The organism is Pseudomonas sp. IT-196MI5 (assembly GCF_949767415.1).
Taxonomy (GTDB): Bacteria; Pseudomonadota; Gammaproteobacteria; order Pseudomonadales; family Pseudomonadaceae; genus Aquipseudomonas.
The window spans coordinates 56121-110826 of sequence record NZ_CATKPZ010000002.1 but is presented as its reverse complement, the minus strand read 5'-3'; the positions used below and the strand labels follow the sequence as shown (position 1 = coordinate 110826).

At 59.5% G+C, this 54706-nt stretch carries 56 protein-coding genes (2 of these 56 only partly in view); 24 read left to right on the top strand and 32 right to left on the bottom strand.

Annotated elements, in window-relative coordinates; all coding sequences use genetic code 11:
• From ACM6IK_RS01370 to ACM6IK_RS01360, 3 genes are all read right to left on the bottom strand, one after another.
• Window positions 1–924, bottom strand: partial view of an alpha/beta fold hydrolase gene (locus ACM6IK_RS01370; protein WP_414872820.1) — the 5' portion only. 102 nt of this gene lie to the left of the window's left edge; the window shows 924 of its 1026 coding nt (coding positions 1–924); its start codon is at window positions 922–924; its stop codon lies off the left edge, out of view.
• Window positions 925–1009: 85 nt separating this feature from the next.
• Entirely contained in the window at window positions 1010–1444 is a 435-nt protein-coding gene (locus tag ACM6IK_RS01365; protein WP_414872819.1) for a YqaA family protein, read from the bottom strand.
• Window positions 1444–1890 carry a DUF411 domain-containing protein gene (locus tag ACM6IK_RS01360; RefSeq protein WP_414872818.1) on the bottom strand — a complete coding sequence of 149 codons (447 nt, stop codon included), beginning with the start codon at window positions 1888–1890 and terminating at the stop codon, window positions 1444–1446. Before ACM6IK_RS01360 ends, ACM6IK_RS01365 begins: the two co-directional genes overlap by 1 nt.
• A gap of 388 nt (window positions 1891–2278) precedes the next feature.
• Here ACM6IK_RS01360 and ACM6IK_RS01355 point away from each other — a divergent pair, with 388 nt between their 5' ends.
• The gene (locus ACM6IK_RS01355) at window positions 2279–2809 is read left to right on the top strand and encodes a hypothetical protein (protein ID WP_414872817.1); all 531 of its coding nucleotides are present in this window, start codon (window positions 2279–2281) and stop codon (window positions 2807–2809) included.
• A 46-nt stretch (window positions 2810–2855) separates the two neighbouring features.
• Here ACM6IK_RS01355 and ACM6IK_RS01350 read toward each other — a convergent pair whose 3' ends face one another.
• Window positions 2856–3851 carry an aldo/keto reductase gene (locus tag ACM6IK_RS01350; protein WP_108217467.1) on the bottom strand — a complete coding sequence of 332 codons (996 nt, stop codon included), beginning with the start codon at window positions 3849–3851 and terminating at the stop codon, window positions 2856–2858.
• Between the two features lie 117 nt (window positions 3852–3968).
• On the opposite strand from ACM6IK_RS01350, the gene ACM6IK_RS01345 reads away from it, so the two are divergent.
• The gene (locus ACM6IK_RS01345) at window positions 3969–4892 is read left to right on the top strand and encodes a LysR family transcriptional regulator (RefSeq protein ID WP_414872816.1); all 924 of its coding nucleotides are present in this window, start codon (window positions 3969–3971) and stop codon (window positions 4890–4892) included.
• A gap of 7 nt (window positions 4893–4899) precedes the next feature.
• On the opposite strand, the gene ACM6IK_RS01340 is transcribed toward ACM6IK_RS01345, so the two are convergent.
• The gene (locus ACM6IK_RS01340) at window positions 4900–5037 is read right to left on the bottom strand and encodes a hypothetical protein (RefSeq protein ID WP_414872815.1); all 138 of its coding nucleotides are present in this window, start codon (window positions 5035–5037) and stop codon (window positions 4900–4902) included.
• 157 nt (window positions 5038–5194) lie between these two features.
• Here ACM6IK_RS01340 and ACM6IK_RS01335 point away from each other — a divergent pair, with 157 nt between their 5' ends.
• The gene (locus ACM6IK_RS01335) at window positions 5195–5383 is read left to right on the top strand and encodes a hypothetical protein (protein ID WP_007970993.1); all 189 of its coding nucleotides are present in this window, start codon (window positions 5195–5197) and stop codon (window positions 5381–5383) included.
• 8 nt (window positions 5384–5391) lie between these two features.
• Here ACM6IK_RS01335 and ACM6IK_RS01330 read toward each other — a convergent pair whose 3' ends face one another.
• Together ACM6IK_RS01330 and ACM6IK_RS01325 are read right to left on the bottom strand one after the other, a co-directional pair.
• Window positions 5392–5763, bottom strand: a complete 372-nt coding sequence (locus tag ACM6IK_RS01330; protein WP_414872814.1) for a fe2+ zn2+ uptake regulation protein — start codon at window positions 5761–5763, stop codon at window positions 5392–5394.
• Window positions 5764–6061: 298 nt separating this feature from the next.
• Window positions 6062–10879, bottom strand: a complete 4818-nt coding sequence (locus ACM6IK_RS01325) for a dermonecrotic toxin domain-containing protein (protein ID WP_414872813.1) — start codon at window positions 10877–10879, stop codon at window positions 6062–6064.
• Window positions 10880–11112: 233 nt separating this feature from the next.
• Between ACM6IK_RS01325 and ACM6IK_RS01320 the strand changes: the two genes are divergently transcribed.
• Both ACM6IK_RS01320 and ACM6IK_RS01315 read left to right on the top strand, forming a co-directional pair.
• Complete coding sequence (locus ACM6IK_RS01320; protein ID WP_414872812.1) at window positions 11113–12153, top strand: Ldh family oxidoreductase; 1041 nt, start codon at window positions 11113–11115, stop codon at window positions 12151–12153.
• Window positions 12154–12470: 317 nt separating this feature from the next.
• Entirely contained in the window at window positions 12471–12722 is a 252-nt protein-coding gene (locus tag ACM6IK_RS01315) for a hypothetical protein (protein WP_007983592.1), read from the top strand.
• 66 nt (window positions 12723–12788) lie between these two features.
• Here the strand turns inward: ACM6IK_RS01315 and ACM6IK_RS01310 are convergent, their stop codons facing one another.
• Window positions 12789–13724: a LysR substrate-binding domain-containing protein gene (locus tag ACM6IK_RS01310; protein ID WP_414872811.1), complete on the bottom strand. Its 936-nt coding sequence runs from the start codon at window positions 13722–13724 to the stop codon at window positions 12789–12791.
• An 84-nt stretch (window positions 13725–13808) separates the two neighbouring features.
• Between ACM6IK_RS01310 and ACM6IK_RS01305 the strand changes: the two genes are divergently transcribed.
• From ACM6IK_RS01305 to ACM6IK_RS01280, 6 genes are all read left to right on the top strand, one after another.
• Window positions 13809–14732 (top strand): carbon-nitrogen hydrolase family protein, encoded by a 924-nt coding sequence (locus ACM6IK_RS01305; RefSeq protein WP_414872810.1) that lies wholly within the window; start codon window positions 13809–13811, stop codon window positions 14730–14732.
• A gap of 137 nt (window positions 14733–14869) precedes the next feature.
• A complete protein-coding gene (locus ACM6IK_RS01300) occupies window positions 14870–16534 on the top strand; it encodes an AMP-binding protein (RefSeq protein WP_414872809.1) in 1665 nt (554 codons plus the stop codon).
• A 16-nt stretch (window positions 16535–16550) separates the two neighbouring features.
• Window positions 16551–17312, top strand: a complete 762-nt coding sequence (locus ACM6IK_RS01295; RefSeq protein WP_414872808.1) for an SDR family NAD(P)-dependent oxidoreductase — start codon at window positions 16551–16553, stop codon at window positions 17310–17312.
• 12 nt (window positions 17313–17324) lie between these two features.
• Window positions 17325–18518, top strand: a complete 1194-nt coding sequence (locus tag ACM6IK_RS01290) for an acetyl-CoA C-acyltransferase (RefSeq protein ID WP_414872807.1) — start codon at window positions 17325–17327, stop codon at window positions 18516–18518.
• 157 nt (window positions 18519–18675) lie between these two features.
• Window positions 18676–19803 carry an acyl-CoA dehydrogenase gene (locus tag ACM6IK_RS01285; RefSeq protein WP_414872806.1) on the top strand — a complete coding sequence of 376 codons (1128 nt, stop codon included), beginning with the start codon at window positions 18676–18678 and terminating at the stop codon, window positions 19801–19803.
• Between the two features lie 123 nt (window positions 19804–19926).
• Window positions 19927–20700, top strand: a complete 774-nt coding sequence (locus ACM6IK_RS01280; RefSeq protein WP_057714717.1) for an enoyl-CoA hydratase — start codon at window positions 19927–19929, stop codon at window positions 20698–20700.
• A gap of 192 nt (window positions 20701–20892) precedes the next feature.
• Here ACM6IK_RS01280 and ACM6IK_RS01275 read toward each other — a convergent pair whose 3' ends face one another.
• The 3 genes from ACM6IK_RS01275 to ACM6IK_RS01265 all read right to left on the bottom strand — a co-directional run bounded on the left by ACM6IK_RS01275 (window position 20893) and on the right by ACM6IK_RS01265 (window position 24211).
• Window positions 20893–22044 (bottom strand): acyl-CoA dehydrogenase family protein, encoded by a 1152-nt coding sequence (locus tag ACM6IK_RS01275; RefSeq protein ID WP_414872805.1) that lies wholly within the window; start codon window positions 22042–22044, stop codon window positions 20893–20895.
• A 3-nt stretch (window positions 22045–22047) separates the two neighbouring features.
• Window positions 22048–23154, bottom strand: a complete 1107-nt coding sequence (locus ACM6IK_RS01270; RefSeq protein WP_414872804.1) for an enoyl-CoA hydratase/isomerase family protein — start codon at window positions 23152–23154, stop codon at window positions 22048–22050.
• A gap of 163 nt (window positions 23155–23317) precedes the next feature.
• Window positions 23318–24211: a LysR family transcriptional regulator gene (locus ACM6IK_RS01265; protein ID WP_414872803.1), complete on the bottom strand. Its 894-nt coding sequence runs from the start codon at window positions 24209–24211 to the stop codon at window positions 23318–23320.
• 121 nt (window positions 24212–24332) lie between these two features.
• Between ACM6IK_RS01265 and ACM6IK_RS01260 the strand changes: the two genes are divergently transcribed.
• The 3 genes from ACM6IK_RS01260 (at window position 24333) to speB (ending at window position 26375) form a co-directional block, all read left to right on the top strand.
• Window positions 24333–24608, top strand: coding sequence for a DUF6280 family protein (locus ACM6IK_RS01260; RefSeq protein WP_414872802.1), 276 nt, complete (start codon window positions 24333–24335; stop codon window positions 24606–24608).
• Window positions 24609–24710: 102 nt separating this feature from the next.
• Entirely contained in the window at window positions 24711–25394 is a 684-nt protein-coding gene (locus ACM6IK_RS01255; protein WP_414872801.1) for an extracellular solute-binding protein, read from the top strand.
• Window positions 25395–25415: 21 nt separating this feature from the next.
• Window positions 25416–26375, top strand: a complete 960-nt coding sequence (gene speB / locus ACM6IK_RS01250) for an agmatinase (protein WP_414872800.1) — start codon at window positions 25416–25418, stop codon at window positions 26373–26375.
• Between the two features lie 124 nt (window positions 26376–26499).
• On the opposite strand, the gene ACM6IK_RS01245 is transcribed toward speB, so the two are convergent.
• The 3 genes from ACM6IK_RS01245 to ACM6IK_RS01235 form a co-directional block, all read right to left on the bottom strand.
• Complete coding sequence (locus ACM6IK_RS01245; RefSeq protein ID WP_414872799.1) at window positions 26500–26697, bottom strand: hypothetical protein; 198 nt, start codon at window positions 26695–26697, stop codon at window positions 26500–26502.
• Window positions 26698–26824: 127 nt separating this feature from the next.
• Window positions 26825–27364, bottom strand: a complete 540-nt coding sequence (locus tag ACM6IK_RS01240; protein ID WP_414872798.1) for a dihydrofolate reductase family protein — start codon at window positions 27362–27364, stop codon at window positions 26825–26827.
• 921 nt (window positions 27365–28285) lie between these two features.
• Complete coding sequence (locus ACM6IK_RS01235; protein ID WP_414872797.1) at window positions 28286–29338, bottom strand: aldo/keto reductase; 1053 nt, start codon at window positions 29336–29338, stop codon at window positions 28286–28288.
• Window positions 29339–29497: 159 nt separating this feature from the next.
• On the opposite strand from ACM6IK_RS01235, the gene zapE reads away from it, so the two are divergent.
• The 3 genes from zapE (at window position 29498) to ACM6IK_RS01220 (ending at window position 31834) form a co-directional block, all read left to right on the top strand.
• Entirely contained in the window at window positions 29498–30616 is a 1119-nt protein-coding gene (zapE, locus tag ACM6IK_RS01230) for a cell division protein ZapE (RefSeq protein WP_414872796.1), read from the top strand.
• A gap of 26 nt (window positions 30617–30642) precedes the next feature.
• Window positions 30643–31224 carry a DinB family protein gene (locus ACM6IK_RS01225; RefSeq protein ID WP_414872795.1) on the top strand — a complete coding sequence of 194 codons (582 nt, stop codon included), beginning with the start codon at window positions 30643–30645 and terminating at the stop codon, window positions 31222–31224.
• Between the two features lie 118 nt (window positions 31225–31342).
• Window positions 31343–31834, top strand: a complete 492-nt coding sequence (locus tag ACM6IK_RS01220) for a GNAT family N-acetyltransferase (RefSeq protein ID WP_414872794.1) — start codon at window positions 31343–31345, stop codon at window positions 31832–31834.
• 82 nt (window positions 31835–31916) lie between these two features.
• Here ACM6IK_RS01220 and ACM6IK_RS01215 read toward each other — a convergent pair whose 3' ends face one another.
• Together ACM6IK_RS01215 and ACM6IK_RS01210 are read right to left on the bottom strand one after the other, a co-directional pair.
• On the bottom strand, window positions 31917–32126 hold the full coding sequence (locus tag ACM6IK_RS01215) for a hypothetical protein (RefSeq protein WP_218430660.1): 210 nt from the start codon (window positions 32124–32126) through the stop codon (window positions 31917–31919).
• Between the two features lie 186 nt (window positions 32127–32312).
• On the bottom strand, window positions 32313–32495 hold the full coding sequence (locus ACM6IK_RS01210) for a DUF6026 family protein (RefSeq protein WP_414872793.1): 183 nt from the start codon (window positions 32493–32495) through the stop codon (window positions 32313–32315).
• A gap of 272 nt (window positions 32496–32767) precedes the next feature.
• Between ACM6IK_RS01210 and gnd the strand changes: the two genes are divergently transcribed.
• Together gnd and zwf are read left to right on the top strand one after the other, a co-directional pair.
• Complete coding sequence (gnd, locus tag ACM6IK_RS01205) at window positions 32768–33748, top strand: phosphogluconate dehydrogenase (NAD(+)-dependent, decarboxylating) (protein ID WP_414872792.1); 981 nt, start codon at window positions 32768–32770, stop codon at window positions 33746–33748.
• Entirely contained in the window at window positions 33745–35259 is a 1515-nt protein-coding gene (gene zwf / locus ACM6IK_RS01200; RefSeq protein ID WP_414872791.1) for a glucose-6-phosphate dehydrogenase, read from the top strand. The genes gnd and zwf overlap by 4 nt, the downstream gene beginning before the upstream one ends.
• A gap of 111 nt (window positions 35260–35370) precedes the next feature.
• Here the strand turns inward: zwf and nhaB are convergent, their stop codons facing one another.
• From nhaB to ACM6IK_RS01185, 3 genes are all read right to left on the bottom strand, one after another.
• A complete protein-coding gene (gene nhaB, locus ACM6IK_RS01195; RefSeq protein ID WP_414872790.1) occupies window positions 35371–36873 on the bottom strand; it encodes a sodium/proton antiporter NhaB in 1503 nt (500 codons plus the stop codon).
• A 78-nt stretch (window positions 36874–36951) separates the two neighbouring features.
• Complete coding sequence (locus ACM6IK_RS01190; RefSeq protein ID WP_414872789.1) at window positions 36952–38241, bottom strand: hypothetical protein; 1290 nt, start codon at window positions 38239–38241, stop codon at window positions 36952–36954.
• Window positions 38242–38528: 287 nt separating this feature from the next.
• Window positions 38529–38795 carry a hypothetical protein gene (locus ACM6IK_RS01185; RefSeq protein ID WP_108217494.1) on the bottom strand — a complete coding sequence of 89 codons (267 nt, stop codon included), beginning with the start codon at window positions 38793–38795 and terminating at the stop codon, window positions 38529–38531.
• Window positions 38796–39137: 342 nt separating this feature from the next.
• Here ACM6IK_RS01185 and ACM6IK_RS01180 point away from each other — a divergent pair, with 342 nt between their 5' ends.
• A complete protein-coding gene (locus ACM6IK_RS01180) occupies window positions 39138–40463 on the top strand; it encodes a sigma 54-interacting transcriptional regulator (RefSeq protein ID WP_414872788.1) in 1326 nt (441 codons plus the stop codon).
• A gap of 55 nt (window positions 40464–40518) precedes the next feature.
• On the opposite strand, the gene ACM6IK_RS01175 is transcribed toward ACM6IK_RS01180, so the two are convergent.
• From ACM6IK_RS01175 to pnuC, 8 genes are all read right to left on the bottom strand, one after another.
• Window positions 40519–41826, bottom strand: a complete 1308-nt coding sequence (locus ACM6IK_RS01175; protein WP_414872787.1) for a hypothetical protein — start codon at window positions 41824–41826, stop codon at window positions 40519–40521.
• A gap of 46 nt (window positions 41827–41872) precedes the next feature.
• Window positions 41873–42634: a hypothetical protein gene (locus ACM6IK_RS01170; RefSeq protein ID WP_414872786.1), complete on the bottom strand. Its 762-nt coding sequence runs from the start codon at window positions 42632–42634 to the stop codon at window positions 41873–41875.
• A 26-nt stretch (window positions 42635–42660) separates the two neighbouring features.
• Window positions 42661–43341, bottom strand: a complete 681-nt coding sequence (locus tag ACM6IK_RS01165; RefSeq protein WP_108217498.1) for a C39 family peptidase — start codon at window positions 43339–43341, stop codon at window positions 42661–42663.
• A 61-nt stretch (window positions 43342–43402) separates the two neighbouring features.
• Window positions 43403–44257 (bottom strand): heme utilization protein, encoded by an 855-nt coding sequence (locus ACM6IK_RS01160; protein ID WP_414872785.1) that lies wholly within the window; start codon window positions 44255–44257, stop codon window positions 43403–43405.
• A 64-nt stretch (window positions 44258–44321) separates the two neighbouring features.
• Window positions 44322–44900 carry an adhesin gene (locus tag ACM6IK_RS01155; RefSeq protein WP_414872784.1) on the bottom strand — a complete coding sequence of 193 codons (579 nt, stop codon included), beginning with the start codon at window positions 44898–44900 and terminating at the stop codon, window positions 44322–44324.
• 1 nt (window position 44901) lies between these two features.
• The gene (locus ACM6IK_RS01150) at window positions 44902–45339 is read right to left on the bottom strand and encodes a hypothetical protein (RefSeq protein WP_414872783.1); all 438 of its coding nucleotides are present in this window, start codon (window positions 45337–45339) and stop codon (window positions 44902–44904) included.
• A gap of 355 nt (window positions 45340–45694) precedes the next feature.
• Window positions 45695–46219 (bottom strand): AAA family ATPase, encoded by a 525-nt coding sequence (locus tag ACM6IK_RS01145; RefSeq protein ID WP_414872888.1) that lies wholly within the window; start codon window positions 46217–46219, stop codon window positions 45695–45697.
• The gene (gene pnuC / locus ACM6IK_RS01140) at window positions 46216–46779 is read right to left on the bottom strand and encodes a nicotinamide riboside transporter PnuC (protein ID WP_414872782.1); all 564 of its coding nucleotides are present in this window, start codon (window positions 46777–46779) and stop codon (window positions 46216–46218) included. The genes ACM6IK_RS01145 and pnuC overlap by 4 nt, the downstream gene beginning before the upstream one ends.
• A gap of 295 nt (window positions 46780–47074) precedes the next feature.
• Here pnuC and ACM6IK_RS01135 point away from each other — a divergent pair, with 295 nt between their 5' ends.
• The gene (locus ACM6IK_RS01135) at window positions 47075–47905 is read left to right on the top strand and encodes an undecaprenyl-diphosphate phosphatase (RefSeq protein ID WP_115948166.1); all 831 of its coding nucleotides are present in this window, start codon (window positions 47075–47077) and stop codon (window positions 47903–47905) included.
• The gene (locus ACM6IK_RS01130; RefSeq protein ID WP_414872781.1) at window positions 47902–48330 is read left to right on the top strand and encodes a DUF1294 domain-containing protein; all 429 of its coding nucleotides are present in this window, start codon (window positions 47902–47904) and stop codon (window positions 48328–48330) included. The genes ACM6IK_RS01135 and ACM6IK_RS01130 overlap by 4 nt, the downstream gene beginning before the upstream one ends.
• Before the next feature lie 11 nt (window positions 48331–48341).
• Here the strand turns inward: ACM6IK_RS01130 and ACM6IK_RS01125 are convergent, their stop codons facing one another.
• Together ACM6IK_RS01125 and ACM6IK_RS01120 are read right to left on the bottom strand one after the other, a co-directional pair.
• A complete protein-coding gene (locus tag ACM6IK_RS01125) occupies window positions 48342–48701 on the bottom strand; it encodes an MmcQ/YjbR family DNA-binding protein (RefSeq protein ID WP_414872780.1) in 360 nt (119 codons plus the stop codon).
• The gene (locus ACM6IK_RS01120) at window positions 48698–49606 is read right to left on the bottom strand and encodes a LysR substrate-binding domain-containing protein (protein ID WP_414872779.1); all 909 of its coding nucleotides are present in this window, start codon (window positions 49604–49606) and stop codon (window positions 48698–48700) included. Before ACM6IK_RS01120 ends, ACM6IK_RS01125 begins: the two co-directional genes overlap by 4 nt.
• Before the next feature lie 131 nt (window positions 49607–49737).
• Between ACM6IK_RS01120 and ACM6IK_RS01115 the strand changes: the two genes are divergently transcribed.
• Entirely contained in the window at window positions 49738–50349 is a 612-nt protein-coding gene (locus tag ACM6IK_RS01115; protein WP_108217509.1) for an FMN-dependent NADH-azoreductase, read from the top strand.
• A 167-nt stretch (window positions 50350–50516) separates the two neighbouring features.
• Window positions 50517–51554: an alpha/beta hydrolase family protein gene (locus ACM6IK_RS01110; RefSeq protein ID WP_414872778.1), complete on the top strand. Its 1038-nt coding sequence runs from the start codon at window positions 50517–50519 to the stop codon at window positions 51552–51554.
• Here ACM6IK_RS01110 and ACM6IK_RS01105 read toward each other — a convergent pair.
• The 3 genes from ACM6IK_RS01105 to ACM6IK_RS01095 all read right to left on the bottom strand — a co-directional run.
• Window positions 51548–52759 carry an MFS transporter gene (locus ACM6IK_RS01105; protein WP_414872777.1) on the bottom strand — a complete coding sequence of 404 codons (1212 nt, stop codon included), beginning with the start codon at window positions 52757–52759 and terminating at the stop codon, window positions 51548–51550. The two genes, ACM6IK_RS01110 and ACM6IK_RS01105, sit on opposite strands and share 7 nt — an antisense overlap.
• 282 nt (window positions 52760–53041) lie before the next feature.
• A complete protein-coding gene (locus ACM6IK_RS01100; RefSeq protein WP_414872776.1) occupies window positions 53042–54628 on the bottom strand; it encodes an ABC-F family ATPase in 1587 nt (528 codons plus the stop codon).
• 20 nt (window positions 54629–54648) lie between these two features.
• A protein-coding gene (locus tag ACM6IK_RS01095) for a tyrosine-type recombinase/integrase (protein WP_414872775.1) crosses the window boundary here: on the bottom strand, window positions 54649–54706 show its 3' end. It continues 1121 nt past the right edge of the window; the window shows 58 of its 1179 coding nt (coding positions 1122–1179); its start codon lies beyond the right edge, outside the window — the gene reads right to left on this strand; its stop codon occupies window positions 54649–54651.

Sequence of the window (54706 nt, the reverse complement as noted above, 5' to 3'; positions counted from 1 at the left end):
CAGCGTGGACTGGGGGATCAGCTTGGCCACCTGTTTGCCGAGGACCTCGTAGTGCCCGAGCTTCGCCTTGACTTCGGGGGAGGCGATGTCACTGCCGATGGCGGTGGTGTCGGACGTTCCGATCAACAGCAGGGTCGGCACTTTCAGGTCCTTGAATTCGTAGTACACCGGTTGGGTGAAGATCATGTCGTAGATCAGCGCTGAGTTCCACGCGACTTGCGTATGCCCCGGGCCTCTGTTCAGGCCGGCGAGCATGTCGACCCAGCGATCGAATTCCGGTTTCCAGCGGCCTCCGTAATAGGTGTTGCGCTCGTAGGTGCGGATTGTGTCGGCGCTGAGTTTGAGTTCGCGCTCGTACCATTGGTCAACGGTGCGATAGGGCACACCGAGGGCTTTCCAGTCTTCCAGGCCAATGGGGTTGACCAGCGCCAGTTGCTCGACCTGTTCGGGGTATAGCAAGGCATAGCGGGTGGCGAGCATGCCGCCGGTGGAATGCCCCAGCAGGGTGGCTTTCTGGATGCCCAGCGCCTTGAGCAATTGTTGGGTGTTCGTCGCCAGTTGCTGGAAGCTGTACTGATAGTGCGCCGGTTTGCTGGAGGTGCAAAAACCGATCTGGTCCGGGGCGATGACCCGATAGCCGGCGTCGCTGAGGGCTTTGATCGAGGTGTCCCAGGTGGCGCCGCAGAAATTCTTGCCGTGCATCAACACCACGCTGCGACCATTGGCCTTGCCGTGGGCGGCGACGTCCATGTAACCCATTTGCAGGGATTGGCCCTGGGATTCGAAGGCGAAGTGCTTGAGGGTGTAGGGGTAGTCGAAACCTTGCAGTTGGGGGCCGTATGCCGGTCCTTCGGCGTGGGCTATGGCGGGCAGGGCAGCGGTCAGCAACAGGCTGGGTAACCAGCGGGTGAGGGGACGCGACATGGGAGAGCTCCATATAAAAGCCGCCGATGCTGGATCGGCTCGATTAGGGCGATATTAAACTCAGGCAATCGCCGCTCTTGGAGGTTCACCCCATCCAGCCCAGGGTCGCCATGGCCAGCACGCCGTAGCGGGCGCCTTTGGCCAGGGTGACGATCAGCAGGAAGCGCCCCAGCGGTTCGCGCATGACCCCGGCGACCAGCGTCAGCGGATCGCCGATCACCGGCAGCCAGCTGAGCAGCAATGACCAGTGGCCATAGCGTTGGTAATGCAGCCTGGCTTTTTCCAGGTGTCGGGGGCCTACCGGAAACCAGCGCCGGTCGCGGAACCGCTCGATCCCGCGCCCCAGCCACCAGTTAAGCAGCGACCCCAGAACGTTGCCGAACGTGGCCACTGCCAGCAGTGCCCAGAGCCAATACCGATCGCTGAGCAACAGGCCCACCAGCACGGCTTCGGATTGCAACGGCAGCAGCGTGGCGGCACCGAATGCCGCGAAAAACAGCCCGAGGTACGCGCCGGACATCAATGGGCGGGGTAATCCGCAACCACCAGGTCAGTGCCATCCTTTTTCAGGCCAATGACCTGATAGGCATCGCTCATGCCGTCCATTTCCATGCCGGGCGAACCCATGGGCATGCCGGGGGCGGCGACGCCCAACAGATCGTCGCGCTTGCTCAGGGCCAGGACCTGGTCGGCCGGGACATGACCTTCGACGAATTTGCCGTTGATCAACGCGGTGTGGCACGACGCCAGGCGCGGTGGCACACCGTGCTGTTGCTTGAACTCACTCATGTTGGCTTCGACGTGGTCCTCGACCTTGAAACCATTGGCCTCCAGATGAGTGATCCATTTTTTGCAGCAGCCACAGTTGGCGTCGCGATGCACCTCGATCGGGATGAGGTCGGTGGCCAGGGCCAGGGAGGACATGAACAGGGCGCTCAGGGCGATCAGACGCAGAGGGTTTCGCATGGGATTCGTCTCGGCTAACGGGCGAAAAAAACGCATTTTGACCCTTTTTATTGGTCGGGCATTCAAGGAGTGTTTCTAATTGCTACAAAAACCCGCTGTTAGATGATGGTAGATCATCGCTGTCAGGCAGATGAGGGGCACATTACAAAATCGTCAGGTTGAAATGCCGGGGGGGGAAGTATCGGTGTTGATAAGAACCAACTAGTCGCTATGTAGGAAAAGTCTGAAGGGCTATTCTTCAAAGTGCGAATATCTAATAAACAATAAGTTTTACAGCATGTATCTGAATTGTACGAGAATTGTTAAAACTCCGAATTAAAGTTTGGTGGCGTCAAGTGCTCCGGCCGATACTCCTGACCTCCTAACTTGGTCAAGCAAGGAGTTTTCAATGACTATCGGTTATACCGGCGCCTGGACTGCGAAAGCGGGCTTGTTGGTTCGAGATACCGCCAGCAGATCAAAGACTGTTCCCCAGAGCGTCAAGGTCAGGCAGATGCTTGACTTGGTGGGCAACAATCCCGTCGAGCTGGATACAGTCAAGATGGACAAGATGAAATTGCGCAAGCAGATGAAGGGTTTTGATCCTACTGATATTTCAGTCAAGTCCATGGGCAGTCTCAGTGTCTTTCTGAAAGAGCGTGGCCTGATCAGCGATGTGACGGCGGTCACGCTGAGCAATGCCGGTGACAAGTTCGACCGGTTTGGCATCAAGGACCCTGACGCGAAGTTCAATGCGCTGGAATATTTCGCCACGCAACTGGAGAACATCCAGAACAACAATCTGAAGGGTAACAAGTACGCCAACTACCTGATTCCCGAGTTCAAAAAAGCGATCTACGTGCTGCAAAACCTGGAAACTTACGGCAAGAACAACGGCCCCATGGTGAGGCCAGGCAGTGTTCTCTCGGAAGAGGCCTGACGCCATGTTGCCCGGCCCGCCCGGTTTATTGAGCGGGCCGGCGCCCTTACCGGTCGAGCAATTTCATGACTTCTTCCGGATAACGCAGGCCTGCGGTGGCATTTGCCGGAAAGATCGCTTCCAGCGCGTGCAGTTCTTCGGCGTTCAGCGTCACCTCCAGAGCAGCCACGTTTTCTTCCAGATATTTGCGTTGCTTGGTGCCTGGAATCGGAATCAGGTAATCACCCTGGGCCAGCACCCATGCCAGCGCCAGTTGGCCGGCCGTCACGCCTTTCTCTGCCGCCAGCGCCTGTACCTGTTGCACCAGTAGCAGGTTTTTTGCGAAGTTTTCGCCCTGGAAGCGCGGGCTGAAACGGCGGTAGTCATCCGCCGCGAAATCATCCGGACTTTTCAAAGCGCCGGTCAGAAAGCCTCGGCCCAACGGGCTATAGGGCACAAAGGCGACGCCCAGACGTTGGCAGGCCGCCAGGCAACCGTTTTCCTCCTGGTCACGGCTCCACAATGAATATTCACTTTGCAACGCACTGATCGGATGAACCTTGTGCGCCCGTTCCAGGGTCGCCACCGATGCCTCGCTCAATCCCAGGTAACGCACCTTGCCGGCACTGACCAGTTCGGCCATGGCGCCGACGGTTTCTTCGATAGCCACCTGTGGGTCGATTCGGTGCTGGTAATACAGGTCCAGCGTGTCCACGCCGAGGCGTTTCAAGCTGCCATCGATGGATTGGCGAATGTATTCCGGCCGGCCGTTGACGCCCCGGGCTGTGGGGTTGGCCGGGTCGCGGACGATCCCGAACTTGCTGGCCAGGAACACCTGATCGCGCTTGCCGGCAATGGCCTTGCCAATCAGTTCTTCGTTGGTGTGCGGGCCATACATATCGGCGGTATCGAGCAGGTTGACGCCCAGTTCCAGCGCGCGATGCAGGGTGGCCGTGGCTTCGCGGGTGTCCGTGCCGGTGGTGTAGAAGTCGGTCATGCCCATGCAGCCCAGGCCGATGGCCGACACCTGCGGACCGTTTTTTCCCAATTGTCGTGTGTGCATGAAATCAGCTCCCTGTGACGTGAGTCGCTATTGTTCGCCTCGACAGAAACAAGATAAACCGGCTAAAACGGCTATCACTATTCGTTAAATCTAAACAATCTGCCGGTGGAACCTGCAATGGACCGTTTCAACGCCATGCGCGTCTTTACCCGAATCGTCGAACTCGGTGGCTTTGCCAGGGCCGCCGACAGCCTGCAATTGCCCCGGGCCTCAGTGACCATCCTGATCAAGCAACTGGAGGCGCATCTGGGGGTGCAACTGCTGCAACGCACCACGCGGCAGATCAGCCTGACGCTCGACGGTGCGGCCTATTACCCGCGTTGCGTGCGCTTGCTGGCGGATCTTGAAGAGACCGAAGCGGTGTTCAGCGCGGCGCGCCACAATCCCAAGGGCTTGTTGCGGGTCGACATGCCGGCGGGAGTGGGGCGCCTGGTGGTGATTCCGGCGCTGCCGCAATTCACCACCCGCTATCCCTTGATCGAGCTGGAAATAGGTTTGAATGACCGGCCGGTGGACCTGATTCGCGAAGGTGTCGATTGTGTGTTGCGCGGAGGCTCGCCGCTGGACGATTCGCTGGTGGCACGGCCGCTGGTGATGATGGATCAGGTGACCTGTGCCAGCCCGGACTACCTGCAGCGGCACGGAACGCCCCATACCTTGGACGACCTGGACGGGCACCGGATGGTCGAGTACGTCTCCAGCAACGCAAAACGCTATGGGCTGGAGTTTGTCGTGGATGGCCAGGTGCAGTCGGTCGATCTGCCCAAGCAGGTGGCGGTCAACAGTGCCGATGGTTATCTGGCCGCGTGCGAGGCGGGGTATGGCCTGGTGCAGACGCCGTACTATCACGTGGCGCGGCAACTGCAGGAGGGGCGATTGTGTGAAGTGCTTGGGGAAGTGCCGCCACCGGGCATGCCGATGACGGCGCTTTATCCGCCGCACCGCCAGTTATCCCGGCGGGTGCGTGTGTTTGTCGATTGGCTGGTTGAGTTGTGTGCCCAGCCCGGCAATGACTTCTATCGAAAGGATTCAGGACGTTGAATAGCTGTTAACGATGTTGGTAGTAACCTGGTCCGCGATGGTCGTAGTGGTGATGGTGGTGCCAGCCCCCGTAGGGGAAAACAATGCAACCGCCCAAGGTCAGGATGGCCAGCAGAGGCATCAGCAATGTGATTCGACGCAACATGTGAAAGTCCTCATGGTTATCGCCGTTATGAAGCCAAAACTCTTCATCGGCTGTAACATGAGACCCCCGCTTGTAGCTGTTTATCCCCGAAACAGGGTAGGCACTTGGCATGCGAATCGATACAAACCGGATACATTTTCAGATTCAGGAACCTGCAATGACTCAGTCGCAACGTTTGAAATACTCGATTCTGATCTCCCTGGTGGTGCTGGGGATCATGTTTGGCCTTTCCTGGTTGCAGAACACCGGCGTCATCAGTGAAAAAATGTTCCAGTACATCGCCATAGGCGTGGCGGTGATCGTGGTGGTCATCAATGGTGTGATGCGTCGCAAGGTCAAGCCCTGATCATTCGATCACTGGTTGCGCAGAATGGCAGCAGCCTGGGGATGCAGGCTGTAGCTTTTGTCGGGGTTGAGCACAATCACGCCTTCGCTGCACAAGCGCTTGAGCACTTCACGCACGCTTAGAAACGACAAGGGAATGTCCAGCTCCAGCAATTGGCTGTGCACGCCACGTACGCCCAGGCTGCAGTCGTTTTCGGCGGCAGTCAGCAGGGCATCGATGACTTTCAGGCGGATCAGGCTGGTTCGCAGGCCAAAGCCTTTGAGCAGGATTCTGATCCGATCGTTGCGGTGACGATCGGTACGCGGCTCGAATACGCCGACTGCCACGGAAGTACCCTTTGGCGCATTGCTACCGTCCGTTGGCAGTGGCGAGTTGTACATTGCAAAACTCCTTTTCAGAGCCTGATCAGGAAAAAGTGGGCGCTCTTACAAGACTAGACACATGAGCAGCGCAGATCATGAAGGCTCGAATGTAGAAAATTTGTCGCCATCGTGTGATCAACCTGTCAGTCCACGCGCCGATGCACGGTAAAAACCCTGAGTTTTTGATGTGAGCTTCGCCCCTACAGGGAGGCACGGTGCACGTGGGTAGCAGTATCCACAGGGTGCGTGAAAAAAGATCAAGACAAATACCGCCGTGCAGCGCAGATCCGCAGATCTGCGCGTTATGACGTGGGGATCAGGTTTCAGAGGTCGAAATGACCGGTACCGGGTCCAGTTGCCGGCCCATTTCGCAGATCAAAAAGGCAATGGAGTCGGCATTGTGCAAAATGACGTCGGTTCGGATATTCGAATCCTGCCCGTTCAAAAAAGCTTCCCGTGCCTTCTCCATGGTCTTGCTGCCAGTCAGCCGCAGGATGGCCTTGCCGACGTGATCAGAATCCGGAATCGAATCCAGGCTGATCCACGTTCGCAGACCACTGTTCCAGCGTGCGAACAGTTCCTCCTCTGGCGTTTCCATTGACAGGGCTACTCGCTGGAAGTCCATCTGATTCTGTTTCATGGCTGCGCCATAGGCGGTGGTCGATGCCACCAGATCGCTGAACGGCCGCCTGGCCTCAAGGTATGCAATGTCCACGGCCCCGGAAAACAAATGGGCGAATTCGTGTATCAGCGTGGCGGCCTGGCTGTGGCTGTCGACGTCGAAGGGTTGTGTCAAACAGGATTTGTACCAGTCCAGTTGTTGATCGAAGAATCGTTCCGTGAAATGCACATGGCGCTGTTGATCCTTGTCCAGGACAAACGCGACGAGGATGTCCTTCGGGTTCCGGTTTGAACCCACGATAAAGCGTTGTGAGTTCATCCAGTCTTCATCGGGGTCGACCAGCGCGTTACAGATGGGAACGATAGCCTGTTTGATTTTGTCGATCAGTGCATTGTCGAGCTGCCCGACATCAAAGAATTGTTTGAGGAAGGTATCAAGCCGTGTGCCTGGGACGAGTTTGCGCAGATGCACCAGGTTGTGCAGGCTGTTGAACGCGTAATAGCGAGCCATGTCGATGGCCTGCACGATCATGCGGGCTTTTTCAGGATGTTTGGCGCGGATTTCCTTCATCCCCCGGGCCTCGATGTTCAGAACATCCTGGGCAGCATGTGCATAAGCAAACTGATTGTGCATTTTCGAGAGGGCTTTGCCGAAGTGGACGGTGTGAGTGTCCGGGTCGATCGCCAGTTGCTTGTCAGATGTTGTGAGCAGCACGGGGCCTTCTTCCTGGCCTTTGATCATTCGCCAGACCGCCCCGGTCTTGTTCACGCCGTACACCTTGCCGGCGATAGGGGCGTAGGTTTTTCTGCTCGCCGCATCGAGGTAGGTGCCATCCGTGCGGTTTTTCGTCAGGTTCTTCAGTTCGACGGTGGTTTCGAACGGTTGCAGCCGCGTACGCAACGGTGCTGTCGAACGGACCTGCGACCAGGATTGCGCAATCACGGGGGTGGCAGCCGGCTCAGCGATGGTTTCACCGGTTGCCTGGGCGCTGTCGGCCCATCCTTCAAGCGATAACCGGCCCAACGTCACGATCTGCACCGCACCGGCAATAAAATACTGCAAGGCAGTTTTCCAGTGATGGTCCTGCAGGGCTTCAGCCGAGATTCGCGCGTCCTTGTAGGCATTCCACAGAAACTGTAGATACGCGAGTTTGCCCGGTAACAGCCCCGAGAAGAAATTGATTGCGGGGCTGAACAGGTGTTTGACAGCCTCCCAGTCCGACTGGCCCGAAACATGCGACTGGCTACCGAGCAATCGTGTCAGCAGTTGGGTGTTGTCATGGAAAAAGCGGCTGAGTACGTTGCCGCCGATGGGGTTGGACGCAAGAGTCATTTCGCTCAACTGGCCAATGGTGGATTCGAACAGGTTGCGAAACACGGTCTGCTCACTGTCTGGCAGGCGACGTATCAACATTTCCTGCAAGACTCCCGGCGTGTTGAACGCCGAGACCACGCTGGCCTCATTTTCAAACTCTACAAACGGTGAACCTGCGCGATGGTAGGGGGCATAGAGAATTTGTGGGCCTGTGTTGCCACCGCCAGGGCCAATCAGGTAAAGGCCCAGCGCTTTGACGGCGGCGGCGCCGGTTGTCTTGATCAGTTCCAGTGGCCGGACAATCGCATGTGCCCCCTGAACGGTAGTCCGGGCGATGGCGTCCGGCATGTCCAGTACCTGGCGAAGCAAATCGAAAGCACTACCGGACAGGCGTTGCCGCAGCTTGAGTTCGTGGGCGTGTTGCAGCAGTTGCCAGGGCAGCTGTTTGACGAAACGCAGCATTCGGCTTTCGACGTCAGCTGCTTGATTCGACAAATTGTCAGTGACCTGTCTGGCGTAGTTTTGCGCGAGGTTCAATGACAGCAACAGTTGACGGACAGCCGCCTGGTCCAGTCCGGCGGGCAGAGCTTGCAGGGTTGCCGAGCTGACTTTGAACCCGGTGCCCTGTGCGATGTTGACATGGTTCAGGGCGAACTCTGTGAGGCTCCTTGCGGGGCCGGCCAGGGCCAGGTCGGGGGTGATCTCGATGTTGTCGGGGTCCAGCGTTTGTGCAGGGAAGCGGCTGGCGAGCAATGACGTCAACGTCTCATGCACATGCGACTTGAGGGGTTTGATCCCGTGCAAATAGTCTTTGTCCTCATCAACGCTGTTGCGGTATTGCTCCAGCCATTCAAGGTGCTGACGCTGGTCTTCCAGCGGAGCCATTCCAAGCCAGGCGGGCAGGGACTGCTGCCGGCTGATCGCACGGGCAATCGAGGTGGCTCTTGGCAGGTTGGCGTTGAAGGCGGTTGTGGTCAGGCTTTTCAGGGCTTTTTTCTGCTTCGTTTCGCTCAGACCGAAGGTGCGTACGTGTTCGCAGCGAGCCAGAAAGTGTTCGATGGACGATTGCGCGACCCGCTCCAACACAGATCCTTCAATCAGCCGCAGCGGTCCCAGCGAATAACGTTGGTGAAAGACGCGCTGGGCCGGGGAGAGGTTGTCCAGCAGCGCCAGGCGTTGTCGTGGGTCGAGCAGGCGGCGGTTCAGTTCCAGCCGTGCACGATTGAGGGTGTCAAAGACTTCCAGGCCCTCGGCGGGTGTCCACAGGATCGACCTGCCGGAATGCGAGGCGTCGAGCCCGCCACGCTCGGTCATGAGCAGGCAATGGGCCAAGGGCAGGACATCGCCCTGAGCGGAGCACTCCAGCGTCAATGAATAGGCATCGGGCCGGAAGCCTTTGAGTGACAGACGGCTCTGCCGGTCTGTCTGATTCGGGTTGAATACCGTTTCGACAATGGCCCGGTCCGCATCCCGCAGTGTCGCGCTGAGCCTGCGCAGACTGGCCTCGCCCCGGATGCCGACGGAAAGCGCATGGGCCAGGTGAGGTTTCATGTTTTCCAGATATACCCGCTGCAGGGCCAGCGAAGCGAGCGGTTGCGCCGCAAAATCCGCGTTGATCAGTGTTTCGATGTCGCTGAAGGTCTTGGCGAAAGCTGCCGCGGTATCCGCCAGCACCGTGGAAGGATGCTGATCGCCGGTTAACACGGGCCGTGTGCTCCAGCGTCCGTCGGTCTCCAGTGTCAGCAGCCGTTCGCTGATCATCGAGCGGATATCCAGCGCCTTGTCGAAGAGGGCGTGGATGTTCACGTTGCCGTCACTGTGACGGTACACCTGCAGGGCATATTCCATGTTCTGCAGTTGCTTGCTGATGATGGCGTCGAAGAGCTTGGGGAAGATCGCGCCGGACATCACTTCCCCGGTCACATTCGGCCGGTCAAAACCGATGAAGCGCTGGCGTTCGTCCAGGCTCAGCAGGCCATAGAGTTCTTCCTCGTGCCCGGCCGTGCTGAACTTGCTCAGCACCGTATCGCACAAGTCCTGATAGTCCTTGAGCACCTGCAGGCCTTGGGTGGGTGTGTAGAGAAACGCATCGCGGGCGCTGACCATCAGTGAGCCGGCCAACTCGACATAGTTGGCCCGGTGCTCCCACAGGCGCACGGTTTCGACCGACATTGATGCGTTCGCCCGGCTGGCCGTCGAGATCAACGCATGCAAATCCTGGCCTTGCTCCGGGGTGATGATCCCGGCTTCGCGCTTGAGCAGCAGTTGCACTCGCGCCTGATCGGCGATGGCCCGGCCGAAGAATGCGCGACGCGATGCACCATCGACACTTGCTGCAGCCCAGAAACCTTCGAGCTGCCTGATCAACAGGCTGACGAGTTTGCGCGAGATCGTGGTGACGACGGCTTCCCAGAGTGGCTGGTCGGCTTTTTTTGAAGTTTTTTTCGGATGGGAAAACTCAGGGGACTGTCCGGACGGCCAACGCTGATGGCGATAGTGCAGGAGTACCGCGTCGCTCAGGGACAGGGAATTGACCCAGCGTCGGGTTGTGTTCTCGTCAATCGTTGCCAGATAGAAATTCACCTGAGTCTGGCGCTGGTCCAGACCGGGAAAAGCGGTAGCCAGCTGTTCACTGAGCAATGCCTCGAGCAGCGACGTCAGGGGCGGCAGCGCTTTGAGCTCATCGAGCAGGGCCTGGTCATTGAGTTGCTGATGGGTGAATAGGGTGTTGCGTTGGTCCTCGAACACGTCGCCTTCGATGGTTTGAAAGTCCACCCCGATGGTCACCGCCTCCACCACCGCCCTGCGTTGGGACAGCGCCATGAAGGCCAGCAGATTATCGTCTTCGTCGCCCGCTTCGAGTTGTTTCACCAGCTGTTCGGTCAGGGCCGAACGGTCAGTGAACTTCTGTATCCCGGCGTATGGGGTGTAGAGAATTACGCCGTTGTCATCGGGTGTCGCAGTCAGCAAAAAACTGCCGGCCAGCGCCAAACGCTCCAGTCCCGGTATTTTCAGCAGGATTCTTTTCGCCAGCATGGGCGGCGTCTGCTTATCGCGCAGTGCCTGGCTGGCCAGTTCGATATGGCTGAACCATTCGAAGTCCTTTTGCGTCAGCCCGTGGGTTTTGCCCAGTTCTCTCCAGCGGCCGCGCAACGTCAGTGCTTCGGGGAAAAACAGCGGAGTTTCAGGTGTAGACATCGTCGAGTCTCGTTCAAGGTGCCATTCAAGGGCGCTTGTGGATTGAGTTTCGAGACTAAAAGCCGGCGCGATGATGCAGACGGTAAATAGATAACGCACGGGCAGTAGGCATTCGTGATACGGATATCCTCATCGACCCTGAGCGAAAGGTTGACAGGTCGCTCGCCGCGCGTTGTTAATCGGCGGGTCTTTGTACGCTGTTGTTCCCTCCAATAATCAGTCTGGAGCTTCAGATGTCTGCGCCACACGATCACGCATCTACTGCGATCTCGTCACACCTGTCATTCGAAGCGCTGAGCGCTTTGCTCGAGAAGATTTTTCTGCGTCACGGCACGTCGGCCGATGTTGCCCGGGTACTTGCGCAAAACTGCGCCGGTGCCGAGCGCGACGGCGCGCACAGTCACGGGGTATTCCGGATTCCGGGTTATGTTTCGACGCTGCAAAGTGGCTGGGTCAATGGCCAGGCCGTTCCGGTGGTCGAAGATGTGGCTTCAGGGTTTGTGCGGGTCGATGCCGCTAACGGTTTTGCGCAACCGGCCCTGGCGGCGGCACGCGAGTTGCTGATACAGAAAGCCCGGAGTGCCGGCATCGCGGTGCTAGCAATCCGTAACTCGCACCATTTCGCTGCCTTGTGGCCGGATGTCGAGCCCTTCGCCGAAGAAGGCCTCGTGGCCTTGAGCGTGGTCAACAGCATGACCTGCGTGGTGCCCCACGGCGCCGACCGGCCGCTGTTCGGCACCAACCCGATTGCCTTCGCTGCGCCGCGGGCCGATGGCGCACCGATTGTCTTCGACCTGGCCACCAGTGCCATTGCCCATGGCGATGTGCAGATTGCCGCACGCGAGGGCAAACGCTTGCCGGCAGGGATGGGCGTGGACAGCCTCGGCCAGCCGACCACAGACCCGAAAGCGATTCTTGAGGGCGGTGCGTTGCTGCCTTTTGGCGGGCACAAGGGCTCGGCATTGTCGATGATGGTCGAGTTGCTCGCGGCGGCACTGACCGGCGGCAATTTTTCCTTCGAATTCGACTGGAACAACCATCCCGGCGCCAAGACGCCCTGGACTGGCCAATTGCTTATCGTGATCGACCCGAGCAAAGCGGTGGGGCAAAGTTTTGCCGAGCGCAGCCAGGAGCTGGTGCGGCAAATGCACGGTGTCGGCTTGAAGCGTTTGCCCGGTGACCGGCGTCACCATCAGCGCGCCAAATCACAGGTCAATGGCATCGAGCTGGATGCGCAGACGCTGGCGAACTTGCGGGAGCTGGCGGGGGAGTGATTCGAGGTAATGGCAAATAACGGCTAATTAACGCAACCCTCTGTGGGAGCGGGCTTGCCCGCGATGGCGGACCGTCAGTCAACAAAGATGTTGGATGTGATGGCCTCATCGCGGGCAAGCCCGCTCCCACAGGGTTCCGTGTTTGCCATGGATGCCCGCCGATATGGATTTCAGTGGCCTCGACTGCGGGCAAGGTCCAGTCGCGTACGCTGGTTGCAGCTATTTTCCCCGGGGAGGCCATCTTGCTGAAAAACCGGCGCAGGACATTTCGTCCTACAGTGTAAGATGTCGCCTATTTTACGCAGCAGGAAATTCCCATGAGCTTCAATCTGGCCGACAAACCCCTCGCCGAGCGCGCTGCGCTTGAAGACGAGAAATCCCGTCTGTTCGAACTCTGGCAAAACAACCTGGGCAAAGCCAAGGGCGAGGCCGCACGGTTGTTCGGCGAACGGGCCAAGCGCAAAGGCAAATGGGCCGAATGGGTGCGCGCCGAGCTGGATGGCATGTCGCCTCCGGAATTCGCCAACATGGTGCGCAGTGAAGTCAATCGCTTGATGGCCGCCAAGTAGGCGCTGCCGAAGGCTGCGATCTGTTGATCTTGATCTTGTTGCGCAGCAGTCGCCGAAAAGAAAACATCAAAAGATCGCAGCCTGCGGCAGCTCCTGCGAGAAACCGGCGACAATCGCTTCGCGCACTTTCAACACCACCGGGTCGAGCTGGATACTGGTGCGCCAGCCCAGCTCGATCGGGTAACGCGGCAACGCCAAAGGGCAGGGTAGCAACGCCAGCCCGCTGAGCGTTGCGATGCTTTGGGCGGCATGGGCCGGAATGGTCGCCACGGCCCGGCTACCTTTGAGCAAATGCGGCAACGCGGCAAAATGCGTGGTCGAGGCGCACACCCTTCGACTCAGCCCCAGCGCCGCCAATCCTTCATCGGTAATCCCGATAAAACCGCCGGACGACACCAGAATGTGTTCGCGGGCCACAAACTCCTCAAGACTGATGCCCTGCTGGCCCTGGACCAGGCTCGACGGGTCCACCAGGCACATATAGCCACCTTCCCCCAGCACCTGACGGCTGAGCAGCCGCTCGGCAAACCCGCCCGCGGTAATCGCCAGGTCAATGCTGCGCTCCAGCAACGCCTGGGCGACGATCTGGCTGTGGGTCTGGCGAAAAATCAACCGCAGTTTCGGCGCGCCACGGCCTATTTCCTCGATCAGCCGCCGGCCGTAGGCAATCTCGAAATCATCCGACATTCCCACGGTGACCGAGCGGCCTTCGTACTGTTGCGCGGCCGGATCGACCATCGCCAGGCTCTGCCGGCACTTGTTCAAGGCATCGCTGACCACCGGCTTGAGCTGATTGGCCTTGAGCGAGGGGGCCAGGCCGCGTCCGGTGCGCACGAACAGCTGATCGCCATACACCTCGCGCAACCGACGCAAGGCCGCGCTGACGGCCGATTGCGTCACGCCCAGGCGCAAGGCGGCACGGCTGGCGCTGGACTCTTCGTGCAGTGCTTCGAAGACTTTGAGCAGGTTGAGGTCGATGTCGGTGATATTCATTTGGCTCATATCATTCAGCAGTGAATCGGTCTTTATTGATGATCACGTGGCGCCGGAGAATGAGCAACACCTGATGCGAATGGAGTTTCCGAGATGCCCAAATCAATCGTTGCGGCCCTGCAAATCGGTGCCTTGCCCGATGGCAAGGCGCAAACACTGGAACAGATCCTGTCCTATGAAAACGCGATCATCGAATCCGGCGCCGGGTTGGTGGTGATGCCCGAAGCGCTTCTGGGTGGTTACCCCAAAGGAGAGGGCTTTGGCACGCAACTGGGCTATCGCCTGCCGGAAGGTCGCGAAGCCTTTGCCCGCTATTTTTCGAATGCCATTGACGTACCCGGCGCGGAAACCGAAGCGCTGGCAGCGCTATCCGCGCGCTCTGGGGCCAATCTGGTGATCGGCGTGATCGAGCGTGCCGGCAGCACCTTGTACTGCACCGCGCTGTACTTTGATCCGCAGGCCGGGCTGGTGGCCAAACACCGCAAGCTGATGCCCACCGGCACCGAGCGGCTGATCTGGGGCAAGGGTGATGGCTCGACCTTGCCGGTGATCGACAGCCAGGTCGGGCGCGTCGGCGCGGTGGTGTGCTGGGAAAACATGATGCCGCTGCTGCGCACGGCGATGTACGCCAAAGGCGTGGAGGTGTGGTGCGCGCCGACCGTGGACGAACGGGAGATGTGGCAGGTCAGCATGCGCCACATCGCCCATGAGGGGCGCTGTTTCGTGGTCAGTGCCTGTCAGGTCCAGGCATCGCCGCAGGCCCTGGGCCTGGACATCGCCAACTGGCCGGCGAATCGGCCGTTGATCGCCGGCGGCAGCGTGATCGTCGGTCCCATGGGCGACATCCTCGCCGGACCGTTGCGTGATAGCGCCGGTCTGCTCACTGCACAAATCGACACCGACGACCTGGTACGCGCCCGTTATGACTTTGACGTGGTTGGTCACTATGCCCGCCCGGATGCGTTCGAGCTGACCGTGGACGAGCGCGTCAAACCCGGGGTGCACTTCATCGCGTGATGCCCTGCGGGCTTTGGCCAAAACAGTCAGGCAACTTGATAACTTTGACCATTGCCCGCCACCCCGCGCAGAGCGAGTATTTCCCTGTTGATTACGGTTCCCCCCAACCTAATAAAAAACACAGAGGGATTCTGGCAATGCGCGATTACTTGTCTGCTACTTCTCAGTTCAATTATCAGCACACGGTCGATGCCGCACTCGCAGGCGACCTGACGGCCCTCAACGCCTGTATCGAATGCTGTGACCGGCATGCCTTGCCGGGTCGCATCGCGCTGTTCTGGGAAGGCCGCGACGGCAGCAGCGCGGCTTACACCTTCACCGAACTGCAGGACAAGGCCGCGCGCTTCGCCAATTTTCTGCTGGCCCAGGGTGTGAAAAAAGGCGACAAGGTCGCCGGCCTGTTGCCACGCAATATCGAACTTCTGATCACCGTGTTCGCCGCCTGGCGCATCGGCGCGGTGTATCAACCGCTGTTTACCGCGTTCGGTCCCAAAGCCATCGAACACCGCCTGAGCAGCTCTGGTGCCAAAGTGGTGGTCACCGATGGGGTGAACCGGCCGAAACTGGCCGAAGTCGCCGATTGCCCAACCACGGTGACCGTCACCGGCCCCAAAGGGCAGGGCCTGGTTCGCGGCGATTTCAGTTTCTGGGCCGAACTGGCCAACTATTCCGCCGACTGCGAGCCGGTGCTGCTGACCGGGGAAGATCCATTCCTGCTGATGTTCACCTCGGGCACCACCGGCCCGTCGAAAGCACTGTCGGTGCCGCTCAAGGCCATCGTTGCGTTCCAGAGCTACACCCGCGATGCGGTGGATCTGCGCCCGGAAGACGCGTTCTGGAACGTCGCCGATCCGGGTTGGGCCTACGGCATTTATTTCGGTGTCACGGGACCCATGTCCATGGGGCATCCGATCACCTTTTACGATGGCCCGTTCACCCTCGAAAGCACCTGCCGGGTGATCAACAAGTACGGGATCACCAACCTCACCGGTTCGCCGACGGCCTACCGTTTGCTGATTGCCGGCGGCGAAGAATTCGCCAGATCGATCAAGGGCAAGTTGCGTATCGTCAGCAGTGCCGGCGAGCCGCTGAATCCGGAAGTGATCCGCTGGTTCGCCGACAACCTCGGCGTGGTCATCCACGACCATTACGGCCAGACCGAACTGGGCATGGTGCTGTGCAATCACCACGGCCTTGAGCACCCGATTCACATGGGCGCCGCCGGATTTGCCTCACCGGGCCACCGCATTGTGGTACTGGATGACAACTACAAGGAACTGGGCATTGGCCTGCCGGGCATCCTGGCCATCGACCGCAGCCAATCGCCGATGTGCTGGTTCGCCGGCTACGAAGGCGGGCCGACCAAGGCCTTTGTCGGCAACTATTACCTCAGTGGCGACACCGTCGAATGGAACCCGGACGGCAGCATCAGCTTCGTCGGTCGCAGCGATGACGTGATCACCACCTCCGGCTACCGGGTCGGTCCGTTCGACGTGGAAAGTGCGCTGATCGAACACCCGGCCGTAGTCGAGGCCGCCGTGGTCGGCAAACCCGATCCGGAGCGCACCGAACTGGTCAAGGCCTTCGTCGTGCTCAACCCGCAATACCGCGCTGAACCTGCGCTCGCCGAAGAGCTGCGCCAGCACGTGCGCAAACGTCTGGCGGCGCACTCGTACCCCCGCGAAATCGAATTTGTCAGCGAATTGCCGAAAACCCCAAGCGGCAAATTGCAGCGCTTTATCTTGCGCAACCAGGAAGTCGCCAAGGCTCAAGAGGCCGCGGCGAAGAACGTTCCAGCTTGAATCCAGGGAAACAATGATGCAGATCGAGAACAAGATTTTTATCGTCACCGGTGGCGCTTCCGGCCTCGGTGCCGCCACCGCCGAGGTGCTGGTTGCCGCTGGCGCGAAAGTGATGCTGGTGGACATGAACGCCGAAGCCGTTGCAGCTCAGGCCCAGCGCCTTGGCGCGCACAGCGTGGTGGCAGACATCAGCAACGAAGCGGCGGCCGAAGCGGCCGTGCAGGCGACGGTCAAGGCCTTTGGCGGCCTCAATGGTCTGGTCAACTGCGCCGGCATCGTGCGTGGCGAGAAGATTCTCGGCAAGAACGGTCCACACGCGCTGGCCGGTTTCAGCCAAGTGATCAACGTCAACCTGATTGGCAGTTTCAACATGCTGCGTTTGGCAGCGGCGGCGATTGCCGAAACCGAAGCGGATGCCGACGGCGAGCGCGGCGTGATCATCAACACCGCGTCGGCTGCAGCTTACGACGGCCAGATTGGCCAGGCGGCCTACGCGGCGTCCAAGGGCGCGATTGTCAGCCTGACCTTGCCGGCGGCCCGGGAACTGGCGCGTTTCGGCATCCGTGTGATGACGATCGCCCCCGGCATCTTCGAAACGCCGATGATGGCTGGCATGACCCAGGAAGTCCGCGATTCCCTGGCCGCCGGCGTGCCGTTCCCGCCACGCCTTGGCAAACCGGCCGAGTACGCCGGGCTGGTCAGGCATATCATTGAAAACAGCATGCTCAATGGCGAGGTGATCCGTCTCGACGGTGCCTTGCGCATGGCCGCCAAGTAAGGAGGATTTGTCATGACTCTGTCCAACGATCCAATTGTTATCGTCAGCGCCGTCCGCACTCCGATGGGCGGTTTCCAGGGCGAACTGAAAAGCCTGACCGCGCCGCAACTCGGTGCGGCCGCCATCAAGGCCGCCGTCGAACGAGCCGGCGTTGCCAGTGATAGCGTCGATGAAGTGTTGTTCGGCTGCGTACTGCCGGCAGGCCTTGGCCAGGCGCCTGCACGTCAGGCGGCGCTGGGCGCGGGGCTGGATAGATCGACCCGCTGCACCACCCTGAACAAGATGTGTGGCTCGGGCATGGAAGCGGCGATTCTGGCCCACGATATGCTGCTGGCAGGCAGTGCCGACGTGGTGGTCGCCGGTGGCATGGAAAGCATGTCCAACGCGCCCTACCTGCTGGACCGCGCCCGTGCCGGTTACCGCATGGGCCATGGCCGGGTGCAGGACTCGATGTTCCTCGACGGCCTCGAAGACGCCTACGACAAGGGCCGCCTGATGGGCACCTTCGCCGAAGAATGCGCCGACACCAACAGCTTCAGCCGTGAAGCCCAGGACGCGTTCGCCATTGCCTCGACCACTCGCGCGCAGCAGGCGATCAAGGACGGCAGCTTCAAGGCCGAAATCGTCCCGCTGACCGTGACGGTCGGCAAAGAGCAGGTGGTGATCAGCAATGACGAGCAGCCACCAAAAGCCAGGCTGGACAAGATCGCTTCGTTGAAGCCGGCGTTCCGCGAAGGCGGCACGGTGACCGCGGCCAACTCCAGTTCGATCTCCGACGGTGCCGCCGCGCTGGTGCTGATGCGCCAGTCCCAGGCACAGAAGCTAGGCCTGAAACCCCTGGCGGTGATCCATGGCCACGCCGCGTTCGCTGACACCCCGGGCCTGTTCCCGGTGGCGCCAATCGGCGCGATCAAGAAGTTGATGAAGAAAACCGGCTGGTCGCTCAATGAGGTCGATCTGGTGGAAGTCAACGAAGCCTTCGCCGTGGTCGGCATGGCCGCGATGACTCATCTGGAAATCCCTCACGAGAAACTCAACGTGCACGGCGGTGCTTGCGCCCTCGGTCACCCGATCGGCGCGTCCGGTGCGCGGATTCTGGTGACCCTGCTTTCGGCCCTGCGCCAGAAAGGCTTGAAGCGTGGTGTCGCGGCGATTTGTATCGGCGGCGGTGAAGCGACGGCCATGGCCGTGGAATGCCTCTACTGAGGCTTTCGCAGTCCCTGTAGGAGCGAGCTTGCTCGCGATGGACGTTAACGATGACGCGGGGCGCCTGGATGAACGCGGTGTCCTGACGTTCTTCGTCGGATCGCCGCCCGGAGCAAGCTCGCTCCTACAGGGGGCAATTAAACTTTAAGGATTCACCATGATCCCCAATGACGACCAAACACAAATCCGCGACATGGCCCGGGACTTTGCCCAGGAACGGCTGAAACCGTTCGCCGCCGAATGGGATCGCGAGCACCGCTTTCCCAAGGAAGCCATCGGCGAGATGGCCGGGCTGGGCTTCTTCGGCATGCTGGTGCCGGAGCAGTGGGGCGGATGCGACACCGGTTACCTGGCCTACGCCATGGCCCTGGAAGAAATCGCCGCCGGTGATGGTGCCTGCTCGACGATCATGAGCGTGCACAACTCCGTGGGTTGTGTGCCGATCCTCAAGTACGGCAACGATGATCAGAAGGAGCGCTTCCTCAAACCGCTGGCCAGCGGTGCGATGCTCGGCGCTTTCGCCCTGACCGAACCCCAGGCCGGTTCCGACGCCAGCGGCCTGAAAACCCGTGCGCGCCTGGAAGGCGATCAGTACGTGCTCAACGGCTGCAAGCAGTTCATCACGTCCGGGCAGAATGCCGGGGTGGTGATCGTATTTGCGGTGACCGATCCGAGCGCTGGCAAACGCGGCATCAGCGCCTTTATCGTGCGGACCGACTCGCCGGGCTACACCGTTGCGCGGGTCGAAGACAAGCTCGGCCAGCATGCGTCCGACACCTGCCAGATCCTCTTCGAAGACGTGAAGGTGCCGGTGGCCAACCGTTTGGGCGAGGAGGGCGAAGGCTACAGGATTGCCCTGGCCAACCTTGAAGGCGGTCGCGTCGGCATCGCTTCGCAATCGGTGGGCATGGCCCGCGCCGCGTTCGAAGCGGCTCGTGACTACGCCCGTGAACGCGAAAGTTTCGGCAAGCCGATCATCGAGCACCAGGCCGTGGCCTTCCGCCTGGCGGACATGGCGACCCAGATCGCCGTAGCGCGGCAAATGGTGCACTACGCCGCCGCCCTGCGTGACAGCGGCCAGCCGGCCCTGGTCGAAGCGTCTATGGCCAAACTGTTCGCCTCGGAAATGGCCGAGAAGGTATGCTCCTCGGCGCTGCAAACCCTTGGCGGTTATGGCTACCTCAACGACTTCCCGCTGGAACGGATCTACCGCGACGTGCGGGTCTGCCAGATCTACGAAGGCACCAGCGATATTCAGCGCATGGTCATTTCGCGCAACCTCTAAATTGGAACACCGGTAGGAGCTGCCGCAGGCTGCGATCTTTTGACGTTGACTTTCAAGATCAAAAGATCGCAGCCTGCGGCAGCTCCTACGGGGATCTAGCCCTATGCAAAACAGGAGTTGTTTATGAGCTACGAAACGATTTTGCTGGAAACCCATGGCCGCGTAGGCCTGATCACCCTCAACCGTCCACAAGCGCTGAACGCGTTGAATGCGCAGATCGTCAGCGAACTGAACCAGGCCCTCGATGGCTTCGAGGCTGACTCGAACATCGGCTGCATCGTCCTGACCGGTTCGAAAAAAGCCTTTGCCGCCGGCGCCGACATCAAGGAAATGGCCGAGCTGACCTATCCGCAGATCTACATCGACGACCTGTTCAGCGACAGCGATCGCGTGGCCAACCGCCGCAAGCCGATCATCGCGGCGGTCAACGGTTTCGCCCTGGGTGGCGGCTGTGAACTGGCACTGATGTGCGACTTCATCCTGGCCGGCGACAACGCCAGGTTCGGTCAACCGGAAATCAACCTCGGCGTGCTGCCGGGCATGGGCGGCACCCAGCGCCTGACCCGCGCCGTGGGCAAGGCCAAGGCCATGGAAATGTGCCTGAGCGGCCGTTTGATCGATGCCGTGGAAGCGGAGCGTTGCGGCATCGTGGCGCGTATCGTGCCGAGCGATGAGCTGCTGGATGAAGCGCTGAAAGTCGCGGCATTGATCGCCAAGAAGTCGTTGCCGATTGCGATGATGGTCAAGGAAAGCGTCAACCGTGCCTTTGAAGTGAGCCTGGCCGAAGGCGTGCGCTTTGAGCGTCGAGTGTTCCATGCGGCATTTGCGACGCAGGATCAGAAGGAAGGGATGGCGGCGTTTATTGCCAAGCGCGAAGCCGAGTTCCAAGGCAAGTGATGTAGCGTTCTTGCGAGCCTCATCGCGAGCAGGTCGGACCGCCGCACCGTCGCTCCCACATTGGACCTCAGTGTTTATGAGATCCCTTGTAGGAGCGAGCCTGCTCGCGAAAAACCTGAGGGCACCGGGGCGATTCAGGTACCCCGCGTCATCGTTGACCTCCATCGCGAGCGAGCTCGCTCCTACAAGGCTTCACACCAGGTAGTTCTTCAGTTCCCGGGCGATCACCATCCGCTGAATCTCGCTCGACCCTTCGTAGATCTGCGTGATCCGCGCATCCCGGTAGTATTTTTCCACCGGATAATCTTCCAGGTACCCGTAACCGCCATGAATCTGAATGGCAGACGAGCAGACCTTTTCCGCCATTTCCGACGCAAACAGCTTGGCTTGTGAGGCCTCCGACAGGCAGGGTTTGCCGGCCGTGCGCAGGCGCGCGGCGTGCAGGATCATCAGTCGCGCCGCGTTGAGTTGCATGTGCATGTCGGCCAGCAAATTGGCGATGCTCTGGTGTTCATTGATCGTCTTGCCAAACTGCACCCGATCACGGGAGTAGGCCAGCGCCGCTTCGAACGCCGCGCGAGCGATGCCGAGTGCTTGAGCTGCGATGCCGATGCGGCCGCCTTCGAGGTTGGACAAGGCGATGGCCAGGCCCTTGCCGCGTTCGCCCAGCAGATTGGCCTCGGGGATGGTGCAGTCGTTCAGAGTGACCGCGCAGGTGTCGGAAGCGCGGATGCCCATCTTGTGTTCGGTGCGGTCGACGATAAAACCGGTGGTATCGGTCGGTACCAGGAACGCCGAGATGCCACGCTTGCCCAAATCCGGATCGGTCACGGCAAACACAATCGCCAGCTTGGCGCGCTTGCCGTTGCTGACGAATTGCTTGGCGCCGTTGATCACCCACTGGCCGTCGCGCAGTTCGGCGCGGGTGCGCAGGTTGTGTGCCTCGGAACCGGCCTGGGGTTCGGTCAGGCAGAAGCAGCCGATGACCTTGCCACTGGCCAGGTCCGCCAGCCAGGTCTGTTTCTGCTCTTCGCTGCCGTAGTTCATCACAGGTCCGCAGCCGACGGAGTTGTGGATGCTCATGAAGGCGCCGGTAGCACCGTCGCCGGCGGAGATTTCTTCCACGGCCAGGGCGTAGGCGACGTAGTCGACATAGGTGCCGCCCCATTCCTCGGGGACCACCATGCCCAGCAAGCCCAGTTCGCCCATCTTGGCCACCAGACCGTCATCGATCCAGCCGGCCTTTTCCCAGGCCTGGGCATGGGGCGCGATTTCGCCACGGGCAAAATCCCGGGCCATGTCGCGGATCATGACTTGCTCTTCGCTCAATTCGATATCGTGCATGGTTCAGCTCTCGCTCTGGTCAAACCCGCTGAAGAAGCTCGCCACGTGTTCGGCGTCCAGCGCCTCTAGGGTGGGCGGGTTCCAGCGGGGTGTCTTGTCTTTGTCGATCAGCAAGGCGCGCACGCCTTCGATCAGGTCGCCGCGCTCGAACCACTGGCGGTCCAGATGCAGCTCAAGGGCGAAACATTGCTCAAGGGGCAGCTCGCGTCCGCGACGGAGCATTTCCAGGGTCACGGCCATGGCCAGCGGTGAGCGGGTTTCCAGCAGGTTGGCGGTGGTGACGGCCCACTCATGGCTGTCGGCGACCGTGACCTGGCGCAGTTGCTCCACAATACTCGGCACATCGGGTTGGGCGAAGAAGTGGTCGATGGCCGGGCGCAACGTCGCCAGTGGCGCGTCAGGCAGTTGCTGCACCGCGAACTTCGCCAACAGGCCTTGCAGGTCCTTGAGCGGCGTGTCGTGCCATTCGAGCTGGTCAAGTTTCTCGTCCAGGGCGCGCAGTTTGTCGCTCTCCAGGTACCAGTCCGCCAGCCCGCAATACAGCGCATCGGCAGCGCGGATTTGTACGCCACTGACGCCGAGGTAAATCCCCAGTTCGCCGGGAATGCGCGGCAGGAAGTAGCTGCCGCCGACGTCGGGGAAGTAGCCGATGCCGACTTCCGGCATCGCCAGACGGCTTTTCTCGGTGACCACGCGCAGGTCCGCGCCTTGCACCAGGCCCATGCCCCCGCCGAGGACAAAACCGTCCATCAGGGCCAGCACCGGTTTGCGGTAGTGGTGGATCGCGAGGTCGAGGGCGTATTCCTCGACGAAGAAATCTTCGTGCAGGGTGTCGCCGTTTTTGAAACTGTCATACAGCGAGCGTATGTCGCCGCCGGCGCAGAAGGCTTTTTCCCCGGCACCGCGCAAGACCACGGCATGCACTTGCGAATCCTGGGCCCAGGCGTCGAGCTGGCGGTGCAGGTTGCGCACCATGTCCAGGGTGAGGGCATTGAGGCCGGTGGGGCGGTTGAGGGTCAGATGACCAATGTGGTTGCGCACTTCGGCCAGCACTTCGTTTTGCATGGCATCCAGGAACTGCGCCCCCTTCGATGAAACCTGAGCAGTCATCACTAACTCCCTGCTTTTATTGTCTTTATCGAGATGCTCGCGCGCGAGCGATGACGGATCGTATCAGTGCAAATTTGCCTTGTACAACCCGGATAAGTGCAGGTTATCTGTGCATTTTTGCATGGTGATGACCGGCACTGTTTCAGCGTAGACCAACGCGTATTCAGGCAAACGCCGCGAGCAGATCCTCTTCGAACGCCTTCTGCGCATCGCCGGCCACCTGAGCCCGGTGCCGGGCCAGATGAAACGCGACATCGAAACTCATGTCGCCGCGACGCACGGCCCTGAGCAAACCTTTGTCTTCCCAGCCACGGGCAAAGTGGCTGGGCAAATAACCGACATGCTTGCCGGAAAGGATGAAGGCGAGGGTGCCTTCGACTTGTTCGGAGCGCGCCGAACACAACTTGCCCTGGAAGGGTTCGTCACTGCGCAGGAACCGGTAGGGGTGATCGACCCGGTCGCAGGCCTGCAGATCCTGATCTTCGGGGGCCGGGTTAGTGAACAGCGGATGGCCGGGGGCGCAATACAGATGCTGGGTTTCAATGAATAACTGGCGGTAGTCAAACGCACTTTGTACTTGCGAGAAGTAGCCGATGGCCAGGTCCAGCCGCTGTTGCAGCAGCAGGCGTTCCATCTCGCCGGGCATGGCGCTGATCAGCTCGATACGCACTGACTCGTCCCGCTCACGGAAGCGCCGGATTGCTTCGGCCACCCGTTGCAGCACCGATTGATCCAGGGCTTCGGACAGGCCCAGACGCACTTCGCCGATCAAGCGTCCGGCCACGCCGTTGGATTGATGACGGAAGGCTTCGATGGACTCGAACAGTCCACGGGTGGCGCTGAGCAATTGCTCGCCCTTGGGAGTGATCTTGAATCCGCCCTTGCCGCGACTGCACAAGCGATAGCCAAGGCGGGTTTCCAGTTTGGCCATTTGCTGGCTGATGCTCGACTGGCTCAACCCCAACTCGCCCTGGGCTGCGCTGAAGCCGCCGCACTCCACCACGCTGACGAACAACCGCAATAATTGCAGATCCAGATCATGCAGTTGGCCGAGCATCAAACATTACTCCGTCATAAAGTCAGGTTAATTAACTTGATATTTCACCAATGTATCCGACGATGCATCCTGCAACCACTTCTTCTGGTCAGGTGTTCGTCATGGCTCCCATGTTCAAGCTGTGTTTGCCCGCGCTGTTGCTCGTCGTTGCCGCTTCGGCCCAGGCCGAGGACAAGGTGGTCAATCTGTACAGTTGGGCCGATTACGTCGCCCCCGAAACCCTGCAACGGTTCGAGCAGGAGACGGGCATCCATGTGCGCTACGACACCTTCGACGCGCCGGAGGTACTGGAAACCAAGCTGCTCACCGGTGGCAGCGGGTACGACGTGGTCGTCCCGTCGTCCAGTGTGCTGGCGCGCGGCCTGGCGGCAGGTGCGCTCAAGGCCATCCCCCATGAAGGCCTGAAGGGCTACGCCAATCTTGATCCCGACCTGTTGGAAAAGATGGCCGCGGTCGATCCCGGTAATCGCTATGGCGTGCCCTATACCTGGGACTGGGGATGAATGTCGAGGAGGTGAAGAAACGCCTGCCGAATGCACCGCTCAACAGCCTGGACCTGCTGTTCAAGCCGGAATACGCCAGCAAGCTGAAGGACTGTGGCATCGCGGTCATTGATTCACCACAGGAAGTGATCGGCCTGGCCCTGCATTATCTGGGCAAGGATCCGTACAGCACCGACAAGAGTGATCTCGACGCGGCCCAAACGCTATTGCATCAGTTGCAACCCTCGGTGCTTTACGTTGCCAGTGGGCGACAGATCAACGATCTGGCCAATGGCAGCATCTGCCTTGCGCTGACCTACAACGGTGACGCCAGCATGGCCGCCGACCAGGCACGCAAGGCCAACAAGCCCTATGAAATCGCCTACCGGATTCCCAGGGAAGGCACCATCGTGTGGCAGGACAACCTGGCGATCCCCAAGGACGCGCCACACCCCGAGGCTGCCCGCCAGTTCATCGAATTCATGTTGCGCCCCGAGTCCGTCGCGGCGCTGACCAACACGCTGTTTTTTGCCACCGCCAACCAGGCCGCCACGCCGCTGGTGGATGAGGCCGTGCGCACCGATCCGGACATTTACCCACCCGCCGATGTGCGTGAGCGGCTGTACGCCGACCGCAGCATGAGCCTCAAGGACATGCGCCAGCGCACCCGCTTGTGGACCACTTTCCGTAGCCGCCAATAACTGGAACTGAAGGAGCCTTCAATGGACGCCCCTGTGCAAAACGATCAAGCCATCACCCGTGACAGCCTTTACGGCACGGCCGCCGAAAGTACCTACGGCGGCATCACCAGTTTCATGCGTCGGCGCTACAGCCGCGACTTGCGCGGGGTCGATGTGGCGGTCAGTGGTGTGCCGTTCGATACGGCCACCAGCAACCGCCCCGGCGCACGCTTCGGACCACGTGGCATTCGTGCGGCCTCGACCGGCATTGCCTGGGAACGGCACTGGCCATGGACCTTCGACCCGTTCGATCACCTGGCGGTGATCGACTACGGCGATTGCGATTTCGATTACGGCTCACCGCAGTCGACACCTGAAATGATTGAGGCCCACGCCGAGCGAATCCTCAATGCCGACACGGCGATGCTGACTTTTGGTGGCGACCATTTCATCACCTATCCGCTGCTCAAGGCCCATGCCCGCAAGCACGGGGCGTTGTCGCTGATCCACTTCGACGCCCACAGCGACACCTGGCCGGACGAAGAAGGCAAGCGCATCGACCACGGCACCATGTTCTGGCACGCGGCCAGGGAAGGGCTGGTCGATCCGTCACGCTCGGTACAAATCGGCTTGCGCACCACCAACGATGATCATCAAGGCTTTCAAGTGCTCGACGCGCGGCAGGTGCATCGCCGTGGCTGCGAGGCGATTGTCGAGGCGATTCGGGCGCGGGTCGGCGACAACCCGGTGTACCTGACTTTTGACATCGACTGCCTCGATCCGGCGTTCGCTCCGGGCACCGGAACCCCCGTGTGCGGCGGCTTGAGCACGGTGCAGGCGCTGGAGATTCTCGGCGGTCTGCGCGGGATCAATCTGGTGGGCATGGACGTGGTGGAAGTGGCGCCGGTCTATGACAGCGCGGAGATCACGTCACTGGCGGCGGCGACGCTGGCGATGGAAATGCTGTGTCTGTATGCGGCAAAACATAAGGTCGATCGGTAAACGCCGACCCCCTGTGGGAGCGAGCCTGCTCGCGAAAGCGGTGTGTCAGTTGGTGCAGCGGTAGACTGACACTCCCCATTCGCGAGCAGGCTCGCTTGTATGTTTAGACTTGAAGGGGTGGGTGTCAGGCCACTGGAACGAATGGCAGGTCAAGGATCTGGCCACCACTGAACCGCGCAAACGAACCGGAAATAGATTCGTGCGGCTGGCGTGGTGACGCGGTGGGGTGGGGTGCAGCGGCGATGACGCTCAGGTTATTGCGTACATTCAGATAGCCGATATCGCGAGCATCGGCGACTGTCAGGGCGGCGGGTTTCACCATCCCTGTTCCATGAACACTCGCCAGAGCGACAACGGCCAGCAAACATATACTCAATACCAAACGCTTCACTGGTTTCTTCCTTGGGGTCCGACGCTGCGAGTTTCGATACACGATCGTCTTGCGGGCGTTAATCCGCTTTCACGTCCAGGACGCATTCCATGGCACCGCTCTGCAGCGTGCGCTGTTTTCTGAGAACGACTTCAAGCGCAAGGTCAACGGGCAGTACGGGAACGCCGGTGCCGAGAAAGATCGGAATGGTGGTGATGAACAGCTGCTGCAATTCCCCGGCGTCAGCAAAACAGGCTGCCGTTTTGCCGCCACCGACCAGCCAGACATTCTTGCCCTTCGCCGCTTGCCTGGCCCTGGCCGCGATGGCTTCGGCATCACCGCGTACGAAGGTGATATCCAGGTTGGCGGGGACTGACCGATTCCGGTTGCTCATGACAAAGGCGGGCACATCCTGATAGGGCCAGTCATCAGGAGCGTTCGACATGATCCAGTCATAGGTCTGTGACCCCATGACCACCGCTCCGACCGTCTGATAAAAATCATCATAGGGTGTTGCGTCATCCCCCAGCGCAAAGTTCTCCAGCCAATCGAGTTTGTGTTGTTGAGTGGCAATATAACCATCCAGGGTGGCAGCTACGTAATAGATCAGAGTCGACATGGGTTTTCCTTGTAATCATGCAGGTGGGAAATGACCCATAAATAAAGAGCCCCTCTGGAAAGTGGTGAGGGGCGATGGTGATCATTTATTTCGGGTAGGCGAAGATAATGCCGTTTTCACTTGGTAGGCGCTTTATTTTGTTGCGCTGTATACCATCTACTTGGTAATGGGATAAGCGTTTTTACTTGTGGTGCTGGTGCGGGGAAGCAGCGGAGCTTTATATCTCATGCAGCTTGTGAAGTGTCCTTGACTACAAGATGCGGTTGAATTTTTAACTTTGAATTTTAGGCGTCGTGCGGCTGTTGCAGTTGGATTTATGATTGACTATTTAGATTGCAAATCAAATGATAAGAAAGTAACAAAATATTGCGATGGTCCAAAGGTGTGGGTGGGGAGCCAACTTTTATGAATGATCTGTAGGAATGTTCTGAAGAAGCCCAGCATCAAAAAAATAAGTTCTGGAAATACGTGGGCTCCAGACAGGTATTGTGCAAAATAGAGGGTTTGTTCAGAGTCTCCCTAAGCCACGCCAGACTATATAAAAGTAGAGTTAGGAGACTAGTCAGGGGGGGCGGATGTTGTTTGCCTGATGGTGGCTGCTTATTTTATTTTTATTTTTATTTTAATTATATGGGGTGGGTTTAGCTACTAAGGTCCGTAATGGATGACTATTGATATATGGATGCATAAATAATGCCTAGCGTTTTTTCTGACGGAAAAGGGAATGGAAATCCAGGTTTTGTGCATGTGTTCAGTCGTATTACGCCGACTTATGTAGAGAAGTGCGGTACCAAACTGAGCCAGGCCCATGATGAATGCTGCGAATATTGAGCCTGCTCGCGATGACGGTCTTGCATTCAACATCTCTGTTGGCTGACAGGTCCTCATCGCGAGCAGGCTCCCCCACAGTTTTGATGGGTGTCAGGCCACCGGAATGATTGGCAGGTCGAGGATCTGACCACCGCTGAAGCGCGCGGATGAACCGCTGATGGATTCATGCGGCACGCCTTTGGCCACATCACTGACGCCATCGAGTCGTGCCAGTTGCTCAGTACCCAACTGCACATTCAACGCGCCCAACGTGGCGTCCAGCTGTTCACGAGTCCGGGAACCGAGGATCGGAATCAGCGCGGTGGTCGAGCGTTTGGCCTGTTCCCGCAGCCAGGCAATGGCCACGTGAGTCGGGCTGGCGTCCAGTTCTGCGGCAACGCTGATCAAGGCGTCGAGCAGGGCAGTTTCGCGGGCGCTTTTTTCGGCGTGAATCAGTACGCCGAGCTTGTTCGCGCGGTTGTCCCCTTCAGTGTTGCGGTATTTCCCGGTCAGGAAGCCACCACCCAGCGGCGACCACAACGTCGCGGCCAGGCCCAGGGCTTCGGCCATCGGCAGTTGTTCGCGCTCAGCGGTGCGTTCGGCGAGGCTGTACTCGACCTGGATCGCAGCAATCGGTGCAAAGCCACGTATCTGCGCCAGCAGGTCGGCGCGGGCGATGCGCCACGCAGGGAAGTTCGACAGCCCGGCGTAATGAATCTTGCCGGCACTGACCAGGTCGTCGAAGCCGCGCAGGATCTCCTCCATGGGCGTGACGCCATCGCTCATGTGGGCCCAGAACAGGTCGATATGATCGGTCTTCAGGCGTTTAAGGCTTTCTTCGACGGCGCGCACCATGTTCTTGCGACTGTTGCCAGTGTGGGAAATGCCGGCGGCGGGTGTAGTCCCGAGGGTGTATTTGGTGGCGATGACCAGGCTATCCCGTTCTGCGGCGATGAATTCGCTGAGCATGGCCTCGGACTGCCCGCCCTGATAGCCGTTGGCGGTATCGATGAAGTTGCCGCCGGCCTCCCGATAACCCTCAAAAATGCGTTTTGCTTCGTCACGCTCGGCGCCATGGCCCCAACCGGTCCCGAAATTACCGGCACCCAGCGCCAGTTCGGAAACACGCAAGCCGGTTTTACGACCGAAGACTTTGTAATGCATGGGATGACTCCAGGGGGCTGGCGACAGGATTTAATAGATTGTTTGCGACATCTATAAAATATGATGGTAGTAATCTAATGCGTCAAGGTGCTTTTCCTTCCTGCACAAAACCGCCGATCACCGGTCGCGTTTTCCATGCGCAATGGCATACTGCCGCCCATGACTATCGATTCCCCCTTAAGCGCCTGGCAGCACGCCATCGAACAAAAGGGCTTCGTCCAGGACGAGGCTCAGGAATATGCCGTGTGGGCGCTGCAAAAATGCCACGAAGCGCTGCATGAAGGCCGTTCGCCCATTTCCGGCGTATACCTGTGGGGGCCGGTGGGGCGGGGTAAAACCTGGTTGATGGACCAGTTCTACCAAAACCTGCGGGTACCGGCGCGGCGCCAGCACTTTCACCACTTCATGGGCTGGGTGCACCAACGCTCGTTTCAACTGACCGGCACCGCCGATCCGCTCAAGGCGCTGGCTCGTGAATTGGCCGAAGAAGTGCGCGTGCTGTGTTTCGACGAGCTGTTCGTCAATGACATCGGCGACGCGATCATTCTCGGGCGCCTGTTTCAGGTGATGTTCGAGCAGGGCGTGGTGGTGGTCTGCACCTCCAATCTGCCGCCGGACCAGTTGTACGCCGACGGATTCAATCGTGACCGCTTCCTGCCTGCCATTGCGGCGATCAAGCAGCATATGCAAGTGATTGCAGTGGATGGCGGGGAAGACCATCGCCTGCATCCGGGTGCCGGATCGCAACGTTATTGGGTGGCAGACCCCGATAAACCCGGCGCTTTGGGTGAAGTGTTCCAGACGTTGAGCGTTGGCCAGTCGGTATCGAGTGAGTCGGTCAGGGTCGGTTACCGTTCCCTTGAGGTGATCAAGGCCAGCCCGGCCGTGCTCTGGACCCGTTACGCCGCGCTGTGCGAGCAACCCTTCGCGGCCATGGACTTCATCGCCCTGTGCGATACCTACAGCGCTATTCTGTTGAGTGAGGTGCCCAACCTCAGCGCGCAGAAACGCACCGGGCGCATTGCCCGTGGCACCGAGGACGGTGTCGAGCGGGTGGAAGCGGGGGACCGCGAGTTGCCGCAGCTGTCGGTGCATGACGACGGTGTGCGACGCTTCATCGCCCTGGTGGACGAATGCTACGACCGCAAGGTTCCGCTGTACCTTGAAGCGCGGGTGCCAATGGCCTCGCTTTACACCGAGGGATATCTGGAGTTTCCGTTCCGCCGCACCTTCAGTCGATTACAGGAAATGCAACTGCAACGGTTTGCCGAAGTTTGATCGGGATTTGATCGGGAGCAGCGAACATGAATCAGCCCCTGTCGCACCATCTGCTGACCATGGCCTATCAGAACGCCTGGGCCAATCACAGACTGGCCAAGGCCTGCTGTCAGTTGAGCCCGCAGGAACTGAGTGCACCCCGGGTCAGTTTCTTCCCGACTATCCGCGCCACCCTCAACCACATCCTCACCTGTGACTGGTTTTATGTGGACGCCCTGGAGCGCGAACTGCGCGGTGACGATCCGCATCCCGATTGCCAGGTGTTTTTCAAGGAGGACGAACCCTGTCTCGTGGCGCCGGACCTCGTTCGCGAACAGGCCCACGTCGACCGCCGGCTGATCGCCTACTGTGAGCAGATGCGCGACGCCGACCTCGGCAAAATCGTGACCATCGCCCGCGACACCCCGCAGCACGACAGCCGTTTGCGCCTGCTGTCCCATTTGTTCGAACACCAGATCCATCATCGAGGACAGGTTCACGCCATGCTCAGTGGCACTTCGGTCAAGCCACCGCAACTCGACGAGTTTTTCTGTGCCGGTGAGTCGCACTTGCGGGCGGAGGATTTTGCCGAGCTGGGATGGACCGAAGCCTTGATCTGGGGCGCTTGAGCGCCAAAAGATTTCCTCGGCTGCGATTGTCGTTGGCACGGTGCTCGCGCTATGGTCAGCGCGCACTTCAGCGTGAAATACATGCTGGAGGCTACTTCATGTGTGATCGAGGATGGAAATGGACTCCGCAGAAATTCTTGTGCTTCAGGCCAGTTACACCAATCCGGTGCACGCCGAGGCTATTTGTCTGGTGTTGAACCACTACGCCGAGGACCCGATGGGGGGCGGCCAGCCGTTGCCAGCCCATGTACTGGCGCAACTCCCGGCAGAGCTCGCCCGGCGTCCCCACGCTTTCAGTGTGCTGGCCTTTGTCGGGGGCGAGCCGGCCGGGCTGGTCAATTGCTTCGAGGGGTTTTCCACCTTTGCCTGCCGGCCGCTGGTCAATGTGCACGACGTGTCGGTGGTGAAAAAATTTCGCGGCTTGGGCTTGAGCCAGAAGATGCTGCAAAAGGTCGAGGACATCGCCCGTCAACGTGGCTGCTGCAAGCTCACCCTGGAAGTGCTGGAAGGCAATGCCGTGGCGCAGGGTTCCTATGAAAAAGCCGGTTTCGCTGCTGGCATGTTCGACCCGGCCCACGGACGGATGCTGTTCTGGACCAAGAACCTCTGACTCGACAGGCAAAGAAAGGGCGTCCATCAGGACGCCCGACAGTCTTCTGTGACCCTAGGGGGCGCAGTCAGAAGTCCATGGATCATTTCGGTCTGTAGGTTTCAGTCATTTGTGCGGTTTGATCGTCGGGCACCCGCAGCTCAGTGCTTTGGATGGGGTGGCCCAAGGCTTGTTGCTGGGCCAGTCGCAGGCTTTCGTAGTAATAGCGCATGCGTTCGGCTCCACCTTCGGCAAAAGCGCTGGCGGAGCCCAAAGCCATCAGGCCGGCGAGGATCAATGTGGTGCGTTTCATGGTGTGCCTCCCACTGAAGTTGTCGGATGCCTTTCGTCCATGAATCAATGAAGCAGTGTCGAAATGGCATTATCCGCTGATTCGATTAAATAGAAATCAGCTTCACCAACAGTCTTCTTTGCCGAGGGTGGCAGGGCGTGAGCCGGTGCGGAAGCAGTGCAGACTGCTCCCGCTTGAAAGGAGGGGTCAGGCGAGTGGGGCGCGTTGCGTCACAGCCAGGGGCTGCACCTGATTGGCTTGCAGCCGCAGTCGCAACTGCGCCAGCTCCTGCTTCAATTGATCGCGTTCGTCCTTCAACTGGCGCAATTCATCGCGACGGATAGTGACGTAAAGGGTTTGTGCTGGCAGTGCGGTGTGTACTGTGCCCATTGCTCACCTCGCAAATGGCGTGTCTCAACTGTAGAACCGCCTCGAAAACAACGGCTGATCTACTATCGGCGCCAATTTTGATTTCTTTTGCCCCTGAAGGGAACTTTTTTATTTTTCATGGTCGTTGTGTCTTCGGCTTGATTCCCGACGTTATCCATCAGGATCGGGCACAATGCCCGGAAACTTCACGCCAACGCTCTGGACTAACCTCATGAGTCGCGTTGGGCTATAACCTTTGACACACTTTTATTTGTAGTAGGGAGCATCAGCACATGCAACTCGGGATTATTGGACTGGGCCGCATGGGCGGCAATATTGCGCGGCGCCTGATGCTCAACGGGCACACCACCGTTGTTTTTGACCGCAATAACGCCTTTGTCGAAGCCCTGGCCACAGAAGGCTCCACGGGCGTCACCGATCTGCCAGCGCTGGTCGCTGGCCTGGACAGGCCGCGTGCGGTCTGGGTCATGCTGCCGGCTGGCGCACCGACCGAAGAAACCATCGACACCCTGAGCACCTTGCTCGAAGCCGGCGACACCATCATCGACGGCGGCAACACCTTCTATAAGGACGATATCCGCCGGGCGAAAACCCTGTCGGAAAAAGGCCTGCACTACATCGACGTCGGTACCTCCGGTGGCGTCTGGGGCCTGGAGCGCGGTTACTGCATGATGATCGGCGGCGATGCCGAGACCGTTAAGCGCCTCGACCCGCTGTTCGCAACCCTGGCCCCGGGCCTGGGCGACATTCCGCGCACCAGGGACCGCAAGTCCGACGACGATCGTGCCGAGCGTGGCTACATTCACGCCGGTCCCGCTGGCGCCGGGCATTTCGTGAAGATGATTCACAATGGCATCGAGTACGGAATGATGCAGGCCTTTGCCGAAGGCTTCGACATCCTGCAAACCAAAAACAGCGAGAACCTGGCGCCAGACCAGCGTTTCGATCTGAACGTCGCCGACATCGCCGAAGTCTGGCGTCGTGGCAGCGTGGTGTCCTCGTGGTTGCTCGACCTGACTGCCGACGCCCTGGCCAGCGATCCAAAGCTCGACGGTTACTCCGGGTCCGTGGCCGACAGCGGTGAAGGACAATGGACTATCGAAGCCGCCATGGAGCAAGCGGTACCGGTGCCGGTGCTGTCGAATTCGCTATTCTCCCGCTACCGCTCGCGTGGGCAAGGGACCTTTGGCGACAAGGTTCTCTCGGCCCAGCGCTTCGGCTTCGGCGGCCATGTGGAGACCTCGAAAAAATGACCCATGCGATCCGCAGGAAGTCCAAGGCTGAACCCGCACCACCAACGACGCTGTTCCTGTTCGGCGCCCATGGTGACCTGGTCAAGCGTCTGTTGGTGCCGGCGCTGTATAACCTCAAGCGCAACGGGCTACTCGGGGATGGACTGCGGATCATCGGCGTTGACCACAACGCCATCAGCGATGAAGGTTTTGCGCAAAAGCTCGAAGACTTCATTCGAAACGAGATGGCTGGCAAGGGTGACCACACCCTTGATCCAGCGCTCTGGTCCAGGCTCGCCAAAGGCATCAGCTACGTCCAGGGCGATTTCCTGGACGACAGCACTTATCAAGCGCTGGCGGCGAAAATCGCCGACAGCGGAACCGGCAATGCGGTGTTCTACCTGGCCACCGCTCCGCGATTCTTCAGTGAAGTGGCACGCCGCCTCGGTACCGCCGGCTTGCTGGAGGAGACCCCCGAGGCGTTCAGAAGGGTCGTGATCGAAAAGCCCTTTGGCTCCGACCTGCAAACGGCCGAGGCCTTGAACGCCTGCCTGCTCAAGGTGATGACGGAAAAGCAGATCTACCGGATCGATCATTACCTGGGCAAGGAAACCGTGCAGAACATTCTGGTCAGCCGTTTTTCCAACAGCCTGTTCGAAGCGTTCTGGAACAATCACTACATCGATCACGTGCAGATCACCGCCGCCGAAACCGTCGGCGTGGAAACCCGTGGCAGTTTTTACGAGCACACCGGCGCCCTGCGGGACATGGTGCCCAATCACCTGTTCCAGCTGCTGGCGATGGTGGCGATGGAACCACCCGCTGCGTTTGGCGCCGATGCGGTGCGCGGCGAGAAAGCCAAGGTCGTCGGCGCGATCAGGCCCTGGACGGTGGAGGAGGCCCGTGCCAACTCGGTGCGCGGTCAATACACTGCAGGTCAGATCGACGGCAAGGCACTGCCGGGCTATCGCCAGGAAGACAAGGTCGCACCCGACAGCAATACCGAAACCTATGTGGCCCTCAAGGTCATGATCGACAACTGGCGCTGGGTCGGCGTGCCGTTCTACCTGCGTACCGGTAAACGCATGAGCGTGCGTGACACCGAGATCGTCATCTGTTTCAAACCGGCACCCTATGCGCAGTTCCGCGATACCGAGGTCGACGAGTTGCAGCCGACCTATTTGCGCATTCAGATCCAGCCCAACGAAGGCATGTGGTTCGACCTGTTGGCCAAGCGTCCCGGTCAGGCCCTGAAGATGGACAACATCGAGCTGGGGTTTGCCTATAAGGACTTCTTCGAGATGCAGCCGTCCACCGGCTACGAAACCCTGATCTACGATTGCCTGACGGGCGATCAGACTCTGTTCCAGCGCGCCGACAACATCGAGAACGGCTGGCGCGCGGTGCAACCGTTCCTGGATGCCTGGCAGCAGGATTCCAGCGTGCGGGGCTATGCCGCCGGGGAAAACGGCCCCAAGGCCGGCGAAGAGTTGCTCACCCGTGACGGTCGCGTCTGGCACCGGCTCGGATAACACTGATCTCCTGTGGGAGCGAGCTTGCTCGCGATGGCGGCGGCACATTCAACATCCCTGTGTCTGACAGACCGCTATCGCGAGCAAGCTCGCTCCCACAGGGGCGGTGAGTTACAGCCAGTAGCTCACCGCATACCACCCGAGCAGGCCCATCACTACGGTGTACGGCAACGCCATCCAGACCATCCGCCCGTAAGACAGGCGCACCAGCGGTGCGATCGCCGAAGTCAGCAGGAACAGGAACGCCGCCTGACCATTCGGAGTCGCCACGCTAGGCAGGTTGGTACCGGTATTGATCGCAATGGCCAGCGTCTCGAAATGCTCACGGGTCATCTCACCCGCCATGAAGGCGCGCTTCACTTCGGTGATGTAGATGGTTGCCACGAACACGTTGTCGCTGATGGCGGACAGCAGGCCGTTGGCGATGAACAGCATACCCGGCTGTTGGTCCGCCGGCAGTGCCAGCACCCAGTGGATCAGCGGGGCGAACAGTTGCTGATCGTGAATCACCGCGACTACGGCGAAAAACACCACCAACAATGCGGTAAATGGCATGGCGTCCTTGAACGCGGTGCCCAGGCGGTGTTCGTCGGTGATACCGGTAAAGGCGGTGATCAACACGATCACCATCAGGCCGATCAAACCCACTTCGGCGATGTGAAGCGCCAGCCCGGCAATCAGAATCAATGCGGCAACGCCTTGCACCAGCAGCGCTGCACGTTGGCGTGCGGTGCGCTCGGCATTGTCTTCGGCGGCATAGTTGGCCAGCACCGCACGGACGTTATCCGGCAGCAGCGTGCCGTATCCGAACCAGCGCAGCTTTTCCAGCAGCACGCACGTGACCAGCCCGGCCACCAGTACCGGCAGGGATACAGGCGCAACCCGGGTAAAGAAGTCGGAGAAGTGCCAGCCCATTTCATGGCCGATCAGCAGGTTCTGCGGCTCACCGACCAGCGTGCAGACACCGCCCAGCGCGGTGCCCACGGCACCGTGCATCAGCAGGCTGCGCAGAAAGGCGCGGAACTGTTCGAGATCACCCTGATGGAGGGTGGGCAGATGTTTGTCGTCGCTGAACTCGCTGTCCTGACGCGGATCGTTACCCGAGGCGACGCGGTGATACACCGAGTAAAAACCCACGGCGGCACTGATGATCACGGCCGTCACGGTCAAGGCATCGAGGAACGCCGACAGAAAGGCCGACAAAAAACAGAACATCAGGGCCAGCAGGGCCTTGGAACGAACCCCCAACAGCAGGCGCGAGAACAGGTACAGCAACAAGTCCTTCATGAAATAGATACCGGCCACCATGAACATCAGCAGCAGGATCACCGGGAAATTGTGCAGCAACTCGTCGTACAGCGCCTGTGGCGTGGTCATCTTCAGCAGCAGGGCTTCAATCAATAACAGGCCGCCGGGCATCAGCGGATAACACTTGAGCGCCATGGCCAGGGTAAAGATGAACTCCAGCACCAGCAGCCAGCCGGCCGCCACCGGGCCTGCGGTCCACAGCACCAGGGCATTGAGAACCAGAAAGCCGACGATGCAGGCCTTATACCAACGGGGCGAGTTCCCGAGAAAGTTGTGCGCGAACGCCTGGGCCATTGAACCGGACATCGGCTGCTCCTTGTTTTAAGAAGCGCGCAAGTTGCCGTAAGCGGGCGAGAAGATCAAGCACAGGAAAAACGTAGCGGTTCAGCCCAGAAAGCGCGCGACGACTGCCTTGTAACTGCCCTGCAGCGAATGTCCGCCAGCCACGATGTTTCCATCGGCCTGCACCGTGACACAGGTGGCGGTATCCGGGCCGGAGCTCAGGCGAGTACGCGTACAGCCGCAGCCTTTGCCAAAGCGGCGATCGGGATGGCCGTTGGGCAGGTATCGCCCGACAATGAAGTCTGCTTCAACGCCGCCGATGGTTGCACCCGCCGCCAGCACACAGCCATCGGGCTGTAGCTGCGCGGCGATCCACTGGCATCCTCTGTGACCGATTTGCAGCCGCTGTGGTTGTCCGCCGTTGCAATGATTGTCGGGTCGGCCATTGCTGTGCATTTTAAATGTCAGGCAGTGCATCGGCTCGCAACTGCTGCCAAAACACAGGATGCCACCTTCGTTTTGCTGGACCACCTGACTGACCCGGGCGCCATGCCCTTGCGCCTTGAAGGTCATGAATCCATCCACGGCAAAACGGTCGTCGAGGCGGCCGTCCGCGTGATAGCGTGCCAGCAAGCCTTCTTCAGGAAAGTTGATCGATCCACCGACCAGAATTCGGCCATCGCGTTGTACCGTCAGGCTGCTGAGCCAGGTATTCAACAGCAGGTGCCTGACCACCACGAAGCCGCTACCGTTGAACGAGCCGTCCAGCGAGCCTTCGACATCCAGCCGTATCAACAGGCCGACGTGATCGGCCAGTTCGTAGTGATGGTTGGCCAGGATCAGGATCCGGCCGTCTTGTTGTACGTCGACATCGCAGGCTTCAGCGCCTGGCACACCGGGAGGGAGCCATTTATCGCGCATGCCCAGGGACAAACCACCAGGCAATCGCACGACACAGCGGCCATTATCGCCAAAGCTTCGAACCAGGTGACCGTCTTGATCCAGCAATGCCAGGGCCGGGAGCGTGCGGTGTGCATTTTCGTATTGCAGCCCGGCCAACAGGATATTGCCGTCGGGCATGACCAGAACCTTGGCGCCCATGGCTTCGAATCCCGCTTCGAATTGGTCGATGACACTGCCTTGCTTGCCGAACGCGAGATCTGCGCAACCATCCTCCAGCAAGCGGGCCACACCAAAGCGGCTGCCATCGGCCATGGCGACTTTTGCGGCTACCAGCAAGCGGCCCTGCGCATCGATCGCAATGTCATTGGCGAGGCTGGAAAGGCTGTCGAGGAAATACACCTGGGTTTTGCCGTTGGCGGCAAACGTCGTATCGAGGGTCCCGGGGGGATTCCGGGTGGCGGAGAAGGCAAAAGCGGACTGGATTGACATGCGCCGCATCTCCTTGCGAGTCGTCCTGATCCAGAAGTTTGGGTGGCGACTATGTAGGGAGAATATTCAATCCCTGAATGATGAGATGCGCAATGGTGAGAACTCACAGACGGAGAGTCGTTGTGTGCCACAACAGTGTCTTTTCGAACCAATGGCCAGTTTGCAAAGTACCGGGTGCGCAAAAGTTCGAATGTGTACGGGAAATGAGTGCGGATCGGTGAACGCGATCAACCCGACTAATGGCCGGGGAGAGGGTGCGGATTACCCCGGAGTAATCCGCAAAACGATTAGTGCGGCATCGACCACGACTGCAGTGTGTAACCTTCCTCGCTCAACTCGGCGCGGGCCTGTTCCAGCAGACGTTCAAGTTGTTCGGGGTCGGAGTAGGCACTGCTTGGGATCTGCTTGCGGCCAATGCTGGTGCTGGTACGGTCGATAACGGTCAGGCTGAGTTCGCCATTACCGTCTTGTGGGGCCCAGGCCACGCATTTGAATGGTTTGAATGCGCGGTCGGCAATCAGCAGTGCTTCGTTGATACGGAGCGGGGCGTTCATAGGGTCTTCTCTCTGTATGCCCAATCAAGTGATGTGCCGTCGGTTGGGCTTACCGTTCGGCTGGTTACTTGTACTGATGCCCGCAACCGGGGTTTGGGTCACACACAATCAAAAGAAATTTCCACTTTATTTCACAGGCTCAAGAATGAGGCTGGCATTGAAAGCGTAATGAAAGGAAAGAGTCGTTAGGTCACTAACATGGTCGCAACTTATAACTGGTTTTATAGCGTCTCTATAGTCAAACAGTACAAGGCCCTGTCAAATTCTTGCTAATGTTACAGTCAGGTATGCCAAATGACTGTTTTTAATAAAATTTCTTAAATTTGGCGCCAAGGAACAGTCATGAGCGATGCGCCTGCCTTACGACGTTTATTGGTGGTGGACCCCTGTGACGATTGCTATCGTCTGCTTCCTGGATTGCGCGCTATCGGTTGGGACGTCGATAGCTGCACGCTGGCGAACGCCACTGACCGAACCTGTGACGTGGGTTTGCTGCGCTTGCAGCCCTCGCACCTTGAGCACCCGGAAGCGGTCAAGGAGTTGATCAGCCGCAGTGGCACCGAGTGGATAGCCGTACTCAATCAGGAAGTGCTGCGCCTGCAAAATGTCGGCGACTTTGTCTGTGAATGGTTTTTTGACTTTCATACTTTGCCATTCGATGTGTCCCGGGTTCAGGTAACGCTGGGCCGGGCGTTTGGCATGGCGCGATTGCGTGGGCAGGGCACGGTCCATGTTGACCAGCCCGAGCACGAATTGATGGGTGACAGCAAACCTGTCCGTGAACTGCGAAAACTGTTGAACAAACTGGCCCCGACCGAATCTCCGGTGTTGATTCGGGGTGAAAGCGGCACTGGCAAGGAACTGGTCGCACGCACCCTGCATCGTCTGTCCCAGCGTCACAGCAAACCCTTTATTGCGATCAATTGTGGTGCGATTCCCGAACACTTGATCCAGTCCGAGCTGTTTGGCCATGAGAAAGGCGCATTTACCGGCGCGCACCAACGCAAGATAGGACGGATAGAAGCCGCCAACGGTGGCACTCTGTTTCTCGACGAGATCGGTGACCTGCCGCTGGAGTTGCAGGCCAACCTGTTGCGGTTCCTCCAGGAAAAACACATCGAGCGGGTGGGCGGCAGTCAGCCGATTGCGGTGGATGTGCGGGTTCTGGCGGCAACGAATGTCGACCTTGAAGCCGCCATCGAGAAGAGACGCTTTCGCGAAGACTTGTATTACCGCTTGAACGTACTGCAAGTGGCGACCGTTCCACTGCGCGAGCGCCATGGCGACCTGGCGATGCTGGCCAACCACTTTTCCCATTTCTATAGCCATGAAACCGGGCGCCGCCCACGCAGTTTCAGCGAAGACGCATTGATTGCCATGGGCAAGCACGACTGGCCAGGCAATGTTCGCGAACTGGCCAACCGCGTTCGTCGCGGGCTGGTGTTGGCCGAAGGCCGGCAGATCGAGGCCCGTGATCTGGGCTTGATCAGTCCGCATACAATCGCCGCGCCGATGGGCACCCTCGAAGAATACAAGAGCCGGGCCGAGCGCCAGGCATTGTGCGATGTATTGAGCCGCCACAGCGATAACCTGAGTGTCGCCGCCAAAGTATTGGGGGTGTCGCGGCCGACCTTCTACCGGTTGTTGCACAAGCACCATATTCGCTGAACCGCAGCCTTGAACAAAAACGCTGCGCTTGAAATGGCTGCGGGTTTTGTCCGGGTCAGAAGTAGTAAGGCAGTTTCAGGCTGAACTGAAAGTCCGGGGCATCGTCCGTCATGCCGATGGACAGGTTGGGTACGATAGTCAGGTTGTCGGTGGCCGCAATGGTCATGCCGATGTTGAAGTAACCGGCGTTGGCATCGCTGGAGACCACCGATTGCCAATCCCCGCCATCTTCCTTGAGCCTGCTTTTGCGTTGTACCAGGTCAGAGACTGAAAACGACATACTCATCTTTTCGTTCAAGGCAAACGCAATGCCGGTGCCAATCTGGAAGCTGTCGCCAATGCGAACTTTGCCCGGTGTCTTGACCGCCGGGTTGGAGCTGATGTCGTCGAATGATTCCTCCAGATTGTGCGTGTAGGACAGGCTGCCGAACAGCACCGCCGGATCGAACGTCTTGACCAGAGAGATCCCCGGCGTAATCGACCAGACGCCATTACCGGTCGGCAAGGATTCAGGTACCGCCAGGTTGGAGTTATCGGCCACCCGAACCAGCTTGATGCCGAACGGATCTTTGCCGGTCGGCGCCTTGACGCGCAAGGTCACCACGGCATCCGGGGTGTTGACCGACTCGTCGAGGAATTTGTAGGCGATACCGAAGTTGACGTCACCTAGGGTCGGGTCTTCTTTGACGGTATCTTCAGTCGTGACGTTGGCGGTGCCGTTATTGCCGCCACCGGACTGGTAGGTGGATTGACGGTAGACCACCGGCACGTTCAGGTCGAACTGCCAGCGATTGTTGAAGTTGTAGCGGCCGGTGAGGTCAAGCGTCCAGGTGTCGGCCTTGATCCGGTCCAGGTTGATGGCGCCCAGAAAGATCGAGTCCAGGGCGAGAAAGCCGTTGAGGATCAGTTGGCGGGTATCGTATCGGGAGTAGGTTATCCCGGTTTCGAAGCTGAATTTGCCACCGCCGAAGAATCCGCTGGCCTCGTCATACAGATTTGAAACGCTTTGCGCCGGTTGTGAGTCATCGGCCAGCGATTGTCCATACGAGCTGCCGCTGCCCCCGGCAGCACTCCCTGAAGCGGCCGCCGCACCGGTGCCGGTGGCGACGTTTGGATTGCCCTTCAGGTCCGCTGGAGACTTGGCCAGGCGTTTAGGGGGAGGAGAAGCCGGCTGGTCTTCAACCTGGCGGATTCGTTGTTCCAGTACCGCCAGGGCTTTTTGCTGGACTTCGTAGCGTTGTTTCAACTCCAGAAGCTCTCGTTTGAGCGCCTCCATTTCCGGGTCAGGTGCTGCCTGCAACATCGCCACGGGGAGTAGGGCACTCAAGCAGACAACTGCACGCAGTGATACTGATCGGTACATGAAATAAGCCGTCCATTTGTGCCCAATGGTCCAGACTCAGCGTAGTTCAATAGCCCAGGGTCCGTAATGCGGCGAGTTGATTGAGGTTGCAGTCCAGTACACTCGCACTCGGTCCATTATTGTTGAGCACTACGTTGAGTTGAGTCATGTTGTCGACCACATTGCTGCTGCCCAACAACCGGGTGTTTTGCAGCAACCCGCCTTGGGCGACCTGTTGCAGGCTTGAACCCTGGTTGTTGTTGGCGGTAATGGCCACCTGAACTCCGCCGCTCGTCGTGGACACGGCGACACTGCCTGCGGCATTGCTGCCGGTGATGGTTTGACCGGCTATAAGCGCTTGGCCCTGGCTCGGCACCAGTGTCGGGGCCGTGCTGGCTTCCTTGACGTTGATGGCGATGTTGTTGTTTGCGCTGTTGTCATCGCCTGCAGCCCGTGTGACCTGGGTTATGCCCCGGGAAGTGCTCAGGGCAGCGCCACCCGTCACGTTACCGCTGCCCGACCTGGGCGAGCCGCCATGACCAGATTGCTTGATGGTTGAAACATAGAACTCGGGTTTGACCGTTGCGGCCTGAAGCTGCATCGAGGTGGAGGCTCCGATCAGATCACCACTGGCATTGCGCCAGGTACTGCTCATGACAACACCGAAGCTGATGACCCGCCCCGGCATCACATACCGGCCACGCAGCTCGGCCAGTTCCTGGTCCTTGATTTCGATGGGTCTGAACTCATCAGCAAAACCTGAAGTGTTCGCTGCCAGACAGGCAGCGACCACCCAATACGAGGTTTTCATTTGCTGCTCCCGGAGCATCCTGCCCCCTATCATCTTGTTGGCGATTAGAAGAAGTCGCTCTGTATGAAACCAAAATCCATCAATTCGGCATCTTTGACCGGGTTGAAGTTATCCATCTTGTTCTTGGCTGTCAGCGGTTCCGGTGGGCTGCGTAACGCGTTGGTCTTGTCGTACCCGGGACCGACGATCGCGAAAATAATGCCATTCCAGCCTTTGACAAAGTCATCATGGGCGTAGCGTTTGTGTCCAAGTACGGGGTCGCCGATATAGACCCAGTGTTTGTCCGCCCGCTGCAACACCACGAAGTGCTTGTAGCCGCGAATTTCCATCAATACCACCACCGGAATCGTCACTGCATCGAGTCTTTCCGGCGGGATCTTGTAGCCCCGGGCACGCATGCCGATGCGCTCTATGTAGCGCTTCATGTCCAGCATGGAAAAACCCTGGGTACGCACTATGTCCTGGTCTGCGGTGACCAGCATGCCCTTGATGATGTGCTCCTCATCGACGTCGAGCCAATAGGCCTGGCGCAGTATCGTTGCCAGCGCGGCGGCGCCGCAGCTGAAATCGGTTTTCTGTTCGACGATGTCGCTGAACTTGCGCTCACGCAAACTCTGTACGTGCTTGTACACCAGCACGCCACCCGGCAGGGCGGCAACCGGCATCTGTGCAGCCTGGGTCAGGCCAGACAGGCAGAGCAGGGCGAAAAGGGCTGTCTTACGCATGATCGGTACGCCTTGTGGCTGTGGAAAAGCCCCGTCGCCGGTGCTTTCACTGCGATCGCGATTACTGGCAAGCCTTGCAGCCTGCGGCGATGGACAGCGAGTTGCTTTGCTGGTTGCCTGCGCCGGACGATACGTTGGCTCCGCCGTTGCCGGAGAAGTTGTTCATCGAGCCTGTTATCGAAGTATTGTTGGTTACAGGGGGTTTCCAGCCATCTGGCGTCATCACTTGTTGAGTGGTTACGCCAGCCAGACCGAATACACCCACTGTCACGAAATCAGTCGTGGTGTTGCCGTTGTTGGAGACGTTCATCCCGGACGTGCTTTGGTTGGCCGCAGCGGCCGCCTGTGCTACACGGCCGCCCGAAACGGCAATCGCCAGGTTGTTTTTCTGTTGGTTGAAGTTGCCGGCGGTCACGTTGATGCCGATGTTGCCGGAACCGCTATTGCCAGCGTTATTGAGCGTAGCGTTGTTGGTGTTGGAGTAGTTCTTGACGGTGTTGCCGGTGCTCCTCTGAGTCGCGCTGGAGACGGCGACTGCGGTGCCGAAGATGAAGCTTTCGTCAGCCGTGGCAAGGGCGGCGGCGTTGTCTTGTTGGTTGCCGTCACCGGCTGCAACGTTGGCGCCCATGTTGCCGTTGGAGTTGTTCAGGGAACTATCGACTTTAGCGTCGTTCAGGGTGCCTTGGTTCAATACGGAGTTGTCACTGCTGCCCTGCGAGTCCATCACGGCGGCCCCGGCGCCTGCTGTAATTTGCAGAATTTGTTCCAGGGTCGGGCCGTTAGGCTGATGATTGTTGCCAGGTCCATTGCCCTGACCGTTACCCTGATTTTCATCAAGACCGCCGGCTTGTGCTGCGATTGCCATCACCGCTGCGAGAGCGAAAGCCAGTGGTCTGAGAGCCGTTGTCGGGTTCATGGTGTTTCTCCGTGCTTCTTAGTTGCTTAAGTGTTGGTACTTTCCTGGTCGCACTGTGGTTGGGTCAGTCAGCGACCCGGATGCTCAGGGTGTTAGCCATTCGGTTCCCCACCCCGGCACTCTGGTTCACCTGGATCACTCCCCGGCTGCCGGTGAAGGCCTGGTCGCTTGTCACGACCTGGCGACTGCCGTTTTGGGTGCCAGTTGCTCCCGAGTTCGGTAACAACGCCACGTTCTGTTGAGAAAGGGCGCTATCGTCAATGGCTTGCGGTGCAGCGCTGATGCTGATGCGCATGGCGTTGGCCATCTGGTTGTTCGCCCCGGCACCCTGATTGACGCCCAGTACGCCATTGCCATTACTGAAAGAGGTGCCACCGATAGTGGCCGTCGCATCCATCGACGGATTGGCGGGCGTGGTGATTTTCTGCCTGACACTGGTGGTCGCACCGGCTTGGGTACCCATCGCGATCGCGCGGACGTTGGCCTGCTGCTGTTGATCGCCTGCCGCCTGGTTGACGTTGAAGTTGCCGCGGTATTGAGTACCGGAATCCTGGAGGGTGGCGTTGTTCACCGAACTGACGCCGGAATCGGCCATCACGCTGGTGCAGCCGAACAGGGCAATTAACAGCAGGGATCGACTCATCTCATTGGCCTCCGGCCATTCTGCCCAGTGAGCCGAGGCCGCTGCTCATGGCGCGATTGATGGTTGCGGAAATCGCGCTGCCACTGCCACCACCGTGGCCGACGGACATACCGGGCATGCCGTTGGGCTGGGTGACGGCGTTGAGGCCTTGCATGCCACCCAGGCTTTGCCCGTTGCTGTGGCGAAGGGCCGTTCCGGTGGTGACCCCGGCAATGTCGGCGTCGCTGAGTTCGCCGGTGACGCGGGCCGATGGGTTGGCATTGAGAGTGTTGGGGTTGGGATCTCTGCCGCCGCTGCGGCCGATAGGGCTTGGGTGAATGGTGCGATCAAGCACGATGACGCCGTTGCCTTCGGCTTGAGCGTCGAAACTGAAAAACGTGCCTGCAGCGCTCGCGATCAGCAGCAGGCACGTCAAGGCTTTCTTATTGAGTATCCCCACGACGCTCTTTCCTTCTCATGTAGGCTGGCTCTGGTCGGCTGTGTGAAGGAGTGAGCGAAAGCTGTGCCGATATTTGATTCTCGTGTTGATTCAATGACTTATGGATGTTGTCCGGATACCCTTTGTCGAGGATGTTTCAAAGCTGAGACAAAACCCCGCGCAGGCAGCCCGTAAATGCGGATAGACCGCTCTGGAACAAGGGTTTCAGTGATGTTGTAACAATGACTTAACAAACCCGATGAGCAAACGGTGACGGGCGCTGAAATGGGCGGTTTGCGCTAGGGAGGGTGTTTCAGGGCCGGACACTTTCCCCCGGGGGTTGGGGGGATGGTGGGGGAATTGCCCCAAAGACCGGTCAGGCGCTGAGCAATCGGGTCACCGCGTCCAGTGCCTGGAAACGGCGTTCGGCCCAATCTCCCTGCAGTACTTGAACCGGTTGTGCGTGGCGCTCGAGCCAGGCCAGGGTCTGCTCGAAAAATGCCTGGCGCTCACTCAGCCGGGGCTGGCAACGCTGGCCATCATCCTTCCAGTCGACCTGTTCCGGCGACAGCAGCAAGTGCAAGTCGTAATGCCGGGCCAGTAGCGCTTGTTCGATCCAGACGGGGCAGTCGCCAAACAGGGTTTGGCTCCAGAGGATATTGCTCAGCAGGTGCGTGTCGAGGATCAGCAAAAACGGTTGTTGCGCCCGCGCCTGGTCTTCCCATGCCAATTGACCGCGGGCAATGTCCGGAATGTCGGCCAAGGTCGTGTCCCGCGGATTCTGCTCGATGAACCAGCGCACATACTCGTCGACCAGAATCCCGCCGAAACGCAGTTGCAACTCGGCCGCCAGCCAGCTTTTACCGCTGGATTCGGGGCCTGTGAGCACCAGGACTTTCATGCGTGCAATGCCGGATCGGCGCGCCATTCGCGCCAGCCCCGCACGGCGATCACGGTGAATAACCCGTACAGGGTGGCGGTCAGGTACAGGCCTTTATAGATGAACAACCCGACGAAAATCACATCCAGGGCGATCCACAGCGGCCAGCACTGGACACGTTTTTGCGCCATCCAGACTTGCGCCACCAGGCTGAATCCGGTCAGCGCCGCATCGAGCCAGGGTTGGGCAGCGTCGGTCCAGCGGACCATGGCCGCCCCCAGCAACAGGCTGCCGAGTGCGCCAATGGCAAGGCTCAACGCCACGGACCGAGTGTCGAGCCGACTGACTTCGCGGCCATGGGTCGTTTCACCCATCCGCGTCCACTGCCACCAACCGTAAAGCTGCAAGGCAGCATAGACGACTTGCAGCAGCATGTCCGAATACAGCTTCACCTCAAAGAAGATCCAGCTGTAGAGCAACACCATGACCAGGCCGATGGGCCAGCACCAGGGGTTCTGTTTGACGGTCAACCAGACGGCAATGACACCGAGGGCGGCGGCAAACAGTTCAAGCCCGGACATGGAGGCTCCTTGGGGAAATCGAAAAGGGCACGGATTGTAACCGGATCGGCGTCGAGAATCCCGTGGCGCAGGGGGTACTTCATTGGTGCGCGATAACGCGGCAGCGCCAATCGGACTTGTCTGGTAGGATTTCGGCCCCGCGCGGATAAACCCGAATCAGGATTGTTTTTTCACAGGATTTTTACGGTTCTGTGGTGATCCTTGATGCGTGGGGCTTCAGCTATGCTGATCGCAATCAAGGCTTTTGAAAAATACTGACGGGGCATGCCAATGCGCATAGCCTTTTGGGGGATTGATGGATTTTTGGACCGCCTTTCAGGCATTGATTCTTGGGGTTGTAGAAGGGCTGACCGAATTCTTGCCCATTTCCAGTACCGGCCACCAGATCATCGTGGCCGACTTGCTCGGCTTCGGGGGCGAGCGGGCGATGGCGTTCAACATCATCATTCAGCTGGGTGCCATCCTGGCAGTGGTGTGGGAGTTTCGACGCAAGATCTTCGACGTGGTCATCGGTTTGCCGACCCAGCCGGGCGCTCGGCGCTTTACCGCGAACCTGTTGATCGCGTTCTTGCCGGCCGTGGTGTTGGGCGTGATCTTCGCCGATCTGATCCACGAATACCTGTTCAACCCGATCACCGTGGCAACGGCGCTGGTCGTGGGCGGGATCATCATGTTGTGGGCCGAGCGCCGTCAGCATGAAGTACACGCCGAAACGGTGGATGACATCACGTGGAAAGATGCCCTGAAAGTCGGCTTCGCCCAATGCCTGGCCATGATTCCGGGGACTTCGCGCTCGGGCTCGACGATCATCGGCGGGTTGCTGTTCGGCCTGTCGCGCAAGACCGCTACCGAGTTCTCGTTCTTCCTGGCGATGCCAACCATGGTCGGCGCAGCGGTGTACTCGGGCTATAAATACCGCCACCTGTTTGTCCCGGCGGATTTCCCGGTGTTCGCGATCGGTTTCGTCACCGCGTTCGTCTTCGCGATGATCGCGGTCCGCGGGCTGCTCAAGTTCATCGCCAACCACAGCTATGCGGCGTTTGCCTGGTATCGCATTGTGTTCGGCCTGATCATCCTGGCGACCTGGCAATTCGGTTGGGTAGACTGGAGCGCGGTCAAGCCGTGAGTGACTCAAGCGCGCGCAATAACCCCGGGCGCCAGCCCGGGGGACAGATCCGTCATTCGCGGTTGAAGTGGCTGGTGTTTGCAATCCTGTGCGCGTTGCCGCTGTCGGGTTCGGTGTCGTCATGGCTGCACGGGGAGTCGCTGATTCCCCTGGCGGCCTACGGCATCGTCAGCGTCGTGACGTTTTTTCTGTACTGGAGCGACAAGCGCAAGGCTCGCGCCGAGCAATGGCGGACGCCGGAGAATGTCCTGCATGCGCTGGAGTTCGCCGGAGGCTGGCCCGGTGCCTTGCTGGCCCAGCAAGCGTTTCGGCACAAAACCCGCAAAGTCTCGTACCAGTTGGTGTTCTGGATCATCGTGCTACTGCACCAGGTGTTCTGGATCGATCACCTGTTCCTCGGCGCACACCTGTTCGCCTTGTTCTGATCAACAAGGCCCTAAAGCAACAGACCGACTTGAGTGCGCTTTGGCAGTCTGCTCACCACCAACTGGTGGGAACGCTGCAGCAATCCCTGTAGCTCTTCGCTACCGAGCGGGTAGGGCGTTTCCATAATGATCCACTGGGCGCGCGCCAGATAAGGCGCCGGATGAATCCCCGGTCGGTCGCAATGGCCGAGAAACAGATCCTTGTCGACCTTGAAGGCCAGGGAATTACCCCGTAGGCCCTGCAACGCGAACATCTTGTTCCCGGCAATCGAAAACACCCGTACGCCTCCCCATTTATAGTCTTCCCGCGCTCCCGGCAGGGCGAGGCAAAACTTCGCGACATCCTCTTCGCTCATCCGTCCGGCTTTCATAACAATCGTTCCCCACAGGCATTGAAGGATTCGACCAAATGGTCAATCCAGGCGCGTACCGCCGGCATCACTCCGCGTCGATGAGGATAGACCGCTTGCAGCCAGCCACCGGGCAATGACCACTCGGGTAGCAACTGCACCAGCGAGCCGTTTTCCAGCTCCTGCTCGCAATACATCATGGGCAGCGTCGTAAAGCCCAGACCGGAGAGAGTGCTGGCCTTGCGCACGATAAAGTCATCGATGCCCAGCCGGGCCTCGAGTGCGAGTTCACAACTTTTGCCTTTTTGATCCAGCAGGCGGATGTGCACCAGGCGGTCGGCTTCCAGGGCGCCGAGCACCGGCAGGCTTTTCAGATCCTCGGGGTGGTTGATCTCACGGCCAACGAGGAAACCGGGGCTGGCGACCATCAACATCTGCGCCTGACGTAGCCGGCGGGTGACCAGCAGCGGGTCTTCGTCGCCCAGCTCGCGCACACGCAGGGCCACGTCAATGCCTTCGTTCACCAGGTCGACCCGCCGGTTGAGCAGCATCACCTCCAGCTGGACTTGTGGAAACCGTTCCAGAAAGTCGCTGATCACCCCCGGCAATATTTCGTGAGCCAGCCCGACCGGGCAGGACACCCGCAAACGCCCGCGGGGCTCGCTGGACATGCTGGCGACGGCCTCGTCGGCCATTTCCGCCTCCAGCAGCATCGCCTGGCAGTGCCTGAGGTAGCGCTCGCCCACAGCGGTCAATTTCAGCTGTCGGGTGGTGCGTTGCAGCAAGCGAGCGCCAAGGCGTTCTTCCAGTTCGGCGATGCGCCGTGACAATCGGGACTTGGGGATGCCCAGCAAACGCCCGGCGGCCGCGAATCCACCGGCTTCCACCACTTTGGCGAAGTAATACAGGTCGTTGAGGTCTTGCATGATGTGAGCCTGATTGTTCTATCTGTGAGACGAACTATCGCATTATTACCGTCTAATCAGCTATTGGTTTCGTCTGTAGGATTAGTCCCATCAGATCGCCCTTGTGGGCGATCCTCACTTGGAGATCCCACATGAAACTGCTGCATATCGATTCGAGCATCCTGGGCGACAACTCGGCTTCCCGTCAGTTGAGCGGTGAAGTCGTCAAAGCCTGGCAAGCCGCCGAGCCAACTGCCGTGGTGACCTATCGCGATCTGGCCGCCGACGCCATCAGCCACTTTTCCGCCACCACCCTGGTCGCCGCCGGCACCACCGCTGAACTGCGCAACGCCGCACAACAGCATGAAGCCGAACTGAGCGCCTCGACCCTGGCCGAATTCCTGGCTGCCGATGCCGTGGTAATTGCCGCACCAATGTACAACTTCACCATCCCGACTCAACTGAAGGCCTGGATCGACCGCATCGCGGTAGCCGGTCAGACCTTCCGCTACACCGAAGCCGGCCCTGAAGGTCTGTGCGGCGGCAAGAAAGTGGTGATCGTCTCGACTTCCGGCGGCATGCACGCCGGTCAGGCAAGTGGTGTTGCCCACGAAGAATATTTGAAGTTGCTGTTCGGTTTCATCGGCATCACCGATATCGAAATCGTCCGCGCCGAAGGCCTGGCTTACGGTGACGAGGTGCGCAACAAAGCCATGAGCGCTGCTCACGCACAAATCAGCGAGCAGTTGTTCGCCGCTGCGTAAGGTTCGCATAAAGAACTCAACCGTTCCGGTACAGCCCAAAAAAACTCTGTATTCTGGTTACGCAAGTACCAGTTACGGAGTTTTTTGTTTCTGGTCGTTTCAGATTGTGGCCCGACTTATGCAGTCGAGGGCTTACGTCTCAAGTCCGGTAACAGGTGGGGCATCCCATGGTGCGTCTTTGTGCAACTTTGCTGATTTGCCTGCTCAGCAGCCTGAATACAGTGCACGCCGCGCCTGCGCCGCATCCTCACTGGAGCGTCGGCTTCCATGAGATGACTTTTCTCGACCCGCTGGACCTGCAGCCGATGCGCGCCATCGCCTTCTATCCGTCCAGTGATTGGGAGCACACCAGCAAGCTCGAGGGTTACACCGTCGAAGCCGGGGAGGACACCAGGGTCGCCTTGGGCCGGTTCCCGATGCTGATGCTGTCCCACGGTAACACTGGCACTCCACTGGCCTTGCACGATCTCGCCACGTCGCTGGCGCGCAAAGGTTTTGTCGTGGTGGCAGTGATTCACCCCGGTGACAACTCCCGGGACCACAGCCGACTCGGTACCTTGAGTAACCTGTACGGTCGGCCGATCCAGATTTCCGAAGCCATTACCGCTACCTTGGGCGACCGTATGCTGTCGCCGTTCGTCAATGCCGACCAAGTGGGGGTCATCGGTTACTCGGCCGGTGGCGAGACCGCATTGATTCTGTCCGGTGCGACTCCGGACCTGGATCGCCTGCGCCGTTACTGCCAGGAACGGCCGGATGACCGCGATGCCTGCAACACCCAGGGTGAACTGATTGTCGACCGCGAAGACCTGCAACCGGTGGCCGATCCTCGCGTCCACGCCTTGATGCTGATGGCGCCGTTGAGCCTGAAGTTCGGCCGCCACACCCTGGCCGATGTGCATGTGCCGGTGCTGCTTTACAGTGGCGACGGCGACAAGCTGGTGGCTGTCGACAAGAACGCCGCGGCACTGGCGCGCAAACTGCCGACCGCGCCTGACTTCAAGCTGCTGGCCGGGGCAGGGCATTTCGTGTTCATGGCGCCGTGCAATGACGAGCAGATCGTGATCATGCCCGCGCTGTGCACCGATGCCGATGGCGTCGATCGGCAAGACATTCACCGCAATCTGATTTCCGAGGCTGGAAGCTTCTTCTCGCGCACTCTGGGCAGGGCGACCCGGGCCGGGATGCAAACCGCCGATCAGTAATGCGCGCGCGGCCCTGTAGGAGCGAGTCTGTGGCGCTTGAGCAACAACGTCAGACCAAGGCCTGTCACCGACAACAACGCCGCACTGAAGAAAATCCACACATAACCCAGGTTCAACGCCACTGCGCCCATCAACGGGCCGGCGATGGCCAGTGCCAGGTCGAAAAACACCGCATAAGCACTCAAACCCGCGCCGCGGCTGGAGTTGGGTACCTGTTTGATGGCCTCGACACCCAGCGCCGGGTACACCAGGGACAGGCCGAACCCGGTCAGGCCGGCGCCAATGAGCGCATACGCAGTCGACGGTGCCAGCCACAGCAGCACCAGGCCAAGCGTCTCGATGCCCATGCAGGCAATGGCCGACGTGAACCCGCCGAATCGGTTGATGGCGGAAATGAACAGCAGTCGCGACAGAATGAAACACACGCCAAACACGGTCAGGCAGTAGGCCGCGCCGGTCCAGCCGCGATTGACGTAGTACAGGGTGATAAAGGTCGTCAGGGTGCCGTAGCCAATGGACGCCAGGCTCAGGCTCGCGCCAAACGGCGCAATACGTCCAAACACCGCCCGGAACGGCAAACGCTCTCCGCGCACCACCGGCACCGAAGGCTTGTTGCGAATCAGCAACAGTGCGGCCAGGGCCAGCAGAGACAGGGCAATGCCCAGGCTGGCGAAACCCAGTTGTTGCACCATGACCACGCCTAGCGGCGCACCGATGGCAATCGCCCCATAGGACGCGATGCCGTTCCAGGAAATCGACCGCGCGGTATGCTCGGCGCCGACCTGGCCCATGCACCAACTGATTGTGCCGACGCCGATCAATCCTTGGGCGATCCCCAGCAACAGGCGCCCGGCGATCAGGATCAGCAGGCTGAGCAAGGGAAAGCCTTGCAACAGGGTCGACAGCAAGGTCAGCACGCCGCTGAGCACAATCCCCGACAAGCCATAGATGATTGCGCGCTTGGTACCCACGTTGTCGGATATCCGCCCGGCCATGGGCCGGCTGAGCAGGGTGGCGAGGTATTGCGAGCCGATGGTCAGTCCGGCCACGATGGCGCTGAACCCGAGCTGCTCGTGGACATAACCCGGCAGTACCGCAATCGGCAAACCGATGCAGAGGAAGGCGATGAAGGTATAGAAGACGATGGAGACGATCTGCAGGGTGATCGCCATGGAGCTTTGCGGGGCAACTTGCTGCACGGACATGAGGGCTCGTTCGCGGGCGGCGGTGGGAGAACTGCATCATGGCGCGACGTTGGGATAAAAGGAAGCAGGCTAACTACTTTTGCCGTGACATTATCGCTGTTCCTCATGGCCTCATCGCGAGCAAGCTCGCTCCCACATTTTGAAATGCATTCCCCTGTGGGAGCGAGCTTGCTCGCGATTATTCATGCACCAACAAGAAACCTTGGCCCGGAATGCAAAAAGCCCCGTCACATGGACAGGGCTCTTCACTTGAAGCTTGCAGCTTAAGGTTTGTAGCTACCCTTAGAACACCACACCCTGGCTACGCAGGTAATCGTCGTAGGTGCCGCTGAAGTCGGTTACGCCGTTAGGGCTCAACTCGATGATGCGGGTGGCCAGGGACGATACGAACTCACGGTCGTGGCTGACGAAGATCAGCGTACCCGGATAGTTCTCCAGCGCCAGGTTCAGCGACTCGATGGATTCCATGTCCAGGTGGTTGGTCGGTTCGTCCATCACCAGCACGTTCGGCTTTTGCAGGATCAGCTTGCCGAACAGCATGCGACCTTGTTCACCACCGGAAATCACCTTGACCGACTTGAGGATCTCGTCGTTGGAGAACAGCATGCGGCCCAGCGTGCCGCGAATGATCTGCTCGCCCTGGGTCCACTGGCCCATCCAGTCGAACAGGCTGACGTCGTCTTCGAAGTCATGGGCGTGGTCCTGGGCGTAGTAGCCCAGCTCCGCGCTTTCGGTCCATTTCACGGAACCGGCGTCCGGGGTCAGCTCACCCATCAGGGTGCGCAGCAGGGTGGTCTTGCCGATACCGTTCGGGCCGATGATCGCTACGCGCTCGCCAGCTTCGACGGTGAAGCTGAAGTTCTTGAACAGGGTCTTGCCGTCGAAGCCCTTGGACATCTGCTCGATGGTCACGGCCTGGCGGTGCAGTTTCTTGGTCTGTTCGAAGCGGATGAACGGGCTGACGCGGCTCGATGGCTTGACTTCGGCCAGCTGGATCTTGTCGATCTGCTTGGCACGGGAAGTGGCCTGCTTGGCTTTCGAGGCGTTGGCCGAGAAGCGGCTGACGAAGGTCTGCAGTTCGGAGATCTGCGCTTTCTTCTTGGCGTTGTCCGACAGCAGTTGCTCGCGGGACTGGGTCGCCGCGGTCATGTACTCGTCGTAGTTGCCCGGGAACAGGCGCAACTCACCGTAGTCCAGGTCGGCCATGTGAGTGCAGACGCTGTTAAGGAAGTGACGGTCGTGGGAAATGATGATCATGGTGCTGTTACGCGCCTTGAGGATCGTTTCCAGCCAGCGGATGGTGTTGATGTCCAGGTGGTTGGTCGGTTCGTCGAGCAACAGCACTTCCGGATCGGAGAACAGTGCCTGGGCCAGCAACACCCGCAGTTTCCAGCCCGGAGACACTTCGGACATCGGACCGAAATGCTGTTCCAGAGGAATACCCAGGCCCAGCAGCAGTTCACCGGCACGGGATTCGGCGGTGTAGCCGTCCATTTCGGCGAACTCGGTTTCCAGCTCGGCCACGGCCATGCCGTCTTCTTCGCTCATTTCCGGCAGCGAGTAGATGCGGTCGCGCTCGGCCTTGACCTTCCACAGCTCTTCGTGACCCATGATCACGGTGTCGATCACGGTGAATTCTTCGTAGGCGAACTGGTCCTGGCGCAATTTACCCAGGCGCACGTTCGGTTCCAGCATGACCTGGCCGCCGGACGGCTCGAGGTCATTGCCGAGAATCTTCATGAAGGTCGACTTGCCGCAACCGTTGGCGCCGATCAGACCGTAACGGTTGCCACCGTTGAACTTGACCGAAACGTTTTCGAAGAGCGGCTTGGCGCCGAACTGCATCGTGATGTTAGCTGTGGAGATCAATTACCTTACCTATCAATGGGTTAGAGCTGGTCTTTTTTGCCTGATACCGATTTGATACCAATCTGGAGCTTTTCCAGC

What these genes read in the sequence shown, in the direction of transcription:
- ACM6IK_RS01365 (WP_414872819.1), bottom strand. Translation starts at nt 1,444, where the DNA reads ATGTCCGGCGCGTACCTCGGGCTGTTTTTCGCGGCATTCGGTGCCGCC.
- ACM6IK_RS01360 (WP_414872818.1), bottom strand. Translation starts at nt 1,890, where the DNA reads ATGCGAAACCCTCTGCGTCTGATCGCCCTGAGCGCCCTGTTCATGTCC.
- ACM6IK_RS01355 (WP_414872817.1), top strand. Translation starts at nt 2,279, where the DNA reads ATGACTATCGGTTATACCGGCGCCTGGACTGCGAAAGCGGGCTTGTTG.
- ACM6IK_RS01350 (WP_108217467.1), bottom strand. Translation starts at nt 3,851, where the DNA reads ATGCACACACGACAATTGGGAAAAAACGGTCCGCAGGTGTCGGCCATC.
- ACM6IK_RS01345 (WP_414872816.1), top strand. Translation starts at nt 3,969, where the DNA reads ATGGACCGTTTCAACGCCATGCGCGTCTTTACCCGAATCGTCGAACTC.
- ACM6IK_RS01340 (WP_414872815.1), bottom strand. Translation starts at nt 5,037, where the DNA reads ATGTTGCGTCGAATCACATTGCTGATGCCTCTGCTGGCCATCCTGACC.
- ACM6IK_RS01335 (WP_007970993.1), top strand. Translation starts at nt 5,195, where the DNA reads ATGACTCAGTCGCAACGTTTGAAATACTCGATTCTGATCTCCCTGGTG.
- ACM6IK_RS01330 (WP_414872814.1), bottom strand. Translation starts at nt 5,763, where the DNA reads ATGTACAACTCGCCACTGCCAACGGACGGTAGCAATGCGCCAAAGGGT.
- ACM6IK_RS01325 (WP_414872813.1), bottom strand. Translation starts at nt 10,879, where the DNA reads ATGTCTACACCTGAAACTCCGCTGTTTTTCCCCGAAGCACTGACGTTG.
- ACM6IK_RS01320 (WP_414872812.1), top strand. Translation starts at nt 11,113, where the DNA reads ATGTCTGCGCCACACGATCACGCATCTACTGCGATCTCGTCACACCTG.
- ACM6IK_RS01315 (WP_007983592.1), top strand. Translation starts at nt 12,471, where the DNA reads ATGAGCTTCAATCTGGCCGACAAACCCCTCGCCGAGCGCGCTGCGCTT.
- ACM6IK_RS01310 (WP_414872811.1), bottom strand. Translation starts at nt 13,724, where the DNA reads ATGAGCCAAATGAATATCACCGACATCGACCTCAACCTGCTCAAAGTC.
- ACM6IK_RS01305 (WP_414872810.1), top strand. Translation starts at nt 13,809, where the DNA reads ATGCCCAAATCAATCGTTGCGGCCCTGCAAATCGGTGCCTTGCCCGAT.
- ACM6IK_RS01300 (WP_414872809.1), top strand. Translation starts at nt 14,870, where the DNA reads ATGCGCGATTACTTGTCTGCTACTTCTCAGTTCAATTATCAGCACACG.
- ACM6IK_RS01295 (WP_414872808.1), top strand. Translation starts at nt 16,551, where the DNA reads ATGCAGATCGAGAACAAGATTTTTATCGTCACCGGTGGCGCTTCCGGC.
- ACM6IK_RS01290 (WP_414872807.1), top strand. Translation starts at nt 17,325, where the DNA reads ATGACTCTGTCCAACGATCCAATTGTTATCGTCAGCGCCGTCCGCACT.
- ACM6IK_RS01285 (WP_414872806.1), top strand. Translation starts at nt 18,676, where the DNA reads ATGATCCCCAATGACGACCAAACACAAATCCGCGACATGGCCCGGGAC.
- ACM6IK_RS01280 (WP_057714717.1), top strand. Translation starts at nt 19,927, where the DNA reads ATGAGCTACGAAACGATTTTGCTGGAAACCCATGGCCGCGTAGGCCTG.
- ACM6IK_RS01275 (WP_414872805.1), bottom strand. Translation starts at nt 22,044, where the DNA reads ATGCACGATATCGAATTGAGCGAAGAGCAAGTCATGATCCGCGACATG.
- ACM6IK_RS01270 (WP_414872804.1), bottom strand. Translation starts at nt 23,154, where the DNA reads ATGACTGCTCAGGTTTCATCGAAGGGGGCGCAGTTCCTGGATGCCATG.
- ACM6IK_RS01265 (WP_414872803.1), bottom strand. Translation starts at nt 24,211, where the DNA reads ATGCTCGGCCAACTGCATGATCTGGATCTGCAATTATTGCGGTTGTTC.
- ACM6IK_RS01255 (WP_414872801.1), top strand. Translation starts at nt 24,711, where the DNA reads ATGAATGTCGAGGAGGTGAAGAAACGCCTGCCGAATGCACCGCTCAAC.
- speB (WP_414872800.1), top strand. Translation starts at nt 25,416, where the DNA reads ATGGACGCCCCTGTGCAAAACGATCAAGCCATCACCCGTGACAGCCTT.
- ACM6IK_RS01245 (WP_414872799.1), bottom strand. Translation starts at nt 26,697, where the DNA reads ATGGTGAAACCCGCCGCCCTGACAGTCGCCGATGCTCGCGATATCGGC.
- ACM6IK_RS01240 (WP_414872798.1), bottom strand. Translation starts at nt 27,364, where the DNA reads ATGTCGACTCTGATCTATTACGTAGCTGCCACCCTGGATGGTTATATT.
- ACM6IK_RS01235 (WP_414872797.1), bottom strand. Translation starts at nt 29,338, where the DNA reads ATGCATTACAAAGTCTTCGGTCGTAAAACCGGCTTGCGTGTTTCCGAA.
- zapE (WP_414872796.1), top strand. Translation starts at nt 29,498, where the DNA reads ATGACTATCGATTCCCCCTTAAGCGCCTGGCAGCACGCCATCGAACAA.
- ACM6IK_RS01225 (WP_414872795.1), top strand. Translation starts at nt 30,643, where the DNA reads ATGAATCAGCCCCTGTCGCACCATCTGCTGACCATGGCCTATCAGAAC.
- ACM6IK_RS01220 (WP_414872794.1), top strand. Translation starts at nt 31,343, where the DNA reads ATGGACTCCGCAGAAATTCTTGTGCTTCAGGCCAGTTACACCAATCCG.
- ACM6IK_RS01215 (WP_218430660.1), bottom strand. Translation starts at nt 32,126, where the DNA reads ATGAAACGCACCACATTGATCCTCGCCGGCCTGATGGCTTTGGGCTCC.
- ACM6IK_RS01210 (WP_414872793.1), bottom strand. Translation starts at nt 32,495, where the DNA reads ATGGGCACAGTACACACCGCACTGCCAGCACAAACCCTTTACGTCACT.
- gnd (WP_414872792.1), top strand. Translation starts at nt 32,768, where the DNA reads ATGCAACTCGGGATTATTGGACTGGGCCGCATGGGCGGCAATATTGCG.
- zwf (WP_414872791.1), top strand. Translation starts at nt 33,745, where the DNA reads ATGACCCATGCGATCCGCAGGAAGTCCAAGGCTGAACCCGCACCACCA.
- nhaB (WP_414872790.1), bottom strand. Translation starts at nt 36,873, where the DNA reads ATGTCCGGTTCAATGGCCCAGGCGTTCGCGCACAACTTTCTCGGGAAC.
- ACM6IK_RS01190 (WP_414872789.1), bottom strand. Translation starts at nt 38,241, where the DNA reads ATGTCAATCCAGTCCGCTTTTGCCTTCTCCGCCACCCGGAATCCCCCC.
- ACM6IK_RS01185 (WP_108217494.1), bottom strand. Translation starts at nt 38,795, where the DNA reads ATGAACGCCCCGCTCCGTATCAACGAAGCACTGCTGATTGCCGACCGC.
- ACM6IK_RS01180 (WP_414872788.1), top strand. Translation starts at nt 39,138, where the DNA reads ATGAGCGATGCGCCTGCCTTACGACGTTTATTGGTGGTGGACCCCTGT.
- ACM6IK_RS01175 (WP_414872787.1), bottom strand. Translation starts at nt 41,826, where the DNA reads ATGTACCGATCAGTATCACTGCGTGCAGTTGTCTGCTTGAGTGCCCTA.
- ACM6IK_RS01170 (WP_414872786.1), bottom strand. Translation starts at nt 42,634, where the DNA reads ATGCTCCGGGAGCAGCAAATGAAAACCTCGTATTGGGTGGTCGCTGCC.
- ACM6IK_RS01165 (WP_108217498.1), bottom strand. Translation starts at nt 43,341, where the DNA reads ATGCGTAAGACAGCCCTTTTCGCCCTGCTCTGCCTGTCTGGCCTGACC.
- ACM6IK_RS01160 (WP_414872785.1), bottom strand. Translation starts at nt 44,257, where the DNA reads ATGAACCCGACAACGGCTCTCAGACCACTGGCTTTCGCTCTCGCAGCG.
- ACM6IK_RS01155 (WP_414872784.1), bottom strand. Translation starts at nt 44,900, where the DNA reads ATGAGTCGATCCCTGCTGTTAATTGCCCTGTTCGGCTGCACCAGCGTG.
- ACM6IK_RS01145 (WP_414872888.1), bottom strand. Translation starts at nt 46,219, where the DNA reads ATGAAAGTCCTGGTGCTCACAGGCCCCGAATCCAGCGGTAAAAGCTGG.
- pnuC (WP_414872782.1), bottom strand. Translation starts at nt 46,779, where the DNA reads ATGTCCGGGCTTGAACTGTTTGCCGCCGCCCTCGGTGTCATTGCCGTC.
- ACM6IK_RS01135 (WP_115948166.1), top strand. Translation starts at nt 47,075, where the DNA reads ATGGATTTTTGGACCGCCTTTCAGGCATTGATTCTTGGGGTTGTAGAA.
- ACM6IK_RS01125 (WP_414872780.1), bottom strand. Translation starts at nt 48,701, where the DNA reads ATGAAAGCCGGACGGATGAGCGAAGAGGATGTCGCGAAGTTTTGCCTC.
- ACM6IK_RS01120 (WP_414872779.1), bottom strand. Translation starts at nt 49,606, where the DNA reads ATGCAAGACCTCAACGACCTGTATTACTTCGCCAAAGTGGTGGAAGCC.
- ACM6IK_RS01115 (WP_108217509.1), top strand. Translation starts at nt 49,738, where the DNA reads ATGAAACTGCTGCATATCGATTCGAGCATCCTGGGCGACAACTCGGCT.
- ACM6IK_RS01110 (WP_414872778.1), top strand. Translation starts at nt 50,517, where the DNA reads ATGGTGCGTCTTTGTGCAACTTTGCTGATTTGCCTGCTCAGCAGCCTG.
- ACM6IK_RS01105 (WP_414872777.1), bottom strand. Translation starts at nt 52,759, where the DNA reads ATGTCCGTGCAGCAAGTTGCCCCGCAAAGCTCCATGGCGATCACCCTG.